The sequence below is a fragment of the Pseudomonas sp. LS-2 genome, assembly GCF_003605735.1.
In the GTDB taxonomy this organism is placed as follows: domain Bacteria; phylum Pseudomonadota; class Gammaproteobacteria; order Pseudomonadales; family Pseudomonadaceae; genus Aquipseudomonas.
Genome location: NZ_QXTJ01000027.1, coordinates 1 through 52,549, shown reverse-complemented (window position 1 = coordinate 52,549; position 52,549 = coordinate 1). Strand labels below are relative to the sequence as shown.

The 52,549-nt window shown below is 58.9% G+C and carries 41 protein-coding genes and 1 pseudogene; 20 read left to right on the top strand and 22 right to left on the bottom strand.

Annotation, left to right across the window (positions count from 1 at the left end; translation table 11 throughout):
* Positions 1-1,598, bottom strand: a 1,598-nt coding sequence (locus tag D3M70_RS17005) for a retention module-containing protein (RefSeq protein WP_120126888.1), incomplete at its 3' end; no start/stop codon positions are given.
* Positions 1,599-1,999: 401 nt separating this feature from the next.
* Here D3M70_RS17005 and D3M70_RS17000 point away from each other — a divergent pair.
* From D3M70_RS17000 to D3M70_RS16990, 3 genes are all read left to right on the top strand, one after another.
* Entirely contained in the window at positions 2,000-3,349 is a 1,350-nt protein-coding gene (locus tag D3M70_RS17000) for a TolC family outer membrane protein (protein WP_120126887.1), read from the top strand.
* Between the two features lie 64 nt (positions 3,350-3,413).
* Positions 3,414-5,567: a type I secretion system permease/ATPase gene (locus D3M70_RS16995; RefSeq protein ID WP_120126886.1), complete on the top strand. Its 2,154-nt coding sequence runs from the start codon at positions 3,414-3,416 to the stop codon at positions 5,565-5,567.
* A complete protein-coding gene (locus tag D3M70_RS16990; protein WP_120126885.1) occupies positions 5,557-6,930 on the top strand; it encodes an HlyD family type I secretion periplasmic adaptor subunit in 1,374 nt (457 codons plus the stop codon). The genes D3M70_RS16995 and D3M70_RS16990 overlap by 11 nt, the downstream gene beginning before the upstream one ends.
* Before the next feature lie 123 nt (positions 6,931-7,053).
* On the opposite strand, the gene D3M70_RS16985 is transcribed toward D3M70_RS16990, so the two are convergent.
* From D3M70_RS16985 to D3M70_RS16975, 3 genes are all read right to left on the bottom strand, one after another.
* Positions 7,054-7,335 (bottom strand): DUF2845 domain-containing protein, encoded by a 282-nt coding sequence (locus D3M70_RS16985; protein WP_256659888.1) that lies wholly within the window; start codon positions 7,333-7,335, stop codon positions 7,054-7,056.
* A 36-nt stretch (positions 7,336-7,371) separates the two neighbouring features.
* Positions 7,372-10,350 (bottom strand): DUF748 domain-containing protein, encoded by a 2,979-nt coding sequence (locus D3M70_RS16980; protein ID WP_120126883.1) that lies wholly within the window; start codon positions 10,348-10,350, stop codon positions 7,372-7,374.
* Between the two features lie 113 nt (positions 10,351-10,463).
* The gene (locus D3M70_RS16975; protein WP_120126882.1) at positions 10,464-11,480 is read right to left on the bottom strand and encodes a class I SAM-dependent rRNA methyltransferase; all 1,017 of its coding nucleotides are present in this window, start codon (positions 11,478-11,480) and stop codon (positions 10,464-10,466) included.
* A gap of 624 nt (positions 11,481-12,104) precedes the next feature.
* Here D3M70_RS16975 and mgtA point away from each other — a divergent pair.
* Positions 12,105-14,846, top strand: coding sequence for a magnesium-translocating P-type ATPase (gene mgtA / locus D3M70_RS16970; RefSeq protein WP_120126893.1), 2,742 nt, complete (start codon positions 12,105-12,107; stop codon positions 14,844-14,846).
* A 133-nt stretch (positions 14,847-14,979) separates the two neighbouring features.
* On the opposite strand, the gene D3M70_RS16965 is transcribed toward mgtA, so the two are convergent.
* The 13 genes from D3M70_RS16965 to dksA form a co-directional block, all read right to left on the bottom strand.
* Positions 14,980-16,158: an acetyl-CoA C-acetyltransferase gene (locus D3M70_RS16965; protein WP_120126881.1), complete on the bottom strand. Its 1,179-nt coding sequence runs from the start codon at positions 16,156-16,158 to the stop codon at positions 14,980-14,982.
* 222 nt (positions 16,159-16,380) lie between these two features.
* Positions 16,381-17,250, bottom strand: a complete 870-nt coding sequence (locus tag D3M70_RS16960; protein WP_120126880.1) for an oxygenase MpaB family protein — start codon at positions 17,248-17,250, stop codon at positions 16,381-16,383.
* 137 nt (positions 17,251-17,387) lie between these two features.
* Positions 17,388-19,325 (bottom strand): acetate--CoA ligase, encoded by a 1,938-nt coding sequence (gene acs / locus D3M70_RS16955; protein WP_120126879.1) that lies wholly within the window; start codon positions 19,323-19,325, stop codon positions 17,388-17,390.
* Positions 19,326-19,574: 249 nt separating this feature from the next.
* Positions 19,575-21,239 (bottom strand): glucose-6-phosphate isomerase, encoded by a 1,665-nt coding sequence (gene pgi / locus D3M70_RS16950; RefSeq protein ID WP_120126878.1) that lies wholly within the window; start codon positions 21,237-21,239, stop codon positions 19,575-19,577.
* A 301-nt stretch (positions 21,240-21,540) separates the two neighbouring features.
* Positions 21,541-22,392, bottom strand: a complete 852-nt coding sequence (gene panC, locus D3M70_RS16945) for a pantoate--beta-alanine ligase (protein WP_120126877.1) — start codon at positions 22,390-22,392, stop codon at positions 21,541-21,543.
* A complete protein-coding gene (gene panB / locus D3M70_RS16940) occupies positions 22,389-23,189 on the bottom strand; it encodes a 3-methyl-2-oxobutanoate hydroxymethyltransferase (protein ID WP_120126876.1) in 801 nt (266 codons plus the stop codon). The genes panC and panB overlap by 4 nt, the downstream gene beginning before the upstream one ends.
* A gap of 269 nt (positions 23,190-23,458) precedes the next feature.
* Positions 23,459-23,938, bottom strand: coding sequence for a 2-amino-4-hydroxy-6-hydroxymethyldihydropteridine diphosphokinase (gene folK, locus D3M70_RS16935; protein WP_165869823.1), 480 nt, complete (start codon positions 23,936-23,938; stop codon positions 23,459-23,461).
* Positions 23,939-23,955: 17 nt separating this feature from the next.
* Positions 23,956-25,350: a polynucleotide adenylyltransferase PcnB gene (locus D3M70_RS16930; protein WP_120126874.1), complete on the bottom strand. Its 1,395-nt coding sequence runs from the start codon at positions 25,348-25,350 to the stop codon at positions 23,956-23,958.
* Between the two features lie 765 nt (positions 25,351-26,115).
* Positions 26,116-27,555, bottom strand: a complete 1,440-nt coding sequence (locus D3M70_RS16925; protein ID WP_120126873.1) for a sigma-54 dependent transcriptional regulator — start codon at positions 27,553-27,555, stop codon at positions 26,116-26,118.
* A 22-nt stretch (positions 27,556-27,577) separates the two neighbouring features.
* A complete protein-coding gene (locus D3M70_RS16920; RefSeq protein ID WP_165869822.1) occupies positions 27,578-30,532 on the bottom strand; it encodes a sensor histidine kinase in 2,955 nt (984 codons plus the stop codon).
* Positions 30,516-30,692, bottom strand: a complete 177-nt coding sequence (locus D3M70_RS16915; RefSeq protein ID WP_002552060.1) for a hypothetical protein — start codon at positions 30,690-30,692, stop codon at positions 30,516-30,518. Before D3M70_RS16915 ends, D3M70_RS16920 begins: the two co-directional genes overlap by 17 nt.
* 116 nt (positions 30,693-30,808) lie before the next feature.
* Entirely contained in the window at positions 30,809-31,696 is an 888-nt protein-coding gene (gene gluQRS / locus D3M70_RS16910) for a tRNA glutamyl-Q(34) synthetase GluQRS (RefSeq protein ID WP_120126871.1), read from the bottom strand.
* Between the two features lie 90 nt (positions 31,697-31,786).
* Complete coding sequence (dksA, locus tag D3M70_RS16905; protein ID WP_120126870.1) at positions 31,787-32,233, bottom strand: RNA polymerase-binding protein DksA; 447 nt, start codon at positions 32,231-32,233, stop codon at positions 31,787-31,789.
* A 342-nt stretch (positions 32,234-32,575) separates the two neighbouring features.
* On the opposite strand from dksA, the gene D3M70_RS16900 reads away from it, so the two are divergent.
* Both D3M70_RS16900 and sfsA read left to right on the top strand, forming a co-directional pair.
* Positions 32,576-33,748 (top strand): pyridoxal phosphate-dependent aminotransferase, encoded by a 1,173-nt coding sequence (locus D3M70_RS16900; protein ID WP_120126869.1) that lies wholly within the window; start codon positions 32,576-32,578, stop codon positions 33,746-33,748.
* Positions 33,748-34,491 (top strand): DNA/RNA nuclease SfsA, encoded by a 744-nt coding sequence (sfsA, locus tag D3M70_RS16895; protein ID WP_120126868.1) that lies wholly within the window; start codon positions 33,748-33,750, stop codon positions 34,489-34,491. The genes D3M70_RS16900 and sfsA overlap by 1 nt, the downstream gene beginning before the upstream one ends.
* On the opposite strand, the gene D3M70_RS16890 is transcribed toward sfsA, so the two are convergent.
* Positions 34,469-34,798 carry a Rieske 2Fe-2S domain-containing protein gene (locus D3M70_RS16890; protein WP_120126892.1) on the bottom strand — a complete coding sequence of 110 codons (330 nt, stop codon included), beginning with the start codon at positions 34,796-34,798 and terminating at the stop codon, positions 34,469-34,471. The two genes, sfsA and D3M70_RS16890, sit on opposite strands and share 23 nt — an antisense overlap.
* Before the next feature lie 170 nt (positions 34,799-34,968).
* Here D3M70_RS16890 and D3M70_RS16885 point away from each other — a divergent pair, with 170 nt between their 5' ends.
* The 5 genes from D3M70_RS16885 to deoC all read left to right on the top strand — a co-directional run bounded on the left by D3M70_RS16885 (position 34,969) and on the right by deoC (position 39,479).
* On the top strand, positions 34,969-35,859 hold the full coding sequence (locus D3M70_RS16885; protein ID WP_120126891.1) for a hemin ABC transporter substrate-binding protein: 891 nt from the start codon (positions 34,969-34,971) through the stop codon (positions 35,857-35,859).
* Positions 35,860-35,909: 50 nt separating this feature from the next.
* Positions 35,910-36,893 carry an iron ABC transporter permease gene (locus D3M70_RS16880; protein ID WP_165869824.1) on the top strand — a complete coding sequence of 328 codons (984 nt, stop codon included), beginning with the start codon at positions 35,910-35,912 and terminating at the stop codon, positions 36,891-36,893.
* Positions 36,893-37,660 carry a heme ABC transporter ATP-binding protein gene (locus tag D3M70_RS16875; protein ID WP_120126866.1) on the top strand — a complete coding sequence of 256 codons (768 nt, stop codon included), beginning with the start codon at positions 36,893-36,895 and terminating at the stop codon, positions 37,658-37,660. The genes D3M70_RS16880 and D3M70_RS16875 overlap by 1 nt, the downstream gene beginning before the upstream one ends.
* Before the next feature lie 70 nt (positions 37,661-37,730).
* Positions 37,731-38,573 carry a ChaN family lipoprotein gene (locus D3M70_RS16870; protein ID WP_120126890.1) on the top strand — a complete coding sequence of 281 codons (843 nt, stop codon included), beginning with the start codon at positions 37,731-37,733 and terminating at the stop codon, positions 38,571-38,573.
* Positions 38,574-38,717: 144 nt separating this feature from the next.
* On the top strand, positions 38,718-39,479 hold the full coding sequence (gene deoC / locus D3M70_RS16865; protein WP_120126865.1) for a deoxyribose-phosphate aldolase: 762 nt from the start codon (positions 38,718-38,720) through the stop codon (positions 39,477-39,479).
* Between the two features lie 187 nt (positions 39,480-39,666).
* On the opposite strand, the gene D3M70_RS16860 is transcribed toward deoC, so the two are convergent.
* The 3 genes from D3M70_RS16860 to D3M70_RS16850 all read right to left on the bottom strand — a co-directional run bounded on the left by D3M70_RS16860 (position 39,667) and on the right by D3M70_RS16850 (position 42,171).
* Positions 39,667-39,963: a TfoX/Sxy family protein gene (locus D3M70_RS16860; RefSeq protein ID WP_120126864.1), complete on the bottom strand. Its 297-nt coding sequence runs from the start codon at positions 39,961-39,963 to the stop codon at positions 39,667-39,669.
* Positions 39,964-40,189: 226 nt separating this feature from the next.
* Positions 40,190-40,534, bottom strand: coding sequence for a pentapeptide repeat-containing protein (locus D3M70_RS16855; protein WP_120126863.1), 345 nt, complete (start codon positions 40,532-40,534; stop codon positions 40,190-40,192).
* Between the two features lie 101 nt (positions 40,535-40,635).
* Complete coding sequence (locus tag D3M70_RS16850; RefSeq protein WP_120126862.1) at positions 40,636-42,171, bottom strand: bifunctional aminoglycoside phosphotransferase/ATP-binding protein; 1,536 nt, start codon at positions 42,169-42,171, stop codon at positions 40,636-40,638.
* 132 nt (positions 42,172-42,303) lie between these two features.
* On the opposite strand from D3M70_RS16850, the gene mrcB reads away from it, so the two are divergent.
* From mrcB to D3M70_RS16835, 3 genes are read left to right on the top strand one after another with little or no spacing between them, the layout of a single operon-like run.
* On the top strand, positions 42,304-44,625 hold the full coding sequence (mrcB, locus tag D3M70_RS16845; protein ID WP_120126861.1) for a penicillin-binding protein 1B: 2,322 nt from the start codon (positions 42,304-42,306) through the stop codon (positions 44,623-44,625).
* A 16-nt stretch (positions 44,626-44,641) separates the two neighbouring features.
* Positions 44,642-45,385: a M48 family metallopeptidase gene (locus D3M70_RS16840; RefSeq protein ID WP_120126860.1), complete on the top strand. Its 744-nt coding sequence runs from the start codon at positions 44,642-44,644 to the stop codon at positions 45,383-45,385.
* Positions 45,378-45,707, top strand: coding sequence for a YqcC family protein (locus D3M70_RS16835; protein ID WP_120126859.1), 330 nt, complete (start codon positions 45,378-45,380; stop codon positions 45,705-45,707). Before D3M70_RS16840 ends, D3M70_RS16835 begins: the two co-directional genes overlap by 8 nt.
* Positions 45,708-45,709: 2 nt before the next feature.
* Here D3M70_RS16835 and D3M70_RS16830 read toward each other — a convergent pair whose 3' ends face one another.
* Positions 45,710-46,132: a DUF4124 domain-containing protein gene (locus tag D3M70_RS16830; protein WP_120126858.1), complete on the bottom strand. Its 423-nt coding sequence runs from the start codon at positions 46,130-46,132 to the stop codon at positions 45,710-45,712.
* 411 nt (positions 46,133-46,543) lie between these two features.
* Between D3M70_RS16830 and D3M70_RS16825 the strand changes: the two genes are divergently transcribed.
* The 6 genes and pseudogenes from D3M70_RS16825 (at position 46,544) to msrQ (ending at position 52,481) form a co-directional block, all read left to right on the top strand.
* Positions 46,544-48,268, top strand: coding sequence for an acetolactate synthase 3 large subunit (locus D3M70_RS16825; protein ID WP_120126889.1), 1,725 nt, complete (start codon positions 46,544-46,546; stop codon positions 48,266-48,268).
* Position 48,269: 1 nt separating this feature from the next.
* A complete protein-coding gene (gene ilvN / locus D3M70_RS16820) occupies positions 48,270-48,761 on the top strand; it encodes an acetolactate synthase small subunit (protein ID WP_081569398.1) in 492 nt (163 codons plus the stop codon).
* Between the two features lie 47 nt (positions 48,762-48,808).
* Positions 48,809-49,825, top strand: coding sequence for a ketol-acid reductoisomerase (ilvC, locus tag D3M70_RS16815; protein ID WP_120126857.1), 1,017 nt, complete (start codon positions 48,809-48,811; stop codon positions 49,823-49,825).
* A 153-nt stretch (positions 49,826-49,978) separates the two neighbouring features.
* A pseudogene (gene pssA / locus D3M70_RS16810) lies at positions 49,979-50,787 on the top strand (CDP-diacylglycerol--serine O-phosphatidyltransferase); the annotation flags it as partial.
* A gap of 60 nt (positions 50,788-50,847) precedes the next feature.
* On the top strand, positions 50,848-51,861 hold the full coding sequence (gene msrP / locus D3M70_RS16805; RefSeq protein WP_120126855.1) for a protein-methionine-sulfoxide reductase catalytic subunit MsrP: 1,014 nt from the start codon (positions 50,848-50,850) through the stop codon (positions 51,859-51,861).
* A complete protein-coding gene (msrQ, locus tag D3M70_RS16800) occupies positions 51,861-52,481 on the top strand; it encodes a protein-methionine-sulfoxide reductase heme-binding subunit MsrQ (protein ID WP_120126854.1) in 621 nt (206 codons plus the stop codon). The genes msrP and msrQ overlap by 1 nt, the downstream gene beginning before the upstream one ends.
* The last annotated feature ends 68 nt before the right edge of the window (positions 52,482-52,549 follow it).

Here is a 52,549-nt window from a genome sequence, read left to right as displayed (position 1 = left end):
TAGACGTCGTTGGCCTGAACCGGAACGACGACCGAACCTGTGGACTCGCCAGCACGAATGGTGATGGTCGAACCGTCAGACAGCGTGACGGTAACCGGAGTCTGCGCCGGGTTGGTCAGCGTGGCGGTGTAGGTGATCGACGTGCCTTCGGCGGAGGTCGCCGCGCCTGCGGTCAAGCTGAGAGTGGTGGTGTCCGGGGTGTCGGTGATTTGCACAACGGCTGGCGTCGGGTTGGTCGCCAGGTTTTCGAAGTTGCCGCCCGTTGCGCCGGTGATGGTGGTGCTGACAGTGGCGTTGGTGTTGTAGACATCGTTGGCCTGAACCGGGACGACGACGGAACCAGTCGATTCACCGGCTTTGATAGTGATCGTCGAGCCATCGGACAGGGTTACGGTGACCGGCGTTTGCGCCGGGTTGGTCAGCGTGGCGGTGTAGGTGATCGACGTGCCTTCAGCGGAAGTCGCCGCGCCAGCCGTCAGGCTCAGCGTGGTGGTGTCCGAAGTGTCAGTGATCTGCACGACAGCTGGCGTCGGGTTGGTCGCCAGGTTTTCAAAGTTGCCGCCTGTTGCACCGGTGATGGTGGTGCTGACAGTGGCATTGGTGTTGTAGACGTCGTTGGCCTGAACCGGAACGACGACCGAACCTGTGGACTCGCCAGCACGAATGGTGATGGTCGAACCGTCGGACAAGGTCACGGTGACCGGCGTTTGCGCCGGGTTGGTCAGCGTGGCGGTGTAGGTGATCGACGTACCTTCAGCGGCAGTCGCCGTACCAGCGGTCAGGCTCAGCGTGGTGGTGTCCGGGGTGTCAGTGATGGTGGTCACTGCCGGCGCTGGGTTGGTCGTCAACACAAGGCCTGCACCGCCGGTGGTTCCGGTGATGGTCGTGGTGACATCGTGCGCGTCCACGTACGGGGTGTTGCTGTCGCCCATCTGAACGATGGTGGTGCCCGTGGTCTGGCCAGCCTGAATGACGATGGTCGAACCGTTGGACAGCGTGATGGTCAGGTCGCTGAGCGGCGCCTGAGTCACGGTTGCGGTGTACACCAGCGCGCCGCCTGCTTCGGTCAGCGTCGAGGTGGCGGTCAGGCTCAGGGTCGAGGCCCGCTGTGGAATAGCGGCGTCCTGTTCAGTGCCGGCTGTTGCGTTGTTGCCCAGACCTGCAGTGTTGAAACCGATGTTCGGGTCCACGACGCCTGCCGTTTCGGTCAGCATCACGACGCTGTGGCCGCCGCCCGCGTTACCGCCATCGGAGGTGCCGGTGGTCTGGCCCGCAGCGGTGGCTTCCAGGTCTTTGGTCGGGTCGGCACCGGCTGCGATCGCTTGTTGCAACTCGGCAACCGATGGGGCTGCCTGCGCGGTGGCTTCTGCCAGATTGGTGGTGGACGTCGGGGCGTCGGAGCTCCACTGACTGTCACGGCCCATGTCCAGTTGACGACCATCCGGCAACTCCAGGGTGATGGCGCCTTCAGGGCCGGTCAGCACCTGTTCACCGGCCATCAGCCGGTCACCCTCGATCAGCACACGACGAATCCCTTCCGGGGAGACTGCGACTACTTGGCCAACAATGCTTTTGACGATGGCAACAACACTGCTCATGGGGGTGACTCTCCGAGATTACCGTTCAGTGGGTATCCATCATGCCGGGCGGGCTTTGGGACGCCGCTTCATATTGGAGTACATAAAATTCATAAAAAAATTGACGTCAAACAACTAAGCATTTGTTTTAGTTATTGTTAATTATTTGGCGTCAATTTATTTTTGGCCTGTTATCCGGTTGGCAATTAACTTTCTGCCAAACTATTGACCTATTCCGCGACATCCTAAACAATCGCATCCGTAATGTCACATTGATATTTGATGAGATCGCGTATTTCTGTTGTGTGATCCCAATCGCCCGCCAGACACTCCGAAACGATCATTTCAATGACCATTTTTTTATGATGCGGCAATGCCTTATTGCTGCATTTGAACAAGCTCGTCCTCGGGGAAGTATCCAAATGCGTGTGCAATTTCTCACCGTCGTACCTTTCGTTCTTTCGGTCGGCTTCGTGCAGGCACAAACCTTGCCAGAAGCCATGCAGAAGGCCATGCAGGAACACCCCGAGGTTCAGGCCGGTATCAACGCCCGCATCGCTCAGGACTATGCAGTCCGTGCGGCGAAGGGCGGCTATTTGCCGCGGGTGGATGTGACGGCGGGTTACGGACGGGCCGGTTCGGACTCGCCGACGACGCGCGCGCAGAGTGGCAGTAATGACTGGCAGACTTTGAACCGCGGCGAGTCTGCCATACGTCTTCGCCAAATGCTCTTCGACGGTTTCGCAACGAGTAATGAAGTTGGGCGTCAACAAGCCACCGCCAATGCCCGGGCGTATTCGTTGTTGAACACTTCCGAACGCACTGCATTGACAGTTGCGCAGGTCTATATCGATGTTCTTACACAGCGCGAGATGGTGCGTCTTGCCGAAGAGAACCTGAAGAGTCACGAGCGTATCTACGACCAGATCAAGTTGCGCACCAGTCGCGGTGTCGGACGAATGGCGGATATGGATCAGGCCGACGCCCGTCTGGCGCAGGCACAGAACAACTTGATCACCGAGCAAACCAACCTGGCCGATGCCCAGACCAACTACCTGAGCGCAGTGGGCATCGTTCCTGATCAGCTGGAAAAGCCAGCGCCGTTCGCGCTGATGCCAGCCGATCTGCAGGAAGCACGTCGCCAGATGCTCGACAACAGCCCGGTGCTGCGTTCGGCCGAGGCTGATATCGCCGCTGCCGAGAAACAGTACAGTGCTGCCAAATCCACCTTCTCCCCGCGCTTCGACCTGGACCTGGGTCGTAACGCCGACAACAACGTCGGTGGTGACGAAGGCCACAACAACGGCTGGGAAGCGATGGTGCGCATGCAGTTCAACCTGTACGCCGGTGGCAGCAACAAGGCCGACCTGACTTCCAAGTCCTATCTGGCTTCGCAAGCGCTGGACATCCGCAACAACGCATTGCGCCAGTTGAATGAAGAGCTGGGCCTGGCCTGGAACGCCTTCAACAACGCCTCGGCTCAAGTACCCATCGCTCAGCAGTACGTTGATCGGGCGACCAGCGTCCGTACGTCGTATCAGCAGCAATTCAGCCTCGGAGAGCGTACCCTGCTCGACCTTCTCGACAGTGAGAACGAGTTGTTCACCGCGCAACAGCGCCTGGTGCAACTGCAGAGCCTGAAAACGTACACCCAATATCGCATTCAAGCCGACATCGGCACCTTGTTGAAAAGTCAGGGCGTCGTGGCCCCGCTGGCATCGGTTGTGCAGAACGACATCAAGCCGACAGTAAAACTGCCGGGAATGAACTGATTTTTGACGCGCTTGCGTCAGAAGCCAGCTTCTTTTAATTGCTAAAGCTAAAGAGAGTGTCAGCGTGGATTTGGAATTACCTTCTGCTCAACTAGGTCATGATCCGCGTAGCCAGCATGATGATCCGTTGCTCGATGGCCTGCTGACACTCTGTGCCTTGCACCACAAACCGGCGAGCCGGGCGATGTTGAGCACCGGCCTGCCGTTGCCTGACCAGCGTCTGAGCCCCGACCTGCTGCCTCGTGCCGCAGCGCGGGCCGGATTGCAGGGGCGTCTGCTGGTGCGCAAGCTCGAGCAGATTCCTGCCATCGCGCTGCCGGCGATGCTGTTATTGAAAGAAGGGCGTTGCGCAGTCCTGCTCGGTTGGGACGGCGATATCGCGCGACTGCTGATCAGCGAAAGCGATGGCGGTGAAGTGCGCGTCGAGCGTGACGCGCTGGTTCATGATTACAGCGGCAAAGTGTTCTTCGCTCAGCCGCAACACAAATTTGACGTGACCAAAGGCTCGCTCATCCCCCGAGCGCGCTCCTGGTTCAAGGACACCCTCAAGCTGTCGCGCTGGCTGTACGCCGATGCGATCGCTGCAAGCCTGGTGATCAACCTGATCGCGCTGGCTGCCCCTCTGTTTGTCATGAACGTCTACGACCGCGTGGTGCCGAATCAGGCGACCGCGACGTTGTGGGTGCTGGCTGCCGGCATCTGTGGCGCCTACCTGTTCGACCTGTTGCTCAAGGGCCTGCGCAGTCTGTGCCTGGACCTTGCCGGCAAAAAGACCGACCTGATCATTTCGGCCACGTTGTTCGAGCGCATCGTTGGCATGGCGATGAAGTTTCGTCCGGCGCGCGTCGGCAGCTACGCCCAGAACATCCATGAGTTTCAGGGCATGCGCGACTTTCTGACGTCGCTGACCCTGACCAGTCTGATCGATCTGCCGTTCACCCTGATCATTTTGCTGGTGATCGCATTGTTGGGCGGGCATCTGGTCTGGATTCCCATCGTTGCTTTCCCGCTCGCGCTGGGTATCGGCCACCTGCTGCAGAAGCCATTGACCGCAACGCTGGAACGCACCATGGCGCTGGGCGCCGAGCGTCAGTCGAGCCTGATCGAAACCCTCGCAGGGCTCGATGCGGTCAAGGTCAACAACGCTGAAAGCGAGCGCCAGTATCAGTGGGAACAGACCATCGGCACCCTCAGCCGGCTGGAACTGCGAGTCAAGATTCTGTCTGGCCTGGCCATGAACATCACCTTGCTTATCCAGCAGTTGGCGGGCGTGGCGATGATCTGCTTTGGCGTGTACATGATCATCGACGGCAATCTCAGTATGGGCGGCCTGGTCGCGTGCTACATGCTCAGTGGCCGGGCGTTGGGGCCATTGGCGCAGTTGTCGGGTCTTCTGACGCGCTATCAGCAGGCCAAGGTGACCATGGTTTCAGTCGACCAGATGATGGAATTGCCCCAAGAGCGCAACTTCGACGAGCGTCCTTTGAGCCGTCAGGTCCTTCAAGGTGCGATGGAGTTCCGCAATGTCGATTTCACTTACCCGAACCAGCAGACCCTGGCGCTGAAGCACATCAATCTGGTGGTTCGTCCGGGCGAGAAGATCGGCATCATCGGCCGCAGTGGCTCGGGCAAAAGCTCGCTTGCCAAGCTGTTGGTCGGTCTGTATCAGCCCGATGACGGCTCGTTGCTGGTCGATGGCGTGGACATTCGCCAGATCGATGTCAGCGAACTGCGCCACAACATTGGTTACGTCCCGCAAGACATCCAGCTGCTGGCCGGCACTCTTCGCGACAACCTGGTTTGTGGTGCACGTTACGTCGATGACGAAATGGTATTGCAAGCTGCCGAACTGGCCGGCGTGCACGAATTTGCCCGTCTGCACCCGCAAGGCTATGAACTGCAGGTCGGCGAGCGTGGACAGAACCTGTCCGGCGGTCAGCGTCAGAACGTAGCCCTGGCCAGGGCGCTGTTGCTCAACCCGCCGATTCTGTTGCTGGACGAACCGACCAGCGCCATGGACAACACCGGTGAGGAACGCCTCAAACAGCGTCTTCAAGCCGTTATCGAGAAAAAGACCGTGATTCTTGTGACACACCGAGCTTCGCTGCTCAGTCTGGTTGATCGCCTGCTGGTCATCGACCGTGGCCAGATTCTCGCCGACGGCCCCAAAGCCGCCGTGATGGAAGCGTTGAAGAAGGGGCAGATCAGTGTTGCTTAAGTCGGGTCCAAGTTCGGGCGGTGGCCTGTTCGGTTATTTCAAAGGTTCGGCTTCGCTAGATGGGCAGCCGCTGCCCGAAGTCGAGAAGGCGCTGGTCGACGATGCACCGCGTATCGTTCGCCTGACCATCTGGGCGGTCATCGCGTTCTTCACATTTCTGGTGCTGTGGGCGAATTTTGCGGTCATCGACGAAGTGACCAAGGGCGAAGGCAAGGCCATTCCGTCCACCAAGATCCAGAAAATCCAGAACCTGGAGGGCGGTATCGTTGCGCAGATCTACGCCCGTGACGGCGAGATCGTGGAAGCCGGTGCGCCGTTGATTCGTCTGGACGATACCCGTTTTGCCTCGAACGTCGGTGAAACCGAAGCGGATCGCGTGGCGATGGAGTTGCGCGTCGAGCGTCTGAGCGCCGAGGTGGATGATCGTCCACTGAATATCAGTCCTGAAGCCCGCAAATCGGCGCCTAAACAGGCCGCCAACGAAGAGTCTCTGTATCAGAGCCGTCGTCAGCAACTGGTAGACGAAGTTGGCGGTCTGCAGCAGCAACTGATTCAGCGTCAGCAAGAGCTGCGCGAGTTCGGTTCCAAGCAGGAGCAATACCGCAGCAGTCTGGGCCTGTTGCGCCAGGAGATCGGCATGTCCGAGCCGCTGGTGGCGCAGGGCGCGGTTTCCCCGGTGGACATTCTGCGGTTGAAGCGTTCTGAAGTTGAAACGCGCGGTCAGCTGGACGGCACCACACTGGCGATCCCTCGTGCTCAGGCGGCGATTGCCGAAGTGCAGCGCAAGATCGATGAGACCCGTGGCAAGTTTCGCAGCGACGCGCTGACCCAACTGAACGAGGCGCGTACTAATCTTTCCAAGGCCCAGTCCACGGCCAAAGGCCTGGAAGACCGGGTCAACCGGACCATGGTCACTTCGCCCGTGCGCGGTATCGTCAAGCAGATGCTGGTCAACACGGTGGGTGGCGTCATTCAGCCGGGCAGCGATATTGCGGAAATCGTGCCGCTGGATGACACGCTGCTGGTCGAAGCGCGCATTCGTCCACAGGACATTGCATTTCTGCATCCGGGTCAGGAAGCGATGATCAAGTTCACGGCCTATGACTACACCATCTACGGTGGCCTCAAGGGCAAGCTGGAACAGATCGGCGCCGACACCGTGCAGGACGAAGAGAAGAAGAACACGTTCTACGTGATCAAGTTGCGCACCGACCGCAGCCACCTTGGCACCGATGAGCATCCATTGTTGATCATCCCCGGCATGGTCGCCTCGGTAGACATCATCACCGGCAAGAAGAGCATTCTCAGCTACCTGCTCAAGCCCGTCCTGAAGGCTCGCGCCGAGGCGTTGCACGAGCGTTGATCAATACCCTGATAGCCCCGCGGCGTGTAGCAGCACGGCTTGCCGACGGTAGCGGTTTCAAGGACGCCACCGCCGGCAAGCCGTGCTGCTAAAGGTCCGGTGTAATCAGAGAAGATTGTTGACCTACCGCCCGCGCTTGCTATCGATTCTGACCAACCGCCCACCTTCAAAGCGCAGATATTGGTACATCCCGTTGTTCGGGCCATAGATCCATTCCTGGACCTGCACCTGATCGACCTGGCGGAAATGATTCACCGTTTCCTTGTAGCCGACGATGTCCTGGCTGATCGGCTGCCCGCACTTCTGCTGCACTTCGAACATCCGGTCGCCGACGCTGATCAACTGACTGCCACAACGCAGCGTGTCGGCCAGTGCCAGGCCGCTCAACGCTGCCAAACCGAGAATCGTTACGGTCCTCGTAAACACACTCTTCAAATGTCGTTACTCGCTATCCAGATGCAGGGGGCTGATGACGCGACCGTCTTTCTCCGGTTGACCCAGGCTTGCGTCAATGAAGTAGACCCGATCATCGGCCAATTGTCCCTTGTCCACCAGATAGTCCTTGATGCTGCCAGCCCGTGCCTGCCCCAATTGACGCAGCAGCAGTGCACTGGAACTCCAGGATTTAAGCACCGCATCACGCATCTTGTTCTGCCGTTCCTCTTTGCCCAGATCGACCCACTCAGCTGGCGGCTGGCCCTTCAGGCGCGTGCGGTAGATGCCTTCGAGCATCGGCGCCTTCTCGCTGTCGGGCACCTGGAGGTCCCCGGCTTGCGCGGGGACCTTGTCCCCGCGACGCTGAAGAATCTTGTAATAAGTGCTCTGGTATTCACGCTCCAGACGCTGCTGGGCAATCAGCGGACCGTCGCTGGCCTCGGCGCTGGTGCCTTCGATCTCCAGACGCAGGGCAGGGCGCTCTTTCAAGGCTGCTGCCAGTTTGTTCAACGAGGCCTGGGCCTCGCCGTTCAGCTCATCCGAGCCGGGCGCGAAGGACACCGTGCCCAGGTCCTCCGAGCCACCGCCACTGACCAGCCCTGCGATGAACTTGAACGGTGCGGCGGCCGCTTTCACCACCAGGTTACGCAAGGTCTGCCAGACGATTGGCATGACGCTGAATTGCGGGTTGTTCAGGTCGCCGGCCACGGGCAGTTCGATGGAAATCTTGCCGTCGACGTCCTTGAGCAGCGCAATCGCGAGTTTCAGCGGCAGGTTTACCGCGTCAGGGCTGTCGACTTTTTCACCCAGTTGCAGTTGCTCGACCACCACTTTGTTCTCGGCCTTGAGCTGACCTTTGGTGATCAGGTAATGCAGATCGAGATTCAACCGGCCCTTGCGAATACGGTAGCCGGCGAATTTGCCGGAGTAGGGTGTCAGCGTCGTCAGTTCCACACGTTTGAAGCTGGTGGCGATGTCCAGGCTGGCAAGAGGGTTGAATGGATTGAGTGCACCTTTGATGGTGACCGGTGCGTAGCGGTCGACTTTACCGTTGATATTCACAGGCGCCGGTTTGTCCTGGCGGTTGTCCAGAGTGCCGATCTTGCCGTTGAGTTGCTGAACCGCCGTGGCGAAGTTGGGGGTAAGGCTGAAGTCGGCGAAGTTGGCCGAGCCGTTGTTGATGTTCACCTCACCAATGCGAATGCCCATCGGTTTCTCGGCAGAGGCGTTCTTGGCCGCGGGGGCTGCCTTTGGCGCCGCCTTGGGACCGGATGAGCTGCCGTCCGCAGGTTGCGGTACCAGCAAGTCGTCGATGTTGGTGGTGCGGTCATCGGCAATGACGAAGCGCGCATAAGGCTGTTCGAGATTGACCTGATCAATGCTCAGGCTGTCTCCGAGCTGAAAGTTCACGCCCTCCAGGTTCAGTCGCTGCCACTTCACGAAGTCGCGGGATTTGAGCGTGTCCAGTGTGTGCAGTTGATCGACCTGCGCCTTGCCGGTGATGCCCAGTGCCAACGGCTCGGTGCTTTTGAGATCCACCGCCAGATCGGTGTTGAGCATGCCGCTGCGCACTTCCAGGCGAATGAACGGCGTGACGTAGGACTGTGCGACGCGCAAATCGATGTCGCGCGTGGTGACGTTGAGTTTGGCGCGGACCGGTGCGAGATTGACCTCGCCTTCAGCAGTGATCTTGCCCTGCTTGCCCAGCCCGGTGTCGAGCTTCAGGTTGAAGGGTGATTTGTTGAGGCTGTCGAAGTTGGTCAGGTCCAGATTGAGCGGGCCGACCTCGACCGCGACGGGCTCTTTAGGCACTTTGTCGGCAAGATGAATGCGGTAGTCGCGCAATTGGGTGTCACGCAACAACACCTGCCAGGGTTTGCCTGCAGCTGCGGGCTCTTTACTTGCAGTGGCCTCGGCTCCAGATGCTGTGGCCGGTTGCTGCTTTTCTGTTTCGGCTTTCTTTTGTTCGGTTGTGGAAGGCTGGCTGGCGAAGAGCTTTTGCCAGTCAAGCTCACCATCGGACTCCCGCGCCGCCCAAGTTTCCAGGCCTTCGCTGCGGATCTTTCCCACAGTGACCAGTTGATTGGCCAGATCGATCGACGTTTCGCTGACATCGAGCTTTTTCAGTCGCACCAGTGGCCGGCCATCCGGCGCATCGATGGCAAATGGCGCCACGCTGAGCGACGTGTTATCCAGCAGCAACTCAGTGCCTTTATCCAGGCTGAGCTTGTAATGGGTGTCGAGGCTGAAATTGCCATCCTTCAATACCAGCGGCAGCGCGTCGCGCACGTACGGCCACCAGACTTTCATCTTCCCGTCGGTGACTTTCAGGGTGCCCTCAGAGGTGATCGGCACCAGGCTGATACGCCCGACCCAGTCAATCTGCCCGCCAGCCGGGCCAATGGCGACCAGCGTCATGTCGGCGTTGTCTTCAGGCAGTGTGCTGAGGTTTTTCAGCTCGAAATTAAGCGCGTTGTAGAGGAATTCGATGGGTTCGCTTGGGCGCTGATCCTGAAAATGCACATAGCCGTCAGCGAGCTTGATCTCGCCAATACGCAGGGGGAACGGCTTGCTCGGTGGTTCGTCAGGTTTTGCCGGCTCGCTTGGCGGCAACTTGAAAAGGCCAGCGAGATTGAGGGTGCCGTCCTTGGAAAACAGCAATTCGGTCTTGGGTTTGTCCAGCTCCACGGACTCAAGATGCAGGGCCTTGGTCCACAGGCTGTCGATTTGCAGATTGGCGTACAGTCGTTCGAATCCGACTTCTTCCTTACCCGGTGCGCCGATATTCAGCCCCCACAATGTGACTTCCAGGCTGTAGGGGTTTAGCTCCAGACGGTCGAGTCTGGCCGGGACCGTGGCGTAGTTTGCCAACTGTTGGTTGATGACCCGCAACGCAATGCCCGGCAGGATGAAGAATCCCAGCAAGCTGTAAATTGCGAAGACGGCCAGCAAGACGCCAATGGCGCGTTTCAATCCTTTGGGCATGTAGGTCGCCAACTCTCTCGATGTGAGGTGCCTTGGAGTATGGCACGTCAATCTGGTTCCGAAGCTGCCGTCCACAATCCTTGTGGGAAATTACCCTGACGTCGTGTTTTCCATCAAAGCTGCAAGATCAATGTCTTGAGCGGTGGTTGCTGGTCCATTGACGGAAAATCGACGCCTGGCGTGAGCACCTGGCAATCGCGCACGGGGCGGCCGATCTTGTTCGCGCAACGCAAAACCTGATCCCGCCAATCATCCATGCTGACCTTTGCCAGATTATTGCAGCAGATCAGTACGCCATTCTCGGCGGTCGTCAGCAACGCCGGTTTTAGCAGGCTCTGGTAGTCACGTAGCAGGTCGACGGTGCCGAACGCGCTTTTTGCCCAGGCCGGTGGGTCGAGAAGAACCAGGTCGAACTGGCGTTGTTCCAGGCGCGCGTATGAAGGCAGTTTTTGTCCGCGACGGGAAGCAATCGGCAAACCTGCGAGCTGACGGATGGCGGGAAAGTAGTCGGACTGGATGAAACCCATGTCCGGCAAATGCGGGTTCAGCTTGCCGTTTTCGCGACCGACCGCGAGATTCCCCTCCGCGAAATCCAGGTTGCAGACCTCGCGGGCTCCCCCCGCTGCCGCGCTCAAGCCAACGCCGCAGGTGTAGGCGAACAGGTTGAGCACGCTTTTTCCTTTTGCGTGATCCTTCACCCAGCCGCGGGCGTTGCGCAGGTCGAGGAACAGCAGGGGATCCTGTCCGGCATGCCGCCCCCGAACGCGATAGTTCAGGCCCCATTCGTGGCCGACCAGATCTTCCAGTGCGGCGTCTTCCGCTTTGTAGACCGCATCGGTGCGATCGATTCGCGAGTTGCCGTGCGAGCGGTCGTTATAGACCAGCATCAACGCCAACCCGAGATGGGCGTTGATTGCCGCGTGCAATGCCAGCAGAGCGTCGCGGTCCAGGGTGTTGTGGAACGTCTGCACCAGAAGTTGCGGGCCATAGCGGTCGATGGTCAGACCGCTGGCGCCTTCCTGACTGCCGTGAAACAGGCGATAGCAGTCCGTGCCCTGAGCATGAAGCTCGACGAGCAGGGATTGACGGTTATCGAGGGCGACGCTGAGCGCCTGATTCAACGAAGACATGCGCGGCGCCTTGCTGCGGGAATAAGGCGCGCAAGTTTAGCAGTTTGGCTTGTGCGGATGTGACTGCCCCTGCTGCTCAACTGTAGGAACACGCTTGCCCGCGACGGCGGCGGGTCTGCGGTGAAGACGTCGCCTGACACACAGCCATCGCGGGCAAGCGCGCTCCTACAGAGGCGGTTTTTTTACCATTTCTGAACCTTCCCTGAACCCCCGAACGATAGTCTCGCCGTGCCCTGAACGACGATTTACTCTCTAGCAAGCCGGGCGTATTCTTCGCCCGTTTTCAACCAATGCGGAGACCCACAGTGGGTACTTGTTCGAGTGACAGACGTCAGCCGGTTTCGATGACCGGCCAATCCTCGGCAAGATAACGCGCAGTCTTTTCGCTGCCGTGATCTCGCCGACAGTGCGAGAAACGGCAGTGCGCTAACGTCCTTGGCCGTCCGGCTATGGGTGAAGCTTCCCTTCCCTTTCCTGATGTCACACCCGCGCGACCTTCGGGTCGCGGGCCAGCTTTCGCCTGCCATTCCCTGTGGAAACTGGCGTGCGGTCGGTCGTACCTGCCTGGGCCTTTTCAGCCGTAAGCCCTTCAGTCCAGGGGACATATCCATGAAGCTCACCACCATGAAGCTGGCTCTGCTCAAAGAGTTCTTCGCAGGATTCCTGCGCACCCGCCACTTCGCCCGGCACTTCCGTCGTCTGGCGATGCTCGACAGCGTGACCGACGCTACGGTCAGCCGCGAAGTACCGCCAACACTGGCTCAAACCCTCATACGCGGCGCCACTGAACTAGCGTCTGAGCTGTTGGCGCGACTCGGCAGCCATAGCGAAGGCCTCACCGACACCGAAGCCTTGGGGCTGCGTGAAGAACATGGGCTGAACGAAGTCGAATATGAGCAACCACTGCCGTGGTGGGTGCATCTGTGGCACTGCTATAACAATCCCTTCAACCTGCTGCTGACGTTGCTGGCGCTGATCTCGTGGCTGACAGAAGACATGAAGGCGGCCACCGTGATCTTCTCGATGGTCGTGCTCTCGACCCTGCTGCGGTTCTGGCAGGAAGCGCGTTCCAATCAGGCGGCCGATGCGCTGAAGACCATGGTCAGCAACACCGCGACCGTGATGCGCAGGCATGACGTGGCGCAGGCTGACGTGCCGTCCAGCGGCAATGGCAGACAGCGGATCGAACTGCCGATCAAGCAGTTGGTGCCGGGCGACCTGATCGTGCTGTCGGCTGGCGACATGATCCCCGCAGACTGCCGGGTGCTGACCGCCAAGGACCTGTTCGTCAGTCAGGCCGCGATGACCGGTGAATCCATGCCGGTGGAGAAGTTCGCTCGCCGGCAGGAAGTCGATACCGGCAACCCGCTGGACCTTGAGAACATCCTGTTCATGGGCACCAACGTGGTCTCTGGCTCCGCCGTCGGCGTGATTCTCGCCACCGGCAACAACACCTATTTCGGTGCCTTGGCCCAGCGCGTCGGGGCCACTGATCGTGCGCCGACTTCGTTTCAGACCGGGGTCAACAAGGTCAGCTGGCTACTCATCCGTTTCATGTTCGTCATGGCCCCGCTGGTGCTGTTCATCAACGGCTTCACCAAAGGGGACTGGATGGAAGCGCTGCTGTTCGCGCTGTCCATCGCGGTCGGGCTGACCCCGGAAATGCTGCCAATGATCGTGACGTCGACCTTGGCCAAGGGGGCGGTGTTTCTGTCGCGCAAGAAGGTCATCGTCAAACGCCTGGACGCCATTCAGAACTTCGGCGCCATGGACGTGCTGTGCACCGACAAGACGGGCACGTTGACTCAGGACAAAATCTTCCTCGCCAGGCATGTCGACGTCTGGGGCGATGAGTCCGACGACGTGCTGGAAATGGCTTACCTGAACAGCTACTACCAGACGGGTCTGAAAAACCTGTTGGACGTCGCGGTGCTGGAGCACGTGGAAATCCATCGTGAACTGCAGGTGGGTACAGCGTTCAGCAAAGTCGATGAGGTGCCGTTCGATTTCAATCGGCGTCGCATGTCAGTGGTGGTTAAGGAGCAGGGTCAACCGCACCTGCTGATCTGCAAGGGCGCCCTGGAGGAAGTGTTGAGCGTGTGCAAGCGTGTGCGCCACGGCGACGCCGAAGAAACACTGACCCCGGAACTGCTGCAGCGCATTGTGCAGGTCACCTCGGCGTTCAACGACGAGGGTTTGCGGGTGGTGGCGGTGGCTGCCCGCTTCATGGAGCAAGGGTGCGACGCTTACGGCCTGGCAGACGAAAGCGATCTGACGCTGATCGGCTATGTCGCATTTCTCGATCCCCCCAAGGAAAGCACTGCGCCCGCGCTCAAGGCGCTGGCCGATCACGGCGTGGCGGTGAAAGTGCTGACCGGTGACAACGAGCGGGTGACCGCCAAGATCTCTCGCGAAGTGGGGCTGGAGCGTCAAGGCCTGCTGCTCGGTGGCGACATCGAGCGCATGAGTGATGCTGAGCTTTCACTGGCGGTTGAGGCCACCAATGTCTTCGCCAAACTGACGCCTTCGCACAAGGAGCGCATCGTGCGGCTGCTCAAGGCCAACGGTCACGTGGTGGGTTTCATGGGCGACGGCATCAACGACGCGCCCGCCCTGCGCACGGCCGATATCGGGATTTCCGTAGACAGTGCGGTGGACATCGCCAAAGAGGCGGCGGACATCATCCTGCTGGAGAAAAGCCTGATGGTGCTGGAAGAGGGCGTGCTGGAAGGGCGTCGGACGTTCGCCAACATGCTCAAGTACATCAAGATGACCGCCAGTTCCAACTTCGGCAACGTGTTCTCGGTGCTGGTCGCCAGTGCGTTCATTCCGTTTCTGCCGATGCTGCCGATGCATCTGCTGGTGCAGAACCTGCTGTACGACATTTCCCAGATCGCCATTCCGTTCGATAACGTCGACGAGGAACTGCTTAACAAGCCACAGCGCTGGCAGCCCGCGGATGTCGGACGTTTCATGATGTTCTTCGGGCCGATCAGCTCGATCTTCGACATCACTACCTTTGCGGTGATGTGGTACGTGTTCGGCGCCAGCACACCAGAGCATCAAACCCTGTTTCAGTCGGGCTGGTTCGTGGTGGGGCTGCTGACCCAGACGCTGATCGTGCACATGATCCGCACCCCGAAGATCCCGTTCCTGCAAAGCCGCGCTGCAATGCCGTTGATGGTGATGACGGGCGTGATCATGGCGGTGGGGATTTTTCTGCCGATGGGGCCGCTGGCGCACTACTTCAAACTGCAGGCGCTGCCACCGCTGTACTTCGTCATCCTGCCGCTGATTCTGCTGGCGTATGTGGGGCTGACCCAGGCGGTGAAGGGCTTTTATGTGAGAAGGTTTGGTTGGCAGTGATTTTTTGGGCTGTTTTGATCGTGCCCACGCTCCGCGTGGGCATGCATCGAGTGACGCTCTGCGTCACACCGGCCGGAACGCGGAGCGCTCGGGGCGGCATTCCCACGCAGAGCGTGGGAACGATCATCGGCCTTTAGCGCGCCAGCGCCAGCGCGACGCCTTGGCCGCCGCCAATGCACAGGGTCGCCAGGCCTTTTTTGGCATCGCGCTTGATCATTTCATGCAACAGGGTCACCAGCACGCGGCAGCCCGACGCACCGATCGGGTGGCCGATGGCGATGGCGCCGCCGTTGACGTTGACCTTTTCCATGTCCCAACCCAGCTCTTTGCCCACCGACAGCGATTGTGCGGCGAAAGCTTCGTTGGCTTCGATGAGGTCCAGTTCGTCCAGCGTCCAGCCGGCTTTGTCCAGGCAGCGGCGGGTGGCGCTGACCGGACCGATGCCCATGATCGCCGGATCTACGCCAGCATTGGCATACGCCGCAATGCGTGCCAGTACAGGCAGCCCAAGTTCTTCTGCCTTCTTAGCGCTCATCAGAATCACTGCCGCCGCGCCGTCATTCAGCGAAGAAGCGTTTCCGGCTGTCACGGTGCCGTCTTTTTTGAAGGCTGGCTTCAACTTGCCCAGCGAGTCGGCGGTCGTTCCTGCACGAGGCTGTTCGTCGGTGGCAAAAGAGACCGGGTCGCCCTTGCGCTGAGGAATCAGGATCGGAGTGATTTCGTCGACAAAGCGCCCGGCCTCGATGGCCGCGGCGGCTTTCTGTTGTGAGGAGGCGGCGAAGGCATCTTGTGCTTCACGGCTGATCTCGTACTTTTCCGACAGGTTCTCGGCAGTGATGCCCATGTGGTAATCGTTGAAGGCATCCCACAGACCGTCGCTGATCATGGTGTCGACCATGGTCGCGTGGCCCATGCGCAGACCGGTACGCGCGCCCGGCATCACGTAGTTCGCCAGACTCATGCTTTCCTGACCGCCTGCGATGATCACATCGGCGTCACCACAACGAATGGCTTGAGTCCCGAGGTGCAGCGCTTTCAGACCCGATCCGCAGACCTTGTTCAGGGTCATCGCCGGAACGGCAAACGGCAGACCGGCCTTGATCGACGCCTGACGCGCAGGGTTTTGACCTGCGCCGGCAGTGAGTACCTGGCCCATGATCACTTCGTCGACAAGCGCAGGGTCCAGACCCGTTTGGGCCAGCAACTGACGGATGACCGCAGCGCCGAGGTCCACGGCAGTAATATTCGCCAGCGAACCCTGGAAACTGCCGACCGCGGTGCGAGTGGCGGCAACGATAACGACGTCTTGCATGGTACGAATCCTCACTGTTATTGGTTTTGGCGCCAGGAGCTTCACAAGCAATGAAAAGGGTGAAGGTCCGGGACAGCGGAATCAAGGGCGCACATGGTGGCATGAATGACGCTGCCATTGTAGGAGCGCGCTTGCCCGCGATAGCCATCGGTCAGACAGAGTGATGTAACTGACACACCGCGATCGCGGGCAAGCGCGCCCTCGACAAAGAATCCCGTGGCTTCAAACCACGTCCATCCGCCGTCTGGCTCGATGAACCGATGCATTGCGCACGGCCCAGCGCAGGATAGGGGCGGTGCGGTTCACACCAGCGCGGATCATCTTGCGCCTGAAGTCGCTTGGATGGATATCGAACATCGCGCTGGCCCACCCAGGCATCAACTCGATTCCAGCCTGCATCATCAGGTTGCCCATGGGTTTTGCGAGACGACTTGGCGCGGGCGCATTCTGCAAAATGCGCAGCACCTCGCGCGTGCGCTGATCGCAAACCAGTTGCGCGCGGATGTCTTCCAGATAGTGAGCGATGTGTAATGTCGAACGCGGCACGTCACGGGCGCCGAGACGCTCAGCGACGATGGCGGTTTCGGCGTAGTAGCGATCCTGATCTTCCAGCGACAGATGAGGGTTCAGATAACGCAGATGGGCCGCCATGAAACTGCTGACTTCGGCAACATGCACCCAGGTCAACAGATCCGGGTCGTCGGCGGCATAGAACCTGCCATCCGGGGCGGTCCCACTGATCTGAGCGTGAATGGCGCGGACCTTTTCGATCAGCCAGTTGGCGTCATGGGTCGAGCCGAAGGTCGTACCGGAGATGAATTGTCCGGTCCGTCGCAGCCGGCCGAGCATGTCCTGGCGGAAGTTGGAGTGATCCCACACGCCCGCCAGCACGCGCGGATGGAGCATCTGAAGCATCAACGCGCAGATGCCGCCGATCAACATGCTGGGGAAATCACCGTGTACCTGCCAGCACACCGCCTGGGGCCCGAACAGGCCGGGATCGCCTTTGGGGTTCTCCATATCCAGTTGACCCAAGGCAAGGCCGGTCATGCTCATGACCTGGGTTTCGATGCGTGTGCGGATGAATTCCATGAGGGCCTGGTTACCACTGTGGAGAATGAAATCGTGTAGGAGCGCGCTTGCCCGCGATTGCCATTGGTTCGAGGCATCGATGAACCTGACACACAGCAATCGCGGGCAAGCGCGCTCCTACACAAGATCTCGGTTTGTTATTTATTCAAGCGCTTCTCGATCAAGCCCTCCACGACCGTCGAGTCCGCGAGGGTGGAGATATCCCCCAAACTGTCCAGTTCATTGCAGGCGATCTTGCGCAGGATGCGCCGCATGATCTTCCCTGAACGGGTTTTCGGCAAGGCTGGCGCCCACTGGATCAACTCCGGCTTGGCGAAACTACCGATCTCCTTGCTCACCAAGGCCAGTAACTCCTTCTGCAACGCTTCGTCCGGCTCGATTCCGGCCATTGTGGTGACGAACGCATAAATCCCCATGCCTTTCACGTCGTGGGGATAACCGACGACCGCAGCCTCGGCCACGCTGTCATGCAAGACCAATGCGCTTTCGACCTCGGCGGTGCCGATGCGGTGTCCGGACACATTGATCACATCGTCCACGCGCCCGGTAATCCAGTAATGCCCGTCCTGATCACGGCGTGCGCCGTCACCGGTGAAGTAATAACCGGGGTAGGGTTTGAAATAGGTCTCGACCATGCGCTTCTGGTCGCCATACACGCCGCGTATCTGCCCCGGCCAGCTGGCCTTGATCGCCAGCAGGCCACTGGTAGCACCTTCCAGTTCCTTGCCTTTGTCATCCAGCAGCACCGGCTGAACGCCGAACATCGGTTGGGTGGCGCAGCCCGGTTTCAGGGGCGTGGTGCTGACGAGCGGCGTGAGCATGATGCCGCCGGTTTCGGTCTGCCACCACGTATCGACGATAGGGCAGCGTTCCTTTCCGACCTTGTGGAAATACCATTCCCACGCTTCCGGGTTAATCGGCTCGCCGACCGTGCCGAGTACGCGAAGACTCTCCCGGCTGGTGTTTTCCAACGGTTTCGGACCTTCGCGCATCAACGCCCGCAGCGCCGTGGGCGCGGTGTAGAAGATGTTCACATCGTGCTTGTCGATCACTTGCCAGAAGCGCGAAGTGTCTGGGTAGTTCGGCACACCTTCGAAAATCAGCGTGGTCGCGCCATTGGCCAAAGGTCCGTAGACGATGTAGCTGTGGCCGGTCACCCATCCCACGTCGGCGGTACACCAATAAATCTCGCCATCGCGATAATCGAATACGTACTTGTGGGTCATCGCGGCCTGCAACAGATAGCCCCCAGTGGTGTGCAGCACGCCTTTGGGTTTGCCGGTGCTGCCGGAGGTATAGAGAATGAACAGCGGGTCCTCGGCGTCCATCGGTTCAGGCGGGCAATCGTCGCTGATGCCATGCAGCGCTTCGTGATACCAGACGTCCCGGCCGTCGACCCACTCCACGTCGCCTTCGGTGCGCTGGACCACCAGCACAGTGCTGACATTCGGGCAGCTTTGCAGTGCCTTGTCGACGTTCTGCTTCAGCGGGATGAACTTGCCGCCGCGTACGCCTTCGTCCGCCGTGATGACGGTCTGGCAATCGGCATCGAGAATGCGGTCACGCAGTGAGTCGGGTGAAAACCCGCCGAAGACGACCGAATGCACTGCGCCGATCCGGGCGCAGGCCAGCATCGCATAGGCTGCTTCCGGGACCATCGGCATGTAAATGCACACGCGATCGCCTTTTTTCACGCCACGGCTTTTTAATACATTGGCCAGGCGAGCGACGTTGTGGTGGAGCTTTTTGTAGGTGATCTCGGCGGATTCGGAAGGATTATCCCCTTCCCAGATGATTGCAACCTGATCGCCACGTTTGGCCAGATGACGATCGATGCAGTTGTAACTGACGTTGAGCTTGCCGCCCTTGAACCAACTGGCGGCGCCCGTCTTGAGGTCGCACTGCTGAACCTGATCCCAGGGCGAGGACCAGTCTAGAAACTCTCCGGCCTGCTCGGCCCAGAACACATCGGGCTGTTCAACCGATTGCCGATAAAGGCGCTGGTAGTCTTCTGCGCTCAATTGAGCGGCCTTGCGCGTGGCATCGGCCTGCGGGAAATCGCTGAGATTGAACATGGCGTCTCCTGTTTTTCTTGTGGGCACACTCAGACATCAGAGTAGTTGGCATCCTCAGGGTTCAGGGTCGCGGCGGATCACCTTTGTAGGAGTGAGCTTGCTCGCCATAGAGGTCTAGCTGTTCTGAGTCGATGTCTGACCCACCGCTATCGCGAGCGAACTCACGCCTGCAATCGCGGCTTTAACCCATAAAAAAACCGCCGCCTCTTTCGAGGGGGCGGGTTTTGAAGGTGTTGCCTGAGGGGGGGATCAGCCGCGGTGACGACCGCGGAAGTAGTTGATCAGGCCTTGGGTCGACGCGTCTTCTGCCGGGGTTTCTTCAGAGCCAACAAGACGGCTGTAGACACCCTTGCCCAGTTCCTTGCCCAGTTCCACGCCCCACTGATCGAAGGCGTTGGTGCCCCAGATGACGCTTTGCACGAACACCTTGTGCTCGTACATGGCGACCAGAGCGCCCAGGCGGCGAGGGCTGATGCGCTCGCACACGATGGTGTTGCTCGGGCGATTGCCCGGAATGACCTTGTGCGGCGCGACACGCTGCACTTCTTCTTCCGGCATGCCTTTGGCGCGCAATTCGGCTTCGGCCTCTTCGCGAGTCTTGCCCAGCATCAGCGCCTGGCTTTGCGACAGACAGTTGGCGTACAGCCACTGGTGGTGGTCGGACACCGGGTTGAAGCTGACGATCGGCACGATGAAGTCGGCCGGGATCAACTGCGTGCCCTGGTGCAGCAACTGGTGATACGCGTGTTGACCGTTGCAGCCCACGCCACCCCAGATCACCGGGCCGGTTTCGGTTTTCACCGGGACGCCATCCTGACGCACGCTCTTGCCGTTGGATTCCATGTCCAGTTGCTGCAAATGCTTGGTGATGTTTCGCAGGTAGTGGTCATACGGCAGGATCGCATGGCTCTGCGCGCCCCAGAAGTTGCCGTACCAGACACCGAGCAAGCCCAGCAGCACCGGCATGTTCTGTTCGAACGAGGCATTCTGGAAGTGCTGGTCCATGGTGTAGGCGCCGGACAGCAGTTCCTTGAAGTTGGACATGCCGATTGCCAGCGCGATAGGCAAGCCGATGGCTGACCACAGCGAGTACCGACCACCGACCCAGTCCCACATCGGGAAGATGTTCTCTTCACGGATACCGAACGCCACAGCTGCGGCGTTGTTGCTCGATACCGCAATGAAGTGACGATACAGCTCGGCTTCCGAACCGCCCTGGGCAAGGTACCAGGCGCGGGCAGCGGTCGCGTTTTTCAGGGTTTCAAGGGTGCTGAACGTCTTGGACGAAACGATGAACAGCGTTGTCTCGGCGCGCAGCTTGGCGGTCAGTTCGTGCAGCTCGGTGCCGTCGATGTTCGCCAGATAGTGGCAGCGAACGCCTTTTTGCGCGTAAGACAGCAGCGCTTCGGACACCAGCTCAGGGCCGAGGAACGAGCCACCGATGCCGATGTTGACCACGTCGGTGATCGGTTTTTCGGTGTAGCCACGCCACAGACCGTCGTGAATACGGCCAACCAGGTCAGTGATCTGGTTCAGCACCTTGTGCACTTCCGGCATCACATTGGTGCCGTTGACCATCAGCTTGTCGCCCACCGGGCGACGCAGCGCGGTGTGCAGTGCCGGACGGTTCTCCGAAGAGTTGACCGGTTCTCCGTCATACTGCGCCTTGATCGCTTCTTTGAGGCCCACTTCATTGGCCAGATTGACCAGCAATTCGCGAGTTTCAGCGTTGATCAGGTTTTTCGAATAATCGAGGAATAGGCCGCTGCTGCTGAGGGTGAATTCGTTGAAACGCTGCGGGTCTTCGTTGAACGCCTCGCGCATGCTGAAATCCTGCATGGCTTTACGGTGTTCGGTGAGCGCCTGCCAGGCGGGCAGGGTGGTGACGTCATGAGGGGTGCGGTAGTACGCCATCGCTGCGGGTTTCCTTGTACTTGAACTGCCTTTGGACACTGAAAAGCCAAGGGCGGAATCGAATGCATGCGTTCTCCGAAGGCTACCCCCCGGGCGCGTCGATGTCTGCGCCTTGCTTTACCTTTGCTCGGTACTTTTTCTCACAAGGTAGTGTCGCCTTTCTGGGGCGACCTGTACCGGTATGGCATTGCTCATGTGGCTAAGTTCATTGCCCGATGCCATATGAAGCATGCGCGGTTCCCCGTGCAGATGCGTGGCTTCGGGCAAATGAGCATAGTTGCGAATGTCTTTGTACTCCTTGTTATTCCCTGACCAGATGAAGATTGTCGATCAAACGCGTCTTGCCCAGAAAGGCTGCGCCCAGCACCACCAGATCCTGATCCTCAGGGGCTGCGGGTCGCAAGCTCACGGCTTGGCGAATTTCGAGATAATCGGGACGCAAGCCAGCGGCTTCGAGTGCCTTCTTGCCGCCCTCCAGCAACTGCGGGTAGTTCTTCTCACCGTTGTGCAGTGCAGCGCCAATCTGCTTGATGACCCGATACAGCTCGGGGGCGGTAACACGTTCTGCTTCGGTCAGGTAACCGTTGCGGGACGACAGCGCCAGGCCATCGGCCGCACGTACGGTCGGCTCGCCGATGATCTGGATCGGCATGTTCAGATCTCGCACCAGCGCGCTGATCACGGCCAGTTGCTGGAAGTCTTTCTGACCAAAGATCGCGATGTCAGGCTGAACCATATTGAACAGTTTGCTGACAACAGTGGAAACGCCATCGAAATGACCAGGACGACTCCCGCCGCACAGGCCTTCTGAAACCACCGGCACGCGGACGATGGTTTGATCGGCCATGCCATGGGGATACATTTCTTCAACGGTAGGCGTAAACAGCAGGTGGCAGCCGGCTTGCAGCAGTTTTTCCTGATCGGCCGCCAGCGTGCGGGGATACGTGGCCAGGTCTTCGTTGGGGCCGAACTGCAGCGGGTTAACGAAAATGCTCGCAACCACGAAGTCAGCGCGTTGAGTGGCTTTGGTGACCAGCGCAGTGTGACCACTGTGCAGGTTGCCCATGGTGGGCACCAGCGCGATACGTTTGCCTTCACTGCGGGCGCGCGCAACGGCGGCGCGCAGTTCGCGCACGGTTTTTACAGTGTTCATGCCGAGAATCCATGTTCTGGAGCGGGGAAGCTGACGTCTTTGACCGCGCTGACATAGGCGGCAATGGCCGACTGAATGTCAGGTTGACCGATCATGAAGTTCTTCACGAACTTGGGTACACGTCCCGTGATCGACAGGCCGAGCATGTCGTGAAGGACCAGAACCTGACCGTCGGTGGCGCTACCGGCGCCGATGCCGATCACCGGAATCTTCACCGCGTGGGTGATTTCCTGAGCCAGCTCGCCGGGTACGCATTCCAGCAGAATCATCGCCGCGCCCGCCTGTTCCAGAGTAATCGCGTCGGCACGCATTTGCCGCGCCTGCGCCTCCTGGCGCCCCTGGACCTTATAGCCGCCCAGCACGTTGACGGCTTGAGGGGTCAGCCCCATGTGCGCACAGACCGGGATGCCACGCTCGGCGAGCAGGCGAATCGAATCGCCGAGCCAGGCAGCGCCTTCGACCTTGATCATGTTAGCGCCCGCCTGCATCAACATCGCGCTGTTGGCGAACGTCTGTTCAGCGGTGGCGTAGGACATGAACGGCAGGTCGGCGAGAATCATCGCGCCCTGATTGCCGCGTTTGACGCTGGCAACGTGATAGGCCATTTCGGCCGTGGTCACCGGCAGCGTACTGTCGTGGCCTTGCAGCACCATGCCCAGCGAATCGCCGATCAGCAGGACTTCGACGCCCGCCTGGCTGGCGACGTGGGCGAAGGTTGCGTCGTAGCAGGTGAGCATGGTGATCTTTTCACCTTTCTGCTTCAGGCCCAGCAGGGACGTAACGGTGATATCTGGCATGAAAAAATCCTCATTCAGGCGCTGTGAACACTACGGAGAGCAACGCGTGATTCATTCTGCAAACGCAGGCACATCGTCGTTTCGCGATGTTTGCAAAGACCTGTTTGGCGCCTATTGGCCGGTAGTCCGGCTTCGGGACGCTTATATTCGTGAGGAGGGGGCGGGAAGTCAATTCCGGGTGTTACCGGCTTGATCAGGATGTTACCGGAGGGAAACGGAGAGCATCGGGTAAACCGATGCCGTAGCCGTCCGGCAGGAAGTGGCGATGCTTAACCTTGCAGCTGCTCCAACCCTTGGAACGGGCATTCGGCAAGCAGAGCATCCAGTGATCGGCCGTCGGCGAAGGTGATTCCCGGCGCCAGCTCGGCCAGTGGATACAACACGAACGCCCGGGCCTGCATGTGATAGTGCGGCACTTTAAGACGCGGCTCATCGATCAGCCGGTCGCCGAACAGCAGGATGTCCAGATCCAGCGTGCGCGGGCCCCAGCGCTCCAGGCGCTCGCGGCCCTGGCCATTTTCGATGGATTGCAGAGCATCGAGCAGTGCCAACGGCTCCAGCGCTGTATCCAGCGCCGCGACCGCGTTGGTATAACGCGGCTGGCCGGGCAGCAGCGAGTCGCTCACATAAAAGGAAGACACGCCTGACAGGCTGGTCTGCGGCAATTGCGACAACGCTTTGATCGCTTCACGCAACTGCTCGGCGGGATCGGCCAGATTGCTACCCATCCCGATGAAGACACGTTCCATGTTCGAAGGCCCTGACCTCATTCCGAGGCGTCGGCGCCAGCGCGCTTGCGTTTGCCGCCGCCGCTGCGACGACGCTTGCGCGGGCCCTGGCCTGTTTCGGACTTGTTGCCCAGATCGCGAATCATGTCGCGGCGCCCGGCTTCATTGGCGTCCTGATACTCGGTCCACCAGTCGCCCAGGCCATCGGTTTCCTCGCCAGCACTTTCGCGCAAAAGCAGGAAGTCGTAACCGGCACGGAACCGTGGATTATCCAGCAGTAGGTCGGCACGCTTGCCGGAGCGACGTGGCAGACGCTCCTGCATGTCCCATATCTCGCGAATCGGCATGGTGAAGCGTTTTGGAATCGCGATGCGCTGGCACTGTTCGGCAATCAGCTCATGAGCCGCTTCCTGCATCGCGGGAATTGGCGGCATGCCACGTTCCTGCAGACGCAGCACGCGGGCAGGCAGGGCAGGCCACAGCAGCGCAGCGAACAGGAATGCCGGAGTTACGGGTTTGTTCTGTTTCACGCGCAGGTCGGTGTTGGCCAAAGCCTCGCTGATCAGCGTGTGGGTGTAGGTCGGGTTGTACTCCAGCGCCTTGGAGCTGGCCGGGAACAAGGGCTCGAACAGCTCCAGGTCCACCAGCATCTCGAAGGACGGTTCAGCGTATCCAGACAGGAACAGCTTCAGCACTTCCTCGAACAGACGCGCTGCCGGGATGTCACGCAGCATGGGCGCCAGCGGACGAATCGGCGTAGCGCTGTGTTTTTCGATGCCGAAATCCAGCTTGGCGGCGAAACGCACGGCGCGCAGCATACGCACCGGGTCTTCTTTATAGCGCTGCTGAGGATCGCCAATCAGGCGGATGAGACGGTTCCGAATGTCGTGTACGCCATTGGCGTAATCGAGCACGCGTTCGGTGACCGGATCGTAATAAAGGGCATTGATGGTGAAGTCGCGGCGCTGGGCATCTTCTTCAAGGGTGCCGTACACGTTGTCCCGCAGAATCCGGCCACTCTCGTTGCGCGAAGACTGGTTGCTGTCTTCGTCTTCTTCATCCTGAGGGTGGTTGGCGCGGAACGTCGCGACTTCGATGATTTCACGACCGAAATGGATATGAACCAGCTTGAAGCGGCGACCGATGATGCGAGCGTTACGGAATTCTGCGCGAACCTGTTCAGGAGTGGCGCTGGTGGCAACGTCGAAATCCTTCGGCGTGATGCCCAGCATCAGGTCGCGTACACAACCGCCGACCAGATAGGCCTGGTAACCGGCGTTCTGCAGGCGCTCGACGATGCTCACCGCATAGCGGCTGAATTGATTGCGCTGCAACGAGTGCTGACTGCCGTTGAGCACTTCAGGCGTGGTACGCGTGTGTTGCTGCGGTTTACGCAGGGGAGTACGGAATGACTGGAACAGCTTCTTCAGCATGGGATGCACTGTTTGAAGGAATATTCGGCCGATTCCCAGGAATGACCGCATGATGGGCGGGGATTCTAGCATTTAGTCGAGGGATGGTGTAGGAGGCTGCGCGAAGGCAGTCTTGAGGCAGGCGGTGCGGGGCTCAGAGGCTTGGTGCGGGGGAGTTTGAGTCGGGATTTTATCCCGGAAGCTACTGGGGGAGCCGAAGCTCCCCCAAAGTGCGTGCTCTTATTTTTATTGTCTGTTGGGCTTTTTGTTTTTGTTGAGCGCCCAATTCACGGCTTTCGCCTGTGAAACCTCCCAATCGGGAGTCAAGAGCAAACGGATTGCTTTGGTCGCTGTGCTGCAGTAATCAATCGATCCAACCAGTTCAGGCTCTACCTTAGGGTAGTTTTTGTTGTTCTCGGCCTGGTTGCGGGACAAGTCCCAAATGCAACGCCTCTCCAAAAGAATCAGTTAGCTGCGCCTCCGCCGTGTTGTTCTTGTTATGCGTGAGTCGATTCGTCTTGTTTTTATTGTGGTGTTTTGCGGGTGACTGATTTTTGTTGTTCTTGTACGAATACCTATAGCAGAACGCGTGCCAACTTTTGTGTAAAACGCTGCAGCCCTTTAAACACGGGGGTGTGGCAAAACGACGCTATTTTTTACGGGCATAAAAAAACCGGGGTTACGTTACCGTACGCCCCGGCTTCTGTTACGTGTTGCTGAGTGAGGTAACAGTTTTTTCACAACACCCCTAAGCCGCGTGCCAGAGCCTTGCGCGGGTCAAGCGTCTCACGTTTCGCTGGCGACGCCGGTCTTGCGGCGGGGGATACCCAGGCGCTGGCGGCGCTCCCACAGGCACTTGCGGCTCACGCCGAGTTTGCGTGCGAGTTCGGTCTCGGTCATGTGGTCCTGATGCTCAAGAACGAAGTGCTGGAAGTAATCCTCCAGGGACAGATCTTCGGTCGGCTCATGTGCGGTGGAACTGGCAGAGGATGCCGTTTGTGGCGCCAGGCCGATGAACTCCTCCACGTCCAGATCGCTCAGTTCGATGTCGATCCCCAGAAGATCAGCCGAGATTTCCGGGCTTTCGCACAGAATTACAGCCCGCTCGACCGCATTTTCCAGCTCCCGTACGTTGCCAGGCCAGGAGTAATGACGAATGGCCTGTTCGGCATCCGGGCCGAATTTCAGATCGTTACGTCCGGCCTTGGCGCTCTGGCGGGCCAGGAACGCGTTGGCTATCTCGTTCACGTCGGCGCCACGCTCGCGCAGGGCTGGCAATTTGAGGGCGATCACGTGCAGACGGTAATAGAGGTCTTCACGGAACTGTCCGACCTTGGCCAGGCTCTTGAGGTCGCGGTGGGTCGCCGCAATCAGGCGCACGTCCACCTTTTGCGATTGCACCGAGCCGACGCGACGGATCTCGCCTTCTTGAAGCACCCGTAACAAACGAGCTTGCGCTTCCAGGGGCAATTCACCGATTTCGTCGAGAAACAGCGTGCCACCGTCAGCCGCTTCCACCAGGCCCGCGCGACCTGCGCTAGCCCCTGTGAACGCACCTTTCTCGTGGCCGAACAGTTCGGACTCGATCAGTGTCTCGGGAATCGCTGCGCAGTTCACTGAAATCATCGGCGCCTTGGCACGACGGGACAGGTTGTGCAGGGCACGGGCCACCAGCTCCTTACCGGTGCCGGACTCGCCTTGAATCAACACGTTGGAGTCAGTCGGGGCGACCTTGCGGATCTTGCTGTACAAGTCCTGCATCGGCGGGCATGAGCCGATGATGCCGATCTCGCCGTTGCTGTTGTCAGGGCCAGGCTTGTCGGAGGTCGACGTTTTGCTGGTCGCGGCGCGCTCGGCTTGCAGGCTCTGCACGGTTTGTCGGTCACGCAGGATGCGCGAAACCGCCTGGAGCATTTCGTCATGATCGAAGGGCTTGGCGATGTAGTCCACCGCGCCCATCTTCATTGAGTCCACGGCCGAGCGCAGGCTGGCGTAACTGGTCATGATCAGTACAGGTTTACCCTGTCCGAGCTTGATCAGTTCAGTACCGGGAGCGCCGGGCAGGCGCAGGTCGCTGACGATCAGATCGAAAGAGGGGATGCTGAAACGTTCCTGAGCTTCCTGCACGGATCCGGCTTCACTGACCTGGTACTGATTGCGTTCCAGCAGGCGACGCAAGGCGGAGCGGATAATGGTTTCGTCTTCGACGATCAAAATGTGCGGCATTGATTCGATTCTCTCGACGGTCTCAGTTCACAGCGGACGTCGCTTCGACATGTCGCGGTAATGTCACCCGAATACGGGTTCCGCGTTGTTGCTCGGCGTCAGCCGGGCTGTCGATGGTGATTTGTCCATAATGCTCTTCAACGATGGAATAGACCAGTGCGAGCCCTAGCCCTGTCCCTTCTCCCGGATCCTTGGTGGTGAAGAACGGTTCGAACAAGCGGTCCATGATTGCTTTCGGAATTCCGGTGCCTTCGTCTTCGACGATCAAATCGACCGTATGTTCGGACGCTTCGCTTTTTACCCGGACCGCGCTACCTGCCGGGGAGGCGTCACGAGCGTTGGAGAGCAGGTTGATCAGCACCTGCGCCAGGCGTTGCGGATCGCCATCGACCCAGTGGTTCGGGTTGCACAGGTTATAGAACTGCACCTCGAAATTGCGGCGATTGAGCGCGAGCAGACCAATGGCATCCTGTGCGACCTCGGCCAGGCATACGGCTTCGTCGGCATGCTGGTGGCCGCCGGCGTGAGCGAAGCTCATCAGCGACTGGACAATGCGCGACACACGTTTGGTCTGTTCGATGATCTGGCTGCTGATTTCCGTCAGTTCGCCGTCTTCCTCGCGCTCTTCGCGCAGGTTCTGGGCCAGACAGGCGATGCCGGTGATCGGGTTGCCGATTTCGTGGGCGACACCGGCGGCCAGGCGGCCAATGCTGGCCAGACGTTCGGAATGGACCAGTTTGTCTTCCAGCATCTGGGTATCGGTGAGGTCCTCAACCAGGATCACCAGTCCGCTGTTACCGGGTGCAAGAGGTTCATCAATGGCCGCTTTGTGCAGATTCAGCCACCGGGTCTGCCCATCCAGCGCCAGACGCTGCTTGTGCAGGTGCTCGTCCGGGACGTTGATGAAGCCCAGCAGCAGCTGTCGCCACGGATCGGCGATGGTTTCAAGGCGTGACCCGACCACGCGCTGCGCGCCGATGCCGGTGAGTTCTTCCATCGCCTTGTTCCACATCAGGATTTCTTGATCCTTGGCCAGCGAGCAGACGCCCATTGGCAGTTCCTGCAGGGTCTGGCGGTGGTAGCGGCGCAAGGCATCGAGCTCGGCGGCAAGGCCGGTGAGGCGCGAATGGTAGTCCTCGAGACGGCTTTCGATGAAGTGAATGTCTTCAGTGACGTAGTTCTCACTGCCCGATTTGTACGGCAGGAAGGTTTCGACCATGTCCTGAGCCACACTTGGGCCCATCAGGCCGGAAAGGTTGGCTTCGATACGGTCGCGCAGACGACGCAGGGCGTAAGGGCGCCGTTCGTCGAAGGGCAGGTAAAGGTCGCGCAGCGCTTGTTCGACCTCTTTTTGCGCAGCCTTTGCACCGAGAGGCTTGGCCAGCTGAGTGGCAAATTCCTGCGGCGAGACGGCGTGCAGTTCACGACGCTGAGGGCGGCGAACGTTATCCACCGCACAGGCCTCGGCGGCGCTGGCTTCTTCGGGGCTTGGATTGCTGAACAGCGAAATCAGGGTGAATACCAGAACGTTTGCCGCCAGCGAGGCAATGGCTGCCATGTGCCAACTGGTGTCATCCAGCACGTAGATCATGTTCAGCAGGGGAATATAGAAACCCTGGAAGTTGCCGATCAGCGGAAACAGCATGCTGACCATCCACACCACTGTCCCGGCGATCAGGCCAGCCATGAAGCCTCGGCGATTTGCCGCGGGCCAGTAGAGGACGGACAGCACGCCCGGCAGAAACTGCAAGGTGGCAACGAAGGCGACGATGCCCAGATTTGCCAGGTCCTGCTTGGCACCCAGCAACAGGTAGAACCCGTAGCCGGCCATGATGATCGCGACGATCAGCCCGCGTCGGGTCCACTTCAGCCAGCGATAGATATTGCCCTCGGCCGGTGGCTGATAAAGCGGCAGCACCAGATGATTGAGCGCCATGCCGGACAGCGCCAGCGTGGTGACGATGATCAGGCCGCTCGCCGCTGACAATCCACCGACGTAGGCCAGCAGCGCCAACAGCTTGTTATTGGCAGCGATACCGATGCCGAGCGTGAAGTATTCCGGACTGGTGGTTGCGCCCAGTTTCAGGCCAGCCCACAGCACCAGCGGCACCGCCAGACTCATCAGCAACAGGAACAGAGGCAAACCCCAGCTCGCACTGACAAGTGAGCGGGGGTTGAGGTTCTCGGTGAACGTCATGTGATACATGTGCGGCATCACGATGGCCGAAGCGAAGAACACCAGCAGCAGCGTGCGCCACGGGCCTTCCTGCAACGGTGTGTGGAGGGCTGCCAATGCGCTCTGGTTCTGCAACAACCACTGTTCCAGGCTCGCAGGCCCGTCGAAAACACCGTACAGCGCGTAGATGCCGATACCGCCGATGGCCACCAGTTTGATCACCGACTCGAAAGCGATGGCAAACACCAGACCTTCGTGTTTCTCCCGGGTGGCGATGTGCCGCGAACCGAAGAAGATGGTGAACAGAATGATCAGAATGCAGAAAGCGAAGGCCACGTAGTTGCGCACGGGTTCGCGGGTGAGGATCGCCATGGAGTCCGCCACCGCCTGGATCTGCAGGGCCAGCAGCGGCAGTACGCCGATCAGCATGAAGACCGTCGTCAGCGCGCCGGCCCATGTACTGCGAAAGCGGAAGGCGAACAGATCGGCCAGCGACGATAGCTGATAGGTACGAGTGATCTTGAGGATGGGGTAGAGCAACACCGGCGCCAGCAGAAATGCTCCGGATACGCCCAGATAGCTGGAAAGGAAGCCATAGCCGTATTGATAGGCAAGGCCTACCGTCCCATAGAACGCCCACGCACTGGCATAGACCCCCAGCGAGAGGGTGTAGGTCAGCGGGTGGCGAATGATCCATCGCGGAATCAATCCACGCTCGCTGATCCAGGCCACGCTGAACAGAACCAGAAGGTAGGCGGCGCTGACCAGGATCATCTGGGTCAGGCTAAAGCTCATCGGCATCTCGTTGGCTCTGCAGGATAAAAGTCACCACGATCAGTATCAGCCATAGCATGTAAGGCCGGTACCAGGCGCCGGTCGCGTCGATCCACCAGTCCATGATGGCCGGGGAGAAGAGGTAGATGCCTACCACGAGAAGCAGGACCAATCGATAAATGTACATCTGGCCTCCCAGGTTGACTGACGCGACTGAAGGAGCGGCATGGTAACGGATGGCTAACAGGCTGCAAGCGACGTTTCGGCCAGCTTTGTGGTGAAGTGTGGAGCAACCGCTCTGAATCAGTCTATTCGAGCTTCTTCAATGCTGGCGACCTGAGGAATCAAATCAGCGTTCCAGTGGGCGATGCCCCAGTCAAGCACCTCCCTTGGCGTGGCGAAGGACAGATCATTCGGCGCCGGTTGCCCAAGCGCACGCAACGCCCGGAGCAGCAGCGGGGTGGCCTGATCGGCGGGGAGGGGCGGGGATCGGTAGGATTTGCCCAGCTTGTGGCCGTCCGGCTGGGTTATCAAGGGAACATGCAGGTAGCGCGGCTGTGGCAGTCCGAGCAGCTCTTGCAGGTACAACTGGCGCGGCGTGGAATCCAGCAGGTCGGCTCCGCGCACTACGTCGGTCACGCCTTGCCAACCATCATCGAGCACCACCGCCAGTTGATAGGCATACAAGCCGTCGCGACGGCGGATCACGAAATCACCGACGTCGCGACCCAGATGCTGACGAAACTCGCCCTGAACTCGGTCCTCGAACCGGTATTCCAGTTCCGGTACACGAATCCGGATGGCGGCGTTGTCAGCAGAATGCCCTGCGTTGCGACAGAAGCCAGGATAAATGCCCTGGAAACCTTCCAGTTGTTTACGCGAGCAGGTGCAGGCGTACGCCAGACCGTAGCTGAACCAGCGGTTGATGATGTCCTGATAGGCGTCGTGCCGGTCGCTTTGTTTGACCAGTTCGCCGTCCCACTCGAAGCCATAGGTTTCCAGGGTGTTGAGGATCGCCGTCTGCGCGCCCGGTTCTTCGCGAGGAGGGTCCAGGTCTTCCATGCGCATCAGCCATTTGCCGCCGACCGCGCGTGCATCCAGATAGGACGCCAACGCCGCGACCAGAGAGCCGAAGTGCAGATAACCACTGGGTGTCGGCGCAAAGCGCCCTATATAAGAAGGGGATTTCATGGGCGGCGATGGTACTGGAAATCGTTTTTGGGACAACTCCAAAACAACAAAGGACGCCGAAGCGTCCTTTGTTTCATGCAAAAACCAGGATCATTTACCGACCTGTTTTTCCTTGATCTCTGCCAGTGTCTTGCAGTCGATGCACAGATCGGCGGTCGGGCGAGCTTCCAGACGGCGCAAACCGATCTCGATGCCGCAGGACTCGCACCAGCCGTATTCTTCGTCTTCGATCAGTTGCAGCGTTTTGTCGATCTTCTTGATCAACTTGCGCTCACGGTCACGAGCACGCAGTTCAAGTGCGAATTCTTCTTCCTGACTTGCACGGTCAGCAGGGTCAGGAAAGTTCGCAGCTTCGTCCTTCATATGATCAACCGTGCGGTCGACTTCCTGCATCAAGTCCTGTTTCCACTTTTGCAGAATCTTGACGAAGTGCTCGCGCATGGGCTTGCCCATGTATTCCTCGCCCTTCGTCTCTACGTAGGGAGTGAAACCGCTGATCGTTGTTGAATTGCTCTTTTGCTTTTCTTCGGTGGGCATGAACGGACCGCCTCTCACTCTTCTAAGCCATTGCGCAGGGTAATGATCCATCGCCGACACCCGCCGGCCCTGCGGCTGCAAGCGGGCGAACTTACCAGATCGAATCGGAGCGCGCTACTCCCGGTTGTCGAGCATGGCTCTGCAACGCGCCCGTGAACTATGACCACAGCCAAAGCGCCCGGTTTTATATTATTTTGCAGTGCCATCAGTCTAGCCCCCTGACGCAACATCATTGCCCTTTATGGATCATCGGCAGCGCTGTTGCGGATAAACTCGTTCGCCCGGCAGGTGGTTGGGTAGAATCGGCGAACCGTCTGGACACCGTTATTAAAAGGAAGGCCAATGCCTCAGCCCTACAGTGCGCGGAGCCGCGCCATCGAACCCTTTCATGTCATGGCGCTGCTGGCGCGTGCCAATGAATTGCAGGCGGCGGGGCACGATGTCATCCATCTCGAGATCGGCGAGCCGGATTTCACCACCGCCGAGCCAATCATCAAGGCCGGACAGGCTGCGCTCGCAGCGGGCAAGACACGTTACACCGCCGCTCGCGGCTTGCCGGAACTGCGCGAAGCCATTTCCGGTTTCTATTCCCAGCGCTACGGAGTGGAGATCGATCCGGGGCGGATTCTGATCACCCCCGGCGGTTCGGGGGCATTGCTGCTGGCGGCCAGTCTTCTGGTGGATCCTGGCAAGCACTGGCTGCTTGCTGATCCGGGATATCCGTGCAATCGGCATTTCTTGCGGCTGGTAGAAGGTGCCGCACAACTGGTGCCCGTGGGACCGGAGGTGCGCTACCAACTGACGCCCGGTCTGGTCGAACGGCATTGGGACCAGGACAGTGTCGGTGCATTGGTAGCATCGCCTGCCAATCCTACGGGCACGCTGCTTCATCGCGACGAGCTGGCAGCCTTGTCCGCATCGCTCAAGGCGCGACAGGGTCATCTGGTGGTGGACGAGATCTATCACGGGCTGACCTACGGAACTGACGCCGCCAGCGTCCTTGAAGTGGATAACGATGCGTTCGTGCTGAATAGTTTTTCCAAGTATTTCGGTATGACCGGCTGGCGACTGGGTTGGCTGGTCGCCCCCGAAGCGGCCATTGGTGATCTGGAAAAACTCGCGCAGAACCTGTACATCAGCGCACCCAGCATGGCCCAGAGTGCAGCATTGGCGTGTTTCGAACCGCAAACGCTGGAAATTCTCGAGCAGCGTCGTGAGGAATTTGCCAGACGGCGGGATTTCCTGCTTCCCGCCCTGCGCGAGCTGGGATTCAAGATTGCTGTCGAGCCAGAAGGCGCCTTCTATCTTTATGCCGATATCAGTGCTTTTGGCGGTGATGCATTCGCATTCTGTCGGCATTTTCTGGAAACAGAGCACGTCGCATTCACTCCAGGGCTGGATTTCGGGCGCTTTCAGGCCGGTCATCATGTGCGATTCGCCTACACCCAGAGTCTGTCGCGCCTTCAGGAAGCGGTAGAGCGAATCGGGCGCGGATTGCGGAGTTGGCAAGGCTGATGCGCTTTTATCCCGAACTCGAAGAAGGTCGCCTGATCCAGCGCTACAAGCGTTTTCTGGCGGACATCGAAACGCCCAGTGGGGAACGCCTGACCATCCATTGCCCCAATACAGGTTCGATGTTCAATTGCATGATGCCCAACGGAAGGGTCTGGTTCAGTCGCTCCAACGACCCGAAGCGCAAGCTGCCGGGGACTTGGGAAATCAGCGAAACTCCGCAAGGGCGCTTTGCCTGCGTTAACACCGGACGCGCCAATAAGCTAGTCGAAGAGGCCCTGCTGGCGGGTGTGATCACCGAACTGCGCGGTTTTACGGCACTCAAGCGAGAAGTGGCCTACGGGCAAGAAAACAGTCGCGTCGATTTTCGCCTGGACTACCCCTCTGGATCCCTGTTTCTGGAAGTGAAGAGCGTAACGCTCGGTTTCGATGACAGCGCTGTGGCTGCATTCCCCGATGCTGTCACCCAGCGCGGGGCCAAACATTTACGCGAGTTGGCGGTGTTGGCCCGGCAAGGTGTGCGAGCCGTGTTGCTGTATTGCGTCAACTTGACTGGCATCGAGGCCGTTCGCCCGGCCGAGGAAATCGATGCCGCCTATGCCCAAGCCTTGAGAGAAGCTGTGGCAGCCGGTGTCGAAGTGCTGGCGTACGGTGTGCAATTGACACCTGAAGAGGTGCGTGTGGATCGCCGTCTCGACGTTCACCTGACTGAAATCCGGGCGCTCAGTCCTGTTTCGGTGGATTGATCCAGATGCCCTGAGCGTCTTCGCCACAGGTGATCGCGCTCAGGGATTTCCCCTCGCAAGGCCCCGCGATGCATTCGCCGCTTTCTATCAGAAAAAGCGCGCCGTGGGTCGCGCATTGAATCAGGCTGGCGCTGGTATCGAGAAACTGGTCCGGGTGCCATTCCAGCGGCACGCGGCGGTGCGGGCAGCGGTTCTGGTAGACGTAGACTTGCCCGGCGCGCCTGACTGCCAGCAATTGCAGCCCGCCAATCTCAAAGCCTCGGCTTTTTCCTTCAGCCACTTCATTCCCGTTACACAAGTATTCCAGCTGATTCTCCTTCGCGCTTGACGCGCAAATGCAAATAATTATCAAATTGCCCGGCTATGCCGAGCGGCTAGTCTGACAGCTCTGCAAAATGCGCGTAGATGTCGTCTGGCTGCAAATCTGTGTATCAGGCCAAAGCTCGCGTGTTCCTCTATCCAAAGGACTCCTTCGATATGCGCCCCATGACCAAACTGACCGCGATCCTGACCGGGCTTCTGTTCACGCATCTGGCATCGGCGCAGCCGCAGCGGTGGGTCAGTGCGGGCGGCGCGTTGACCGAGTGGGTTGTGGCGTTGGGGGGAGAATCGCATTTGGTGGGCATTGACACCACCAGCCAACACCCCGAGTCGATCAAATCGCTGCCGAGCATTGGCTATCAACGTCAATTGTCGTCTGAAGGCATTCTGAGCCTGCGCCCTGACATTCTGATTGGCACTGAGGAAATGGGACCGCCGCCCGTACTCGAGCAACTGCGAGCCGCCGGGGTAAAGGTCGAAGTGTTTTCGGCTGGTGCCGATGTCTCTGCGCTGCAGGACAATCTGAAGAAGCTGGGAGTGTTGTTGGGTCATGAGAGCCAGGCCAATCAGTTGAGCGCGCAATACGCAACACGACTGGAAAGCCAACATGACTGGTTGGCACAGGCACAACTTCATCAAACGGCGCCGGGCGTTCTGCTGTTGGTGAGCCATTCTGGCTCGCGGCCCATGGTCGCCGGAATCGGCACGGTCGGGGACTGGCTGATCAAGCAGGCTGGCGGTCGTAACCTGGCGACTCACAACGGCTACAAGATATTTTCCACGGAGGCCATGGCGGGATTGAATCCAGAAGTGCTGGTGTTCACCGACCGTGCGCAGGACGGTGCCTCCTCCCGCGATGCCCTGCTTAAGGAGAATCCGCTGCTGGCGAGCACGCAGGCCGCACGCAACAAGCGTCTGATCGAAGTCGACCCGACGTTGCTGGTGGGTGGTCTGGGGCCTCGCCTGCCGGATGCGCTGAAAACCCTGTCCAAGGCTTTCTACCCCGCGGATGGTTCGCTCAATGCCAAGGTCGCGCCTGCTCAATGAGGGGCGCGCTGCAACCCAGGACCTTGTTGATCGCGTTGAGCGTGGCGTGTCTGCTCGCCATCTGGCTGTCATTGGCATTGGGGCCGGTCAGCCTGCCACTCATGGATACCTTGCGCGCTGGAATGCGCCTGCTGGGTGTGCCTGTCCAGGGCGATAACCTGCAACAGGCCGAGCTGATTCTTGGACAGATTCGTGTCCCTCGGACGTTGCTTGGCCTGGCGGTCGGCGCCGTCCTGGCGCTCTCGGGGGTCGCGATGCAGGGGTTGTTTCGTAATCCGCTGGCAGATCCAGGTCTGGTAGGAGTCTCCAGTGGTGCAGCATTGGGAGCGGCGATCGCAATCGTCGCGGGCGCATCACTCGGCGGTATTCCTGAGTCGATCGAGCCTTATCTGCTGTCGATCTTCGCTTTTGCCGGCGGGCTCATCGTCACCGCCATCGTTTATCGGTTGGGGCGACGAGATGGGCAAACCAGCGTCGGCATCATGTTGCTTGCTGGCGTTGCGATGACTGCGCTCGCCGGTTCGATCATCGGTTTGTTCACCTACCTCGCTGACGACGCCACCTTGCGCACGCTCACGTTCTGGAATCTGGGCACGCTCAATGGCGCCAGTTACGCACGACTGTGGCCGTTGTTGCTGGTTTGCGTGTTCGTCATCGGCTGGCTGCCGCGTCGCGCCAAGGCATTGAATGCCCTGTTGCTCGGCGAATCGGAAGCCCGTCATCTGGGCATCGAGGTCGAGCGTCTGAAGCGCGAGCTGGTGTTATGCATCGCGCTGGGGGTCGGCGCAGCCGTTGCAGCCGCGGGACTGATCGGGTTCGTCGGGCTGATCGTGCCCCACCTGGTTCGACTGATGGCGGGTCCCGATCATCGCATCGTGCTGCCTGCCTCGGCATTGGCGGGCGCGAGCCTGTTGCTGTTCGCAGACGTTTTCGCCCGCCTGGTGCTGGCGCCTGCCGAACTGCCGATTGGCATCGTCACGGCATTTATCGGTGCGCCGTTTTTTCTATTCCTGCTGGTGCGAGGCCGTACCTGATGATGAGAGCAGAGAATGTCAGCGTTCATCGGGATGGCAAATGCGTACTGGCGGACATCGACGTTACGCTCAACCCGGGCGAAATGCTGGGCGTACTGGGGCCGAACGGTGCTGGCAAGAGCACGCTGCTGGGCGCATTGTGTGGGGAGCTGAAAACGTCGCAAGGGCAGCTCTGGTTGGACGATCAGCCACTGGCGCACTGGAGTGGCCAGCAGAGAGCGCAGCGCCTGGCGGTATTGCCACAGAGTTCGACTTTAAGCTTCGCGTTCAAGGTACAGGAAGTGGTGGCGATGGGGCGATTGCCCCATGACAGCGGTCAGCATCGCGATACCGAGATCATTCAAGCTTCACTCGAGGCCGCTGATGCGTTGCATTTGAGTGATCGCAGCTACCTTGCACTGTCGGGCGGTGAGCGGCAGCGGGTTCATCTGGCCAGAGTACTGGCTCAGTTATGGCCGGGCGAAGGTGGTCAAACGTTGTTATTGGACGAGCCCACGTCGATGCTTGATCCGTTGCATCAGCACACCACGCTGCAGGCGGTGCGCGAGTTTGCCAACCGGGGAGGGGCTGTGATGGTGATTCTGCATGACCTGAATCTGGCGGCACGCTATTGCGACCGTATTTTGCTGCTCGAGTCAGGCCGTTCTCACGCGATAGGCGCCCCGGACGCAGTGCTGGTTCCCGACGCGCTCAGGGCGGTGTTTGGTCTGGAGGTTTTGGTACAGCGTCATCCGGAGCGTGGTCATCCGCTGATCATCGCGCGCTGAAGAAGGAGTTTTTGTGCGTCGATACCTGCTGATTCTGGCGTTGTCCCTGGCGAGCGCTTGCCACTCGTCGATGACGTTGCCACCGCTACCATCCTGGCAAAGCTCCGAGGGGCGCGACCATGTGGATCTGGGCATGATTCGGGAACTCGAAAACGGGCAAACCCTGACGCCGCAGCAATTGGTCGCTCGACTGGCGGCGGCGCCGCGCGTGCTGGTCGGCGAACAGCATGACAATCCCGATCATCACGCGCTGGAATTGTGGTTGCTGCAGGCGCTCGGCGATCAGCGCTCACAAGGAAGTCTTTTGCTGGAGATGCTGACGCCAGACCAGCAGAAACAGGTGGATACCGTCCAGCGTGAGGTTCGCCAAGGCCGCTATCCGCCTGACCTTCCCACCGCACTGGGCTGGCAAAAGGGGTGGGATTGGGCCCTTTACGGACCAGTCATGCGTTTTGCGCTGGCTCAGCCATACCCGGTCCTGGCCGCCAATCTTGGTGGGCGGGAAGTCGGCGCCATCTATCACCGACGTCCGGTACTCAGCGGCGCGTTTTCCACCCGCAAGGAGGTGCAGGACCAATTGCTGGCCCAGGTTCGCGACTCTCATTGCGGCATGCTGCCCGAGGATGCATTACCCGCGATGCTTGCGATCCAGCAGCAGCGGGATCGTCGCATGGCGCACAGCGTGATAGATGCCCCGGCGCCTGCGCTGTTATTTGCGGGTAGCTACCACGTGCGTAAGGATATCGGGGTGCCTTTGCACATGGCGGACCTGGGATCCCACGAGCGTCCTGTCGTACTGCTGCTCGCTCAGGTAGGTAGCGAGGTTCAGCCTGGCAGTGCCGATTACGTCTGGTACACCGCAGCGTTGCCCGATCAGGATTATTGCGCCCGGATGCGTGCGCCTTCCCAATGAATGCACATCGTTTTTGCAGGCAAAATCCTTAAGACCTTTCTGATATTTATGTAGGCCACCTCTCGAGAGCCTGCATGGCCGTTCATGCATTCTCGCGCTGGATTATCGTCTCCCCTCACTTTCAAGGACATTTAGGGAGGCGTTATGAGCAGGATAAGCGAGAGCGATGAGGTGATCGCGCAGAAGGCCCTGAGGCTTCTGGAACTGACGTCGCTGAACGCCGATGACACTGCCGAAAGGATCGTTGCGCTGTGCCAGAAAGGGTTGACGCCGGTAGGTGATGTCGCTGCTATCTGTGTGTTGCCCAGATTCGCCGGCCTGGCTCGGCGCACGCTCGATGGTCTGTTTGCACGGGATATCAAGGTTGTTGCAGCGGTGAATTTTCCAAGTGGCGGTGCAGGTATTGCCACTGTGGAGTCAGAAACTGAAGCGGCCATACTGACGGGGGCAGATGAAATTGATCTGGTGTTCCCATTCCGCGCTCAGATGGCAGGCAACAGACATATCGGGCGAGCCATGGTCGCAGCATGCAAAGCGTTGTGCGGTGAGCGAGCAACGTTGACCGTCACCCTTGAGACCGGCGTCCTGCGCGATCCCCAAACGATCCACGATGTCTGCCGAACGGTTATCCGCGAGGGAGCGGCGTTTCTCAAGACCAGCACCGGCAAACAGATCATCAGCACGACGCCGCAGGCGGTACGGATTCTGATCGAGGCAATCGCCGAGCTGGGTCCCCACGTGGGCTTTAAAGCTGCCGGAAACGTGCGATCTTTGGAGGAGGCGCGAGCCTACATCGAAATGGCTCAAGCGCGATTTGGTCCTTTCTGGTTGGAAACGGGCAAGATGCGTCTGGGGGCGGCGAGTCTTCTGGATGATCTTTTGGTACAACTGGGGGTAAGCCCGTGAGTCCTGATTGCCGTTTTTCGGGCAAAAAAAAGACCCGGCAAAAAGCCGGGTCAAAAACCGTGATTAGCCTGATGAGGAGATAATCTGAGAGTCCGAACCAAGGAGCCTTTCAGGTTACCAACCAGTCTCGCGACTGGATGTGATAATCATAGTGATTCTCATTTGTAAGTCAACAGCCAATTTCAAACTATTTCTCAAGCGGGGTCTCAAGCGGGCGTTTGGTATCGCTGTCCAGTTGCCTCAGTTGCTGCGCGAGTGAGTCTTTTCGCTCTGGTGGCAACTCGGCCCAGTGCTTGTCGATCAGTGCGCCTTCGATCGCGTAGAGCAAGACCTTGGACGCTTTAATGCCTCGACTTTTGACGGCTCTGTAGGCATGGATGGAGCCGAGTCGGCGTAGATCGGCTGTTTTGTGAATGCCCGCTGCATGAAGCCATTGTGCGGATGTCTTGCCCAGATTCTTCATTTTTAGCAGTTCGTCTTCCATGGTGATGCCTCCGTGCAAACTATTGCTCCTTTATTTACCGCCTCCTTGGCTCGACCAAACTGCAGGGATGAGCCATAGAATGAGCATAGACCTATGTAGGGCAGCGCTCGCCAGTACGGTCCGAAAATTCGTATTCAAATGCCGGACGGTAGTGGAAGGGGAGGGAAGATTGCCGGCCCGGCATGTCTGTGCATGCAGGGCAATGATGTCGAGCGGTTAACCCGCTTCAGCGGGTGCGGTAGCGCAGGCGCGTTCCAAAATTCACGGACATCAGAATTTCGTCGGCGCTGAGCTCTGCTGGAAAGTAAGCCCCCGAGATCTGGGCGTGAGCGATGCTGGCGCCTTCCAGCGATGTCGTGCGGAAGTCGACGCCCCGTAGATCGGCCGAGCGAAAGTAGGCGTCTGTGAAGTCGACCTCTTCAGCGTTGAGTTCCCTCAGATCCAGGCCACGGAAATCTCCGCCCGCCAGATCGACAGGTCCATTTTTGGGCCGCTGTAGATTGAAAGCGTGCACGTCATCTTTTCGAAGCAGGGCGAAGAGCGGCGAGTCGAGTTGCTTGGGCTGGGTCATTTCGGGGGCACCTTGTTGTAATTCTGGCGCCATTATAATGCCACTACTGTCACGCCGTGAAGAGCGTTCTTCACGGCGCGATGACCGGTAATCAGGTGGGATTACAGACCTGGCAAGTACTGGCGAATATCCGTGACCAGCTTGTCCAGATCGCCACTGATGTTGGTCTCCACGTGGCGACTGCGCAGGCTTTCATCGGCTGTCAGCGGTTCGCGATTAGCCAGTTGTGCTTCAACGATTTCCATCGTGGCGTCGGAAGGATCCTTATTCTGAGCCTGGCGCTGCGCCAGCCAGCCCTGAATCACGGCTTTCGGTGCGGCGCAATCGAGAATAAGGAACGGTGCGCCGGTCGCTTCGGCCACTTGCGCGGTCGCAACACGTTGCGCTCTTTTAAGGTACGTGGCGTCTATCACGACAGGAAAGCCTGCATGCAATACCACTGCCGCCAACTCGTTCAGGCGGTTGTAGGTGTTGGCACTCACGTCTGCTGAGTACAGATCTTCGCTGTTACCAAACATGCGCTTGCGTTCCACATCCGAGCGCAACCGGATAGCGCCCAACGCTTCGACCAGACGCATGGCTACGTGGCTTTTGCCCACTGCCGACACGCCGTGGGTGATTGCCAGGAAGTTTGACGGGATGGCGCTGTAGCTCTCCGCAAGATTGGCGTAGTTGCGATACTGGCGCAGTGTCGTGGCTCGTTGCACATGATCTGCATCGGGCGACAGGCTGAACAGTGAAACCTTTGCGCGAACCAGTGCGCGATAGGCTTTATAGAAATTCAACAGTTCAAGCCCGGCGTAGTCGCCGGTGTGCTCCAGATACTGACTGATCAGGCGGCGCGACAGGCTCTTCAGGCCCCGGTCTTCAAGGTCCATGGCCAGGAAACCGATGTCGGCGTACACGTCGGTCATACGGAATGGTTCGTTGAATTCGATGCAGTCGAAAATCACCACCTTGCCGTCGATCAGGGTGATGTTTCCAAGGTGGATGTCGCCATGGCATTCACGAATGAACCCATCAGCCTTGCGCTGCGCCATCAGAGGCTTCAAGCGCTCGAAGCTGGCCTTTGCCCATGCTTCCAATGCTTCCAGCTGGATCAGGTCAGCCTTTTCGCTGAGAAACGGCAGAATCTGCTCAAAATTCTGAGTGACAGGGGCCATCACGCTTTCCGGCGAGCCCAGCGGGTTCTCGCTCAGGACTTTTGGCGCATGCAGATGGAATTCGGCGATCTGGTGCGCCATGTCATCGACATGCGCCGTCGTCAGTTCGCCTTTCGCTTGCAGCGTGCTGAGCAGGCCATCCTGCGGGAACTGGCGCATCTTCAGCACGTACTCGATCGCCTCGCCATCGCCCCCCAGTTGCGGAGCTTCGGCGCTGCCAGTGATCGGTAACACTTCCAGATACAAATCGTGGGTCAGGCGCTGATTCAGCTTCAATTCTTGGTGGCAGAAGTGTTCACGAGCCGAAAGCGTGGTGAAGTCCAGGAACCCGAAATTCATCGGTTTCTTGATTTTGTAAACGTAAGGGCCAGTGAGCAGCACCCAGGAAATATGCGTCTCAATGACCTGAAATTGCTCCACCGGGTGAGGGAACAGGGCAGGGTTTTGCAGCGCAGCTATCAGTGTCTGGCTCACGGACGGTCCTTGAAAATGATAAGTCGATATCGAAGAGACTAAAGATGGCCATTATGGCCGCTCGGCGTCTTGCTGCAAACCGCTGTTAGGGTGGTCTGCCGACAGCCTTGAAAGTGCGTATAATCCGCCGCCATGACTCGATCCCGCACTTCGAAAAAATCCCCCAAACCCGCCAATAGCCGCCTTCGCAGCCTGTTGGGCTGGGCCTTGAAACTCAGTCTTGTCGGCTTGGTGATTCTCGCCTGCTTCGCTGTTTACCTCGATTCCATCGTCCAGGAAAAATTCTCCGGCAAGCGCTGGACCATCCCGGCCAAGGTGTATGCGCGTCCTCTGGAGCTGTTCGTCGGCCAGAAGCTGTCCCGTGACGACTTCCTGATTGAACTCGATGCCTTGGGCTATCGCCGTGAAAGCGTGGCCAATGGCCCCGGCGCCGCGTCGGTGAATGGCAATAACGTCGACTTGAACACTCGCGGCTTTCAGTTTTACGAAGGCGCGGACCCTGCCCAGCAGATCCACGTAAGGTTTTCCGGCGATTACGTCGCTGACTTGACCGCTGCCAACGGTTCCAAACTCGCGGTTGCGCGGTTGGAGCCGCTGATGATTGGCGGTCTGTACCCGAAAAACCTTGAAGACCGCATTCTGATCAAGCTCGATCAGGCGCCTCCGTACCTTCTGGATACGCTGGTGACGGTCGAAGATCGCGATTTCTATCATCATTTCGGCGTTTCGCCGAAGTCGATCGCCCGTGCATTCTGGGTCAACGCTTCAGCAGGCCAGATGCGTCAGGGCGGTTCGACGCTCACTCAGCAATTGGTCAAGAACTTCTACCTGACAAACGAGCGCAGCATCACCCGTAAGCTGACCGAAGCCATGATGGCGATCTTGCTGGAAATCCATTACAGCAAGCAGGAAATTCTCGAGGCGTACCTCAATGAGGTGTTCGTCGGTCAGGATGGTCAGCGCGCTGTGCACGGATTCGGTCTTGCCAGTCAGTATTTCTTCAGTCAGCCGTTGTCGGAGCTGAAACTCCACCAGGTCGCGCTGCTGGTTGGCCTGGTCAAGGGCCCTTCGTATTACAACCCGCGCCGCAACCCGGACCGTGCGCTTGAGCGCCGTAATCTGGTGCTCGATCTGCTTGAGCAGCAGGGCGTCGCGACACCGGAAGCCGTGGCAGCGGCGAAAAAGATGCCGTTGGGTGTGACCAAAACCGGATCACTGGCCGACAGCTCGTTCCCGGATTTTCTGGATCTGGTCAAGCGCCAGTTGCGTCAGGACTATCGCGACGAAGACTTGACCGAAGAAGGGTTGCGGATTTTCACCAGCTTCGATCCGATCCTCCAGATGAAGTCTGAAGCGGCGGTGCGCGAAAGCTTCGCGAAGATCTCAGGTCGCAAAGGTGCTGACGAGATGGAAACGGCGATGGTCGTGACCAATCCGGAAACCGGCGAAGTTCAGGCCCTGATCGGCAGCCGTCAGGCGGGCTTTGCGGGGTTCAACCGTGCTCTGGACGCCGTCCGGCCAATTGGCTCTCTGGTCAAACCCGCGATTTACCTGACTGCGCTTGAGCGTCCGCAGCAATACACGCTAACCAGTTGGGTGCCCGACGAGCCGTTTCAGGTCAAAGGAGCCGATGGCCAGATCTGGAAGCCACAGAACTTCGACCATAAAGCTCACGGTAATATTTTCCTCTATCAGGGGTTGGCGCATTCCTACAACCTGTCAAGCGCCAAGCTCGGACTTGATCTGGGCGTGCCGAATGTCTTCAAAACCCTGACCAAACTGGGTGTGACCCGCGACTGGCCTGCGTTCCCGTCGATGCTCCTGGGCGCGGGCGCGCTGAGCCCGATTGAAGTCGCGACGATGTATCAGACCATCGCCAGTGGCGGTTTCAATACGCCGCTGCGCGGGATTCGCAGCGTGCTCACCGCTGAAGGCGAGCCGCTCAAGCGTTATCCATTCCAGATCCAGCAGCGGTTCGATCCGGGCTCCATCTATCTTTTGCAGAATGCCATGCAGCGCGTCATGCGCGAAGGGACCGGCAAGTCGGTGTACAACGTGTTGCCAAGTTCGCTGAATCTTGCAGGTAAGTCTGGTACTACCAACGACTCCCGCGACAGCTGGTTCGCAGGTTTCAGCCAGGATTTGCTGGCAGTTGTGTGGATGGGGCGCGACGATAACGGCAAGACGCCTTTTACCGGCGCGACCGGGGCGCTGCAGGTCTGGACCAGTTTCATGAAAAAAGCCGACCCGCTTCCGCTCGACATGGCCATGCCTGATAACGTGGTGCAGGCGTGGGTCAACGCCTCCACTGGGCAGGGGACCGATGCCAGCTGCCCCGGTGCGGTGCAGATGCCGTATATTCGCGGCAGTGAGCCTCAACCGGGTCCGACCTGTGGCGGGCCGACAGCCCCTGCCGAGTCGGTGATGGACTGGGTCAAAGGCTGGTTGAACTAAGCGAAGAGGATGTGAAGTGAACAAGTGGTGGATTCCGGCTTTAACGGCTCTGGCTTTACTCAACGGTTGCGCAAGTCAAACCCGTAGCAACATTCCTGTAGTGGACTCCGGTTCGCGCGTGTCCAACGGCGAGCGTGTCTCGGCAAACCGCAACAGCGCCAACCGTGCGCCGGTGCAGAGTCCGGCGCAGACGCAATCCATTCAAGAAGATTCGGGTGTTACAGTAATGGTTCCGGGCGGCGCCAATGCCAGCGCTGCGCCCATCTCGACGTTTGTGCCGCCGAGCAACACCGCGCCCATCAACACGTCGCCAGTCAATCAGGCGCCGGTCAACAATGCCTACACACCACCTGCCCCAACGGGTAACACGTACAACATGCCATCTTCAGCGCCTACCGGCATTCCCTCGGCGTCCAGTGGCGGCCTGTCAGCGGATGAGCAACTCGACGGCCCGGTACTCGCATTGCTGACTACAGCTCAGCAGCAGCAGAGCAGTGGCGACCTTAACGGTGCCTCATCAAGTCTTGAACGTGCTCAGCGCGTGGCGCCTCGCGAACCTCAGGTTCTGTACAAGCTGGCACAGGTGCGCCTTGCTCAGGGCGATGCTGCGCAAGCCGAGCAGTTGGCTCGCCGTGGTCTGACCTACGCCAGCGGTCGTGCCAGCCTTCAGTCCAGTTTGTGGGGCTTGATCGCTCAAGCGCGTAAGAAACAAGGGGATGCCGCAGGCGCGGCATTGGCTCGGCAGAAGGCCAATGGATAAACGCTTTCCGCAAATCGCCGATCAGTTGCTACTGATCGAGCGCGAACTTCGCGTCTTGGGTTGGTGGCAAGAAATACCCCCCAGCGATGAAGATCTGTCCAGTCGCGAGCCTTTTTGCGTGGATACGCTGGATTTCGATCAATGGTTGCAGTGGATCTTTCTCCCCCGGATGAAGACCATCCTTGAGCACGACCTGGCGCTGCCCAATGCGTCGGGTATTCTGGAGATGGCTCAAATGGTTTATGCCAGTCGTGCGCAGGAAACACGCAGGCTGCAGGAGCTTCTTGCGCAGTTCGACCGCCTGATCGTCGAGTCGGTCTGAGATCAGTTGCACGTATCCTCGAGTGATTTCTTCACCTCGGCGATACGTGCCTGGCGCTCTTCTTCGGTAAATCGTCTGAACTCACCATTTACCTCTTCTCGTACCCGCGGGTTGTTTTGCAGCTGGGCGAGATTGGTGCGTTGCTGGTCACAGTAGTCCTTGCGCCTCATCTCTTCGGCCGCCACCTGCTTTTTCACCTTGGCATCGGCTGCCTGCTGCTCCACCGTGGCGTCCGGCTCCTTTGGCGCGGAGGGTGGAGGAGCGGGCTTCTGCACATTGATCTCTTGAGCTGGCTGGCCCGCTGGCGGTTGCGCGTCGAAGTGCGTCACCCCTTGCGCATCAACCCATTTGTAAATCTGGGCTGCCTGACTGGCGGCAGAACCAACCGTCAGCGCCAAGGTGGCTGCAAGAATCATCCAGCGCATACTGCTTCCTTAACTTCGTTTGCTATGCGGATGAAACCTATCACATGCACCAGTAAACGACCTCATTCGGTGCTTTTTTCTCGCCTCGTGGATGAAGAAAGCGCATCGATGACTTGACTTGAGAGTGTCTAATCAGAACAATCCAAAGTTCGCTGTAGAGGGACTGCCAGAAGCAGACCGTCTCGGTAGATCATGAGGCGCACACCCGCGCCGACCTGTTACACCCGCAACGCGTTACCTCGCGCTGGGTGGGATGACCCCGAAACACTTAGGGGAGCTCCCAATACTTGCTCAGTCAGTGCTGACGTAGTCGGCGACCACCGTCGCTCATGCTCTGCTTTGCAGTAAACCTATTAAGACCCGTCTCCTCGTTTGTGTGGACGGTATTCTGGCGTTTTAGAGGTGAACAACGTGGAGCTTTTATCTGGCGCTGAAATGGTCGTCCGCTTTTTGCGTGACGAAGGCGTTGAGCATATCTATGGGTACCCGGGCGGTGCCCTCCTGCATATTTACGATGCGCTGTTCAAAGAACCGGCCGTGAGCCACATCCTCGTTCGTCACGAACAGGCTGCGACCCACATGGCTGATGGTTATGCGCGCGCTACCGGCAAGGCTGGCGTAGTACTGGTGACCTCAGGTCCTGGTGCGACCAATGCCATCACCGGTATCGCGACCGCCTACATGGACTCGATTCCGATGGTTGTTCTGTCGGGGCAGGTTCCAAGCAACATGGTCGGTACCGACGCATTCCAGGAAACCGACATGATCGGTATCTCCCGGCCTATCGTGAAGCACAGCTTCATGATCAAGCACCCCTCGGAGATCCCGGAAGTTCTGAAAAAGGCTTTTTACCTCGCACAGTCGGGCCGTCCCGGTCCTGTCGTGGTGGATATTCCGAAGGACATGACCAATCCGGCGGAGAAGTTCGAATACGTCTTCCCGAAGAAAGCCAAGTTGCGTTCATACAGCCCGGCTGTTCGTGGTCATTCGGGTCAGATTCGCAAGGCTGTCGAGATGCTGCTGGCGGCCAAGCGTCCGATCATCTACGCAGGTGGCGGCGTAGTGATGGGCAACGGTTCCGCCCCGCTGACCGAACTGGCGCAGTTGCTTAACGCTCCAGTGACCAACACATTGATGGGTCTTGGCGCCTATCCGGGGAACGATCGCCAGTTCGTCGGCATGCTGGGGATGCATGGCAGCTACACCGCCAACCTGGCCATGCACCATTCGGACGTCATTTTGGCGGTCGGCGCGCGCTTCGACGATCGCGTGATCAACGGCCCGTCGCGCTTCTGCCCGGGTGCCAAGATCATTCATATCGATATCGATCCGGCCTCGATCTCCAAGACCATCAAGGCTGACGTGCCAATCGTCGGTCCGGTCGAGAGCGTTCTGACCGAGATGGTTGCAACCCTCAAGGAAATCGGCGAAACCCCGAGCAAGGAGTCGGTTGCTACCTGGTGGAAGCAGATCGACGAATGGCGTGCCGGTGGCGACCTGTTCCCCTACAACCGCGGCGACGGCAGCGTTATCAAGCCTCAGGCTGTCATCGAGACGCTGTGCGAAGTGACCAAGGGCGATGCATACGTCAGCTCCGACGTTGGCCAGCACCAGATGTTCGCGGCGCAGTACTACCGTTTCAACAAGCCTAATCGCTGGATCAACTCCGGCGGCCTCGGCACCATGGGCTTCGGTCTTCCAGCCGCCATGGGGGTGGCGCTGAGCTTTCCGGATGCACAAGTTGCCTGCGTGACGGGTGAAGGCAGTATCCAGATGAACATTCAGGAGCTGTCGACGTGCCTGCAGTACAACCTGCCGGTGAAGATCATTCTTCTCAACAACGGCGTGCTCGGCATGGTCCGTCAGTGGCAGGACATGAGCTACAGCGGTCGTCACTCGCACTCCTACATGGAGTCGCTGCCTGACTTTGTGAAGCTGGTCGAAGCCTATGGTCACGTCGGCATGAAGATCACCGATCTGAAAGACTTGAAGCCGAAGATGGAAGAAGCGTTCGCCATGAAAGATCGCCTGGTGTTCCTCGACATCCAGGTCGATGTCGCCGAGCACGTCTACCCGATGCAGATCAGAGACGGCTCTATGCGCGACATGTGGCTGAGCAAGACGGAGCGTACCTAATATGCGGCATATCATTTCCCTACTGCTGGAAAACGAACCGGGTGCCTTGTCTCGCGTCGTCGGCCTGTTTTCGCAGCGCAACTACAACATCGAAAGCTTGACTGTGGCGCCAACAGAAGATCCGACGTTGTCGCGTCTGACGCTGACCACCGTTGGCCATGATGAGGTGATCGAGCAGATCACCAAAAACCTCAACAAGCTGGTTGAAGTGGTCAAGCTGGTCGATCTCTCGGAAAGCGCTCATATCGAGCGTGAACTGATGCTGATCAAGGTCAAGGCAACAGGTGCTCAACGCGCTGAAATCAAGCGCACCACGGACATCTTTCGCGGCCAGATCGTTGATGTTTCCAGCAGCGTTTACACCGTGCAGCTGGCAGGGACGAGCGACAAACTGGACAGTTTCATCCAGGCGATCGGCACTACCGCCATCCTGGAAACGGTACGCAGTGGCGTGACGGGCATTGCCCGCGGCGACAAAGTGCTGAGCATCTAACCTAATTTAGCGAATGGCCTGAAAGGCCGAGATAACAGGGGAATTTCATGAAAGTTTATTACGACAAAGACTGCGACCTTTCGATCATCCAGGGCAAAAAAGTTGCCATCATCGGTTACGGCTCCCAAGGCCACGCCCAGGCGTGCAACCTGAAAGATTCCGGCGTTGATGTCACCGTTGGCCTGCGCAAAGGTTCGGCTACTGTCGCCAAGGCTGAAGCCCATGGTCTGAAAGTGACTGACGTCGCTTCTGCCGTGGCTGCCGCTGACCTGGTCATGATCCTGACCCCGGACGAGTTCCAGGCCCAGCTGTACAAGAACGAAATCGAGCCGAACATCAAGAAAGGCGCCACCCTGGCCTTCTCTCACGGTTTTGCGATTCACTACAACCAGGTCGTTCCACGTGCCGATCTGGACGTGATCATGATCGCGCCAAAAGCGCCAGGTCACACCGTACGTACCGAATTCGTCAAAGGCGGCGGTATCCCTGACCTGATCGCTATCTACCAGGACGCCTCTGGCAACGCCAAAAACGTTGCGCTGTCCTACGCTTCGGGCGTTGGCGGCGGCCGTACCGGTATCATCGAAACCACCTTCAAAGACGAAACCGAAACCGACCTGTTCGGCGAACAAGCCGTACTGTGCGGTGGTACCGTTGAGCTGGTCAAAGCCGGTTTCGAAACTCTGGTCGAAGCTGGCTACGCGCCAGAAATGGCCTACTTCGAATGCCTGCACGAACTGAAGCTGATCGTTGACCTCATGTACGAAGGCGGTATCGCCAACATGAACTACTCGATCTCCAACAACGCCGAATACGGCGAGTACGTGACCGGTCCTGAAGTCATCAACGCCGAATCCCGTCAAGCCATGCGCAACGCTCTGAAGCGCATTCAGGACGGTGAGTACGCGAAGATGTTCATCGCCGAAGGCGCCAGCAACTACGCATCGATGACTGCCAAGCGCCGTAACAACAAGGCCCACGGTATCGAAATCATCGGTGAGCAACTGCGCTCGATGATGCCTTGGATCGCGAAGAACAAAATCGTCGACCAAACCAAGAACTAAGATTCTCCGGATCTGGTTCCGCTTAACGAAAAACGCGACCTCCGGGTCGCGTTTTTTCGTTATGAGGGTTCATCTGGTATAAAGCTGCATCGCTTGCCGGCGCCACGTCGCCGCGAGCACCTGTCGAAAATTCATAGCTGCAAGGTATTGTCCATGAGCGAACGTCCCGAAGAGCCGAACAAGGCCTCTGACGCCGAAAGCCTGCTACCGATCGATGAGCACATAGAAGAGGGGCATGACGCTGAAGGGCGCAAGGTCCGGCATCGCGGTATCTATCTGCTACCGAACCTTTTCACCACGGCAAACCTGTTTGCCGGTTTCTACGCCATCATCAGCGCCATGAGCGCGCAAAGCGCCATGAGTGCCGGAGATCAGGCAGGCGCAAGCAAGTACTTCGCATTTGCTGCGATCGCTATTTTCGTGGCCATGGTGCTCGACGGCCTTGATGGCCGCGTCGCTCGCATGACCAACACCCAGAGCGCATTCGGTGCTGAATACGACTCGCTGTCGGACATGGTCGCCTTTGGCGTGGCGCCAGCGCTGTTGGCGTTTGGCTGGGCGCTGGGGGATATGGGCAAGGTCGGATGGATGGTCGCCTTCATCTATGTGGCGGGCGCGGCATTGCGTCTGGCGCGTTTCAATACTCAGGTGGGCAAGGCCGACAAGCGATACTTCATTGGTCTGGCCAGTCCGGCAGCGGCGGGTGTTGTCGCCGGTACCGTCTGGGCGTTCAGTGACTATGGCATTCAAGGTTCCAAGCTATCGTTTCTGGTCGCGCTGCTTGTGGCGGCGGCCGGCATGCTCATGGTGAGTAACATCAAATACAACAGCTTCAAGGAGCTGGATCTCAAAGGGCGTGTGCCGTTCGTTGCGATTCTTGCCGTGGTGCTGGTCTTCGCCGTCGTGTTCAGCGATCCGCCGCGCATTCTTCTGCTGATCTTCCTCGGTTACGCTGCATCTGGNTTTCCCCGCATACTCCACAGCCTATAAGGTGCATCAATCCTCCTGGCTGTGGAGTTCTCATGCTTATCAAGATCCCTTCTGCGTCTGGCTGTAACGAGTCGGATGTCACGCCCGAGTCCATCTATCTTTCCCGCCGCTCTCTGCTCGGCGCTTCGGTTGCGGGGCTTGCCGTCAGTGCAATGCCTTCTTGGGTCCAGGCTGCCGAATCCTCGCAATACGCCGGGGTCGAGACTGGGAATGCTCCCGCCTGGCTCAAGGGCAAGTTGCAATCAACCCAATGGCAGGCGGTGACCGTCAAGGACGAGGCCATCACCCCGTTCAAGGATGCGACCCACTACAACAATTTCTATGAATTCGGCACCGACAAAGGCGATCCGGCCCAAAACGCCGGTTCTTTGCAAACCGAGCCTTGGAGTGTAGTGATCGACGGGGAGGTGGGTAAGCCAGGTCGCTATGCGCTCGAAGATTTCATGAAGCCTTATCAGCTTGAGGAACGCATCTACCGCCTGCGTTGCGTAGAGGCTTGGTCGATGGTCATCCCGTGGTTGGGGTTCCCGATTTCCGATCTGCTCAAGCAAGTCGAGCCCACTTCAAAAGCTAAATACATTCGCTTCGAGACTCTGCAGGACCCCAAGACCATGCCGGGGCAACGTTCTGGCTTTGCACTGATCGATTGGCCCTATGTGGAGGGGCTGCGCCTGGACGAAGCGATGAACCCTTTGGCAATCATGGCCGTGGGGATGTATGGGCGAGAGCTCCCCAACCAGAACGGCGCACCCTTGCGGTTAGTGGTGCCATGGAAATACGGCTTCAAGAGCGTGAAGTCGATCGTGCGGATCAGCCTGGTCAGCGAACAGCCAAAAACGACTTGGCAAAGTATCGCGGCTAACGAATATGGCTTCTATGCCAACGTGAACCCGACAGTCGACCACCCTCGGTGGACGCAGGCCCATGAGCGACGCCTGCCAAGCGGACTGTTCAGCCCCAATATCCGGCAAACGGAAATGTTCAACGGGTATGGGGAGCAGGTATCTGCTCTTTATACAGGCATGGATCTGCGGAAAAACTATTGATGCGTTATCTGTTCTGGCGTCTGTCTGTCTTCGTAGCGATATGCGTTGTTCCTGTCGTGTGGTTGCATCAAGCATGGATTCTCGATCTGGGGCCGGATCCCGGCAAGGTGTTGGTTGATCGCTTCGGCCTCGGTACGTTGGTGCTGCTGTTGATCACCCTGGCCATGACACCTTTGCAACGGGTCACGGGCTGGGGAGGGTGGATCGCGGTTCGTCGGCAGCTGGGGTTGTGGTGTTTCGCCTGTGTTGCGGTGCATATGCTTGCGTACGGATTCTTTATTCTGGGGTTTGACTGGGCTCAATTGGGCGTTGAACTGGTGAAGCGGCCCTACATCATCGTCGGGAGTCTGGGGTTTCTCTGCTTGCTAGCGCTGGCGGCGACGTCCAATCGTTATAGCCAGCGCCGTCTGGGCGCGCGATGGAAGAAGCTGCACCGGCTTATCTATGTGATTTTGGGGCTCGGATTGCTGCACATGTTGTGGATCGTCCGGGCGGACCTCAAAGAGTGGGCGGTCTATGCAGGTATTGGCGCATTCTTGCTGGCACTCAGAATCCCCGCAATTGCTCGACGAATCCCGCGTCGTATGGCCAGGAAAGCAGGTGCTGTAACGAAAGTTTAAATAAGTGCTTGACGCTCCTCTGAATCTCTCTATAATTCGCCCCACTTCCGGCGCAGACGAAACGGAAA

Bases quoted from the DNA above. Each gene is read 5' to 3' on its own strand.
- D3M70_RS16965 (WP_120126881.1), bottom strand. From the start codon at position 16,158: ATGCAAGACGTCGTTATCGTTGCCGCCACTCGCACCGCGGTCGGCAGT.
- sfsA (WP_120126868.1), top strand. From the start codon at position 33,748: ATGCGCTTTTATCCCGAACTCGAAGAAGGTCGCCTGATCCAGCGCTAC.
- D3M70_RS16875 (WP_120126866.1), top strand. From the start codon at position 36,893: ATGATGAGAGCAGAGAATGTCAGCGTTCATCGGGATGGCAAATGCGTA.
- D3M70_RS16870 (WP_120126890.1), top strand. From the start codon at position 37,731: ATGACGTTGCCACCGCTACCATCCTGGCAAAGCTCCGAGGGGCGCGAC.
- msrQ (WP_120126854.1), top strand. From the start codon at position 51,861: ATGCGTTATCTGTTCTGGCGTCTGTCTGTCTTCGTAGCGATATGCGTT.
- folK (WP_165869823.1), bottom strand. From the start codon at position 23,938: ATGGAACGTGTCTTCATCGGGATGGGTAGCAATCTGGCCGATCCCGCC.
- gluQRS (WP_120126871.1), bottom strand. From the start codon at position 31,696: ATGAAATCCCCTTCTTATATAGGGCGCTTTGCGCCGACACCCAGTGGT.
- D3M70_RS16860 (WP_120126864.1), bottom strand. From the start codon at position 39,963: ATGGAAGACGAACTGCTAAAAATGAAGAATCTGGGCAAGACATCCGCA.
- panC (WP_120126877.1), bottom strand. From the start codon at position 22,392: ATGAACACTGTAAAAACCGTGCGCGAACTGCGCGCCGCCGTTGCGCGC.
- D3M70_RS16900 (WP_120126869.1), top strand. From the start codon at position 32,576: ATGCCTCAGCCCTACAGTGCGCGGAGCCGCGCCATCGAACCCTTTCAT.
- D3M70_RS16925 (WP_120126873.1), bottom strand. From the start codon at position 27,555: ATGCCGCACATTTTGATCGTCGAAGACGAAACCATTATCCGCTCCGCC.
- D3M70_RS16835 (WP_120126859.1), top strand. From the start codon at position 45,378: ATGGATAAACGCTTTCCGCAAATCGCCGATCAGTTGCTACTGATCGAG.
- D3M70_RS16885 (WP_120126891.1), top strand. From the start codon at position 34,969: ATGCGCCCCATGACCAAACTGACCGCGATCCTGACCGGGCTTCTGTTC.
- dksA (WP_120126870.1), bottom strand. From the start codon at position 32,233: ATGCCCACCGAAGAAAAGCAAAAGAGCAATTCAACAACGATCAGCGGT.
- D3M70_RS16930 (WP_120126874.1), bottom strand. From the start codon at position 25,350: ATGCTGAAGAAGCTGTTCCAGTCATTCCGTACTCCCCTGCGTAAACCG.
- D3M70_RS16830 (WP_120126858.1), bottom strand. From the start codon at position 46,132: ATGCGCTGGATGATTCTTGCAGCCACCTTGGCGCTGACGGTTGGTTCT.
- pgi (WP_120126878.1), bottom strand. From the start codon at position 21,239: ATGGCGTACTACCGCACCCCTCATGACGTCACCACCCTGCCCGCCTGG.
- D3M70_RS16975 (WP_120126882.1), bottom strand. From the start codon at position 11,480: ATGTCTTCGTTGAATCAGGCGCTCAGCGTCGCCCTCGATAACCGTCAA.
- D3M70_RS16960 (WP_120126880.1), bottom strand. From the start codon at position 17,250: ATGGAATTCATCCGCACACGCATCGAAACCCAGGTCATGAGCATGACC.
- ilvN (WP_081569398.1), top strand. From the start codon at position 48,270: ATGCGGCATATCATTTCCCTACTGCTGGAAAACGAACCGGGTGCCTTG.
- D3M70_RS16980 (WP_120126883.1), bottom strand. From the start codon at position 10,350: ATGCCCAAAGGATTGAAACGCGCCATTGGCGTCTTGCTGGCCGTCTTC.
- D3M70_RS16920 (WP_165869822.1), bottom strand. From the start codon at position 30,532: ATGCCGATGAGCTTTAGCCTGACCCAGATGATCCTGGTCAGCGCCGCC.
- acs (WP_120126879.1), bottom strand. From the start codon at position 19,325: ATGTTCAATCTCAGCGATTTCCCGCAGGCCGATGCCACGCGCAAGGCC.
- mgtA (WP_120126893.1), top strand. From the start codon at position 12,105: ATGAAGCTGGCTCTGCTCAAAGAGTTCTTCGCAGGATTCCTGCGCACC.
- mrcB (WP_120126861.1), top strand. From the start codon at position 42,304: ATGACTCGATCCCGCACTTCGAAAAAATCCCCCAAACCCGCCAATAGC.
- D3M70_RS16915 (WP_002552060.1), bottom strand. From the start codon at position 30,692: ATGTACATTTATCGATTGGTCCTGCTTCTCGTGGTAGGCATCTACCTC.
- deoC (WP_120126865.1), top strand. From the start codon at position 38,718: ATGAGCAGGATAAGCGAGAGCGATGAGGTGATCGCGCAGAAGGCCCTG.
- D3M70_RS16855 (WP_120126863.1), bottom strand. From the start codon at position 40,534: ATGACCCAGCCCAAGCAACTCGACTCGCCGCTCTTCGCCCTGCTTCGA.
- ilvC (WP_120126857.1), top strand. From the start codon at position 48,809: ATGAAAGTTTATTACGACAAAGACTGCGACCTTTCGATCATCCAGGGC.
- msrP (WP_120126855.1), top strand. From the start codon at position 50,848: ATGCTTATCAAGATCCCTTCTGCGTCTGGCTGTAACGAGTCGGATGTC.
- D3M70_RS17000 (WP_120126887.1), top strand. From the start codon at position 2,000: ATGCGTGTGCAATTTCTCACCGTCGTACCTTTCGTTCTTTCGGTCGGC.
- panB (WP_120126876.1), bottom strand. From the start codon at position 23,189: ATGCCAGATATCACCGTTACGTCCCTGCTGGGCCTGAAGCAGAAAGGT.